Genomic DNA, 56364 nt, shown 5'->3' with positions numbered 1-56364 from the left:
AGCAGCCGCAGCGCGGCGTCCACGCAGGCGGTGAAGCCGGTCGCGTCGGCATCGACGAAGACCAGGTCGTACGCGCCGTCGGCGAGCCGGGGCAGGACGTCCAGCGCCCGGCCGGTGATGATCCGCGTCCGGCCGGAGACGAAACCGGCCTCGGCGAAGATGCGCCGGGCGATCCGCTGGTGCTCCACCTCCACGTCGATGGTGGTGAGCACCCCGTCGGCGCGCATACCGCGCAGCAGCCACACGCCGCTGACACCGGTGCCGGTGCCGATCTCGACCACCGCACGGGCATTGCCCGCGGCGGCGAGCAGGCGCAACGCGGCGCCCGCACCCGGTGTGACCGCGTCGAGGCCGACCTCGCGGGCGAGGCTGCGCGCGGTCCGCAGCACGAGGTCCTCCGTGACGTACGACTCGGCGAACTGCAGGGCCGGGTTCGTCGAACTGCCGGAACCGGCGACCGTGGCGATGGGACACCTCCGGGCGACGAGCATGATGCGCAGGGCGGGTGGGCACTGTGACTCTAGATGTGGTCTGCCACGAGCGCAGCGGGGCATCCACCCGCGGTGACAACCGCTGACCCCGCGCGGCGCATCCGTGCAATCCTGGAAGCGGTATCCCGTCGACCGCACCCCGGCGGCGCCGGATCGCGGATGGTGGATACCGGGGGACGGAGTGTGGGAGGCACCGAGTGACCGACGGCTGGGACTGGCGCCGGCCCGGCGCGAGCGGGGCACCGGCGGGACAGCCGGGGCCCGGGCATCCGTCGGCGGGCGCGCCGACGACACCGGGCGACGGCGGCCACGGCGCCGCGTCGCCGTGGTGGTCCGACGCGCTCGCCGACCCGTGGCGGGATCCGTACGCGCCGGCGGCGGTGGTGCTGCCGGCCGCACCGATCGCCGGCACCGAGCCGGAACCGGTCACCGATCCGGATGCGCCCGGACGGACGCGGCTGCACCAGATCCTGCTCATTCCGCTGATGGCCGCCCTGCTCGCCGGCACGCTCGGTGGCGCTCTCGGCTACGCGTTCGCCGTCCGGGGCGGTGCGGGCGGTGCGGTGCTCGGCGCGGCTCCCGGTGCCGCGCCCACGCTCGCCCAGCGCCCGCCGGAGTCGCTGGCCGGGGTCGCGGAGCGCGTCCTGCCCAGCGTGGTCACGGTCCGGGTGGCCGGTCTGGGCGGCACCAGCGAGGGGTCCGGGTTCATCGCCAGCGCCGACGGGCACGTGATCACGAACGATCACGTGGTCGCCGGCGGCACCGGTAAGGCATCCGTGATCTTCAACGACGGCAGCTCGGCCGCGGCGACGGTGGTGGGCCAGGACCCGGAGTCCGACATCGCAGTGATCAAGGTCTCCCGCAGTGGGCTGCGCCCGGTCGAGTTCGGCGACTCCGACGCGCTGGCCGTGGGCGACCCGGTGCTGGCCATGGGTTCACCGCTGTCGCTGGCGAACACGGTCACCGCGGGAATCGTGAGCGCCCTGGACCGGACGATGCACGCCGGCGACCCGGGCGGCCCGACGCGCTACTACGCCGCGATCCAGACCGACGCCGCGGTCAACCACGGCAACTCGGGCGGCCCGCTGGTCGACGCGGCGGGACGGGTCATCGGAGTCAACTCCACGATCAAGTCCCTGGTCGCCGACGGCCAGGAGGCCGGCAACATCGGCCTCGCCTTCGCCATCCCGATCAATCAGGCGAAACGGATCACGCAGGACATCATCGGCACCGGCAAGGCTCGCCGTACGGTGATCGGCGCTCAGGTCGGCGGGCCCGGCTCGGGCACGAGCGGCGCCGGGGTACGCCTCTCGACGGTCGAGCCGTCCGGCCCGGCCGCCGGTGCGGGGCTGCGGGCCGGTGACGTGATCCTGAGGCTCAACGGGCGCCCGATGACCGAGCCGACCGACCTGATCGCCCTGGTCCGCAAGCACGCGCCCGGCTCGGTGGTGACCGTCGAGTACCGCCGGGGCTCCACCCGGCAGAACGCCTCGGTGACCCTCGCCGCGGACGCGAAGTGACCCGTCACCCTCTTCTGGCCGGGCCGCCGACGTGCGTACTCTGGCTGCGGTAGCCGGGGGAGGAGGCCGAGGGTGTTCGAGAATCTGAACGTGTGGGAGGTCGGAGCGCTGCTGCTGCTCGCGTTGCTGATCTTCGGCGACCGGCTGCCGGCGGTGATCAGCGACGGGCTGCGGATGGTGCGCAACCTTCGCAACATGGCCCGCAGCGCCACCAGCGACCTGAGCAAGGAGCTGGGCACCGACATCCAGCTGGAGGATCTGCACCCCAAGGCGTTCATCCGCAAGCACCTGCTCAGCGAGGAGGACGAGCAGGCGCTCCGCAAGCCGTTGCAGGGGGTCTACGACGACCTCCGGGCGGATGTCACCGGTGTGCACAACGAACTCAAGGACGTCGCCAACGCGGCGGACCCGCGCCGGCCCGGCACCTCGTCGGCACCTCCCGCCGCCCCGGCCCCGCGCGCCGCCAGCTACGACGAGGTCACCTGACGATCGGCCGGCTCAGCGGCCGATCGGGTCAGCGATCGGCCGGACCAGCGCCCAGCCGGCCAGCGGCGACCCGCTTAGCGGCCGGCCGGCTTGAGGCCCAGCGGCTTGCCGAGCAGCGACTCACGGCGCAGCGCGAGCCGGTCGGCGACCTGGCCCAGCGCCTTCGCCGCCGGGGAATCCGGCTCGGCGAGCACGATCGGGTTGCCGTCGTCGCCCGCCTCGCGGACCCGGGTGTCGAGCGGCACCTGACCCAGCAGCGGCACCTGCGCGCCGATGGTCTGCGTCAGCGAGTCGGCCACCGTCTGGCCGCCGCCGGCCCCGAAGATCTCCATCCGGGAACCGTCCGGCAGCTCCAGCCAGGACATGTTCTCGATCACGCCGACCACGCGCTGGTGGGTCTGCAGGGCGATCGCGCCGGCCCGCTCGGCCACCTCGGCGGCGGCGGCCTGCGGGGTGGTGACCACCAGGATCTCGGCGTTCGGCAGCAGCTGGGCCAGCGAGATGGCCACGTCGCCGGTGCCGGGGGGCAGGTCGAGGAGGAGGACGTCGAGGTCGCCCCAGTAGACGTCGGCGAGGAACTGCTGCAACGCGCGGTGCAGCATCGGGCCGCGCCAGACCACGGCCGCGTTGCCGGCGGTGAACATGCCGATCGAGATGACCTTCACGCCGTGCGCCTGCGGCGGCATGATCATGTCTTCGACGCGGGTGGGGCGGCCGTCCGCGCCGAGCATCCGGGGCACGGAGTGCCCGTAGATGTCCGCGTCCACCACGCCGACGGAGAGGCCCCGGGCGGCCAGTGCGGCGGCCAGGTTCACCGTGACGCTGGACTTGCCCACGCCGCCCTTGCCGCTGGCCACCGCGTAGACCCGGGTGCGGGAGCCGGGCTGAGCGAACGGGATGACCGGCTCCTCGGTCGCGCCGCCACCGCGCAGCTTCGCCTGGAGCCCCTGGCGCTGCTCGGTGCTCATCACGCCGAACTCGATCTCGACGCCGGTGACCCCGCTCACCGCGCTCACCGCGGCGGTGATGTCCGTCCGCAGCTTGTCCTTCAGCGGGCAACCGGCGACCGTGAGCAGCAGCTCGACCCGGACCACGCCGTCGTCGCCGACCTCGGCGGAGCGGACCATGCCGAGTTCGGTGATCGGCCGGCGGATCTCCGGGTCGTTGACGGTGGCCAGGGCGGCCTGGACGGCGTCGTTGACGGTGCTGACGGGAGCTGACATGCCCGCAATGCTACGTCGGTCGCCCTCCGCGACCGGCGCCAGTAACCGGGGTGTGCGCGAGTCGATCAGCTCTCCGGGCGCCGCGGCGCCTCGACGTCGTGACGCCCGTCACCGGCATGGTCGCCGTCCACCTCGTCGCGGGGCTCCTCCAGCCCGTCACCGCCGGTCTGGATGCCCGGCCCTTCCCGCTGCCGGCGCTCCAGCCGCTGCCGGCGGTGCGCCGCCTCGTCCAGTTCCTCGGCCAGCCGGGCCAGCTCCGAGCGGACGAAGTCCCGGGTGGCCACCTCACCCAGCGCGATCCGCAGCGCCGCGATCTCGCGGGCGAGGTACTCGGTGTCCGCCTTCTGCATGGTCGCCCGGCGGCGGTCCTCGTCCAGCGCGATCCGGTCGCGGTCGGCCTGGCGGTTCTGTGCCAGCAGGATCAGCGGTGCCGCGTACGAGGCCTGGATCGACAGGACCAGGGTGAGGAAGGTGAAGGTGTACGGGTCGAAGCGCAGCCCCGCCGGGGCGAGAGTGTTCCAGACGAACCACGCGGTGATGACCAGCGTCATGTAGACGATGAAGTTCGCCGTACCCATGCCGCGCGCGATGCCCTCGGCCCAGCGGCCGAAGGTCTCCTGGTCCACCCGGGGCAGCTTCAGCCCGCGGGGCTCGCGCGGAAGGTCCAGGCGTTCCGCCCGTCGCTGCTCGCTCATCGATCACCGTCCGTCACCGCGTCGGGGGCGGCCGCCCTCGTCGCCGCATCCGGATTGCCGCCCGTCGTCGCGTCCCGGTCCCGCCAGTCCCTCGGCAGCGAATGGTCCAGCACGTCGTCGACGGTGACGGCACCCACCAGTCGGTTGTTGCGGTCGATCACCGGCATGCCCACCAGATCGTAGGTGGCCATCCGGCGGGTGATCTCCGGCAGGGGGGTGGTCGGGCGCAGCGGATCGATGTCGTTGACCACCACCCCGCCGAGCAGGTCGGCCGGGGGCTCGCGGAGCAGCCGCTGGAAGTGCACCATGCCCAGGTAGCGGCCGGTGGGCGTGGCCATCGGCGCGCGGACCACGAACACCTGCGCGGCCACCGCCGGGGAGAGCTGCGGCTCCCGGATCCGCGCGAGGGCCTCCGCCACGGTCGCGTCCGGGGGCAGGATCACCGGTTCGGAGGTCATCACGCTGCCCGCCGTGCCCGGGGTGTACTTCAACAGCTGCCGCACCGAGTCGGCCTCGTCGGGCTCCATCAGGTCGAGCAGCACGTCCTGTTCCGGTGGGGTCAGCTCGCCGAGCAGGTCGGCGGCGTCGTCCGGGTCCATCTCCTCCAGGATGTCGGCGGCCCGTTCGCGGTCCAGCGCGGCGAGGATCTCGACCTGGTCACGCTCGGGCAGCTCGCTCAGCACGTCGGCGAGCCGCTCGTCGTCCAGGGCCGCGGCGAGTTCGTTCCGCCGGGCGTCGGGGAGATCCTGCAACGCGTTGGCCAGGTCGGCCGGGCGCATCTCCTCCAGCACGGCCAGCAGGTTGGCGGTGCCGCGGGTGTCGGCGACGCCGCTGAGCCCGCGTACCTGGTCCCACTCGACCTGGTGCAGGTTGCCCCGGCGGGCCAGCCGGCCGGTCTGTTCGCGTACGGCGACCCGGGTCAGGGACCACTCGCCGCCCCGGCTGCACTCCATCGCCACGTCCACCACCGCCGCGGCCCGGCCCTCCGGGGCGATCTGCACCCGGCGATCCAGCAGCTCCTGGAGCACCAGCAGCTCGTTCGGGCGCTTCTCGAACCGGCGAAGGTTCAGCGTGCCGCTGCCCAGCACGACGGCGTCGGCGTCGATGGTGGTGATCCGGTTGATGGAGAGGAAGATCCGTCGGCGCATCGGCATCTCGGCGACCAGTCCCACCACCTCGGGCGGTCGTTGGCTGGCCCGCAGCCGGGCCACCGCGTCGCGTACCCGGCCCACCTGGTCGCCGTTGGGGTCGAAGACGGCGACTCCGGCGAGGCGGGCGAGGTAGACCCGGGTCGGCGTGCTCACGGGCACCAGCCTAGGGCGTCCGTCGGCGTCCTCGCCGCGCTGCGACGTCGACGGACGTCCGAGGGCCTAGTGTTTATCACCATGTCGACCCTGGCTTACGAGATCGTGGACGTCTTCACCGACCGGCCGTACGCGGGGAACCCGCTCGCGGTGGTCTTCGACGCCGACGGGCTGGCCACCGATCAGATGCAGGCGATAGCCCGGGAGTTCAACCTCTCGGAGACGGTCTTCGTGCTGCCCGCCACCCAGGTCGGCGCCACCTACCGGGCCCGGATCTTCACACCGGTCGACGAACTGCCGTTCGCCGGTCACCCCAGCGTCGGCGCCGCGGTGACGGCCTGCCGGCGGGGCCTGTTCGGTGTGGGACAGGTCACCCAGGAGTGTGGCGCCGGGGTGCTGCCGATCGAGGTGACCGACGGCGCGGCCACCCTGACCGGTGGCAGCCCCACCCTCGGGCCCGAGCTGGATCCGGAGCCGCTGCTGGAGATGGTCGGGCTCGGTGCCGACGACCACCTCGGTCCAGCGCCTCGGGTGGCCGGCTGCGGCCTGGAGTTCCCGTTCCTGCCGGTACGCCCCGACGCGCTGGCCCGGGCCCAGGTCGACCCGGTGGCGGCACGGCGGTACGGAATCGATCATGTCAGCGTCTTCTCCTGGAACGCCGCCGCGCAAACCGCGCATGTCCGGGTCTTCGTGCCCGGTCTCGGTGTGCCCGAGGACCCGGCGACCGGATCCGCCGGGCTCGGCCTGGGGGTGTGGTTGGTCGCCAGCGGCCTGCTGCCCGGCGACGGGCGATCGTCGTACACCGTCCGCCAGGGTGCCGAGATGGGCCGGCCGTCCTCGCTGGCGTGCACGGTGACCGCGGCCGGTGGCACGGTGTTGGGTGCGAGCGTCGCCGGCCAGGTGATGCCGGTGGCGCGGGGGGAGATCCTGATCCCGCCGTTCGTCGGCTGACCGTCGGCGCGGACCGGCCCGGGTACGAGAGGATGCGGCGATGACCGACGAGCACGAGAGCGCCCTGGTCGACGAGGCGATGAAGAAGGCCTCGGTGGCCTGGGTAGGGGTGGCCGACGGCCCGTCGCACGCCCTGTGGTGCGTACCCCTGGAGAATGCCCTGTTCGTGGTCACTGGCCCGGGAGAGCAGTCCGCGCCCGGGCTGGCCGAGGCGGACGAGGCCCGGGTGACGCTGCGCGGTGACCATGGTGGCCGGATCGTCACCTGGCCGGCGCGGGTGACCCGGGTGACCCCGGGCACCGAGGAGTGGGACACGCTGGCCCCGCTGGTGGGTGCCAAGCGGTTGAACGCCCGGGGCTCCACCGCGGACCTGGTGGCCCGCTGGGCCGCCGACGGCTGCGCACTGGTCCGACTCGCTCCCGGCGGCGAGCCGGTGCACGGCGCCGAACTGCCCGCCGGTTCGCTGGCCGAGCCGCCCCGGCCGTCGCCGGCGACCCGGGCCACCCGCAAGCCGTTCCGGTTGCACCGCGTCCGGGGTCGTTGACGCCGCCGCGCAGCCGATCGTGCCCGACCGAGTTCACCACGGCGCGCCCACCGGGGTGGTGACCTCCTCGACCAGGTCGATCACCTCACCGAGACTGGTCATCACCCGACCGGACCAGCCGGCGTCGAGGTTGAATACCAGGTGGTCGACCAGGTCGGGTGCGGCCAGCCGGACGGCGCTCATCCCGGCGCGCTGCGCGCCGGTCAGCTCCTGACTGCCGCCGTCACCCACGTAGAGGCAGTTGCGCGGGTGCAGGCCCAGCCGCGTGCACGCGGCCAGGTAGAGCGCCGCGTCCGGCTTGCACCGTCCCACCTGTACGGAGAAGACCCGGACGTCGAGCAGCGGAGCGATCGCCAGCCCTGGTAGGAACAGCGGCAGCTCGTGGGTGCAGTCACTGATCAGACCGGTACGCACGCCCCGCCGCCGCAGCGCCCGCAGGGTCGGCACCGCCTCCTCGCGCAGCCGGGTGTCCGCGCGGATGGCCTGGTGCCGGAGGGCGACCGCCGCCCGCAGCGCCTCCTCCGGCGGGCGTACGCCGGCCTGGTCGCACACCCAGCGCAGGGTCGCCTCGGCGCTGCCGAAGCGCCCGCTGGCGCGCTCGTAGAAGCTGCGGTCGAGCACCTCCACGAAGGTGTCCGGCGGGCAGCCGAGCAGCTCGGCGGTGGTGCGGTGCCCGGCGCCACGCTGGACCGGACGGGTCAGCGTGCCGAAGAAGTCGAACAGCACCGCCTGGAACCTGGGCATGGGGAGCTGCCTCCGGGCGATCACGAGAGCCCCGACGAGAACGCGCATGATCGTAACCGAATGCTGACGGAAAGTGGTGACCGGCGCCGTGTGAGGATTGCATCTCGTGCCCCCCGAATCCCCGCGCCCGCCGCTGAACCTGCTGACCGGCGCGGCGCTGGCCGTTGCCGTCGTCGCCGTCTCGTCGTCGGCGCCGCTGATCGCCTTCGCCGCCGCGCCCGCGCTCGCCGTCGCGTTCTGGCGCAACGTGCTCGCGGTCGCCGTGCTGAGTCCCTTCGCGTTGGCCCGCCGGCGGTCCGAGTTCCGCTCCCTGGTCACCGGGGTCGGCCGGCGGGAGGGGATGTTCTGCGTGCTCTCCGGGGTGGCGCTGGCGGCGCACTTCGCCACCTGGATGCCGAGTGCGAAGCTCACCTCGGTCGCCGCGGCGACGGCCCTGGTCGCCACGCAGCCGGTCTGGCAGGGCCTGATCGCGCGCGCCCAGGGTCGCCGGCTGCCGGCGGGTGTCTGGGCCGGGATCGGGGTGGCGGTCGTCGGGGCGGTGCTGGCGACCGGGGCGGACTTCACGGTTTCCGGCGAGGCGTTCACCGGCGACCTGCTGGCGCTCGCCGGTGGTCTGTTCGCGGCGGTGTACACCGCGCTGGGCGAGCGTGCCCGGGTCACGGTCAGCACCGCCACCTACACCACGATCTGCTACGGGGTGTGCGGGCTGATCCTGCTGGTGGTCTGCCTGGTCGGCCGGGTGCCGCTGGGCGGCTTCGACACCGGGACCTGGCTGGCGGTGCTCGCCCTGGTCGCCGGTGCCCAGCTGCTCGGCCACTCGATGTTCAGCTACGCGCTGCGGCGGATCTCGGCCACCACGGTCAGCGTGTTGATCCTGCTGGAGGCCCCGGGCGCGGCCCTGATCGGCTGGGCGTGGCTGGGCCAGCTGCCCGACCCGGTGACGCTGCCCGGCCTGTCGCTGCTGCTGGTCGGCGTCGCCGTGGTGGTGCTGTCCACCGCCAGGACGGCCCGGCGTACGGCACGGGTCAGCACCGCCGTCCCGGCGGACGCGGCCCCGGTCCGCGAGTGACACCGGCGGCCCCCGGTCAGACCTCGTGCACCTCCAGGACGCGGGTCTCCGGCGCGGCCTCACCGAGGCTCGTCCGCAGTGCGGTCCGCTCCGGATCGGCCAGGAACGCCTCGTAGCCGGCCCGGGTGTCGAACCGGATGACGTGCACCTCGCTACGCCCGTCGCCGGTACGCAGTCGCCGCTCCAGCCGGGCACCGTGGCGCGGCAGCAGGGCGAGCACCGTGTCCTCGTACCGCTGGCCGACCTCGACCCCGTCGGGCGGCATCGCCACCAACGCGACCAGGCGCACGGCGGCGGCCGGGTCGGTGACCAGGGACTTCCAGAAATGGTGGTCGACGTGGCCGCCCGGGATGCCCTCCCGACGGCCGGTGTCGAGATAGCCGTGCCGACGGTAGAAGCCCGGGGCCTGGAAGGAGAATGAGGCGACCGAGATCTCGGTGCAACCCCGCCGCCGGGCCTCCTGCTCGGCCGCCGCCAGCAGCCGCCCGCCCCAGCCCTCGCCGCGGCGCTCCTCGTGGACCCAGACCATGTTGATCCCGGCACAGGCACCCCAGCTCCACCCGGTCAGCCCGGCGATCAGCTCACCGTCTCCGCCGGTGACCCGCACCGAGAGGTCCGCCTCGTCGCCGGCCCCGGTGGCCTGCTGGTTGAAGGCGGTCAGCTCGGCGTCCAGCCGGGCGGCCAGTTCCGCGTCCTTGCCGAGCACGCGCAGACTGGCGCCGGCATGGTTCTCCTGGGTGCTCATGGCCGGAGTATCGCAACGCTCCCTCGATCCCCGCGACCCCGTTGCTGTTGCCTCCGCTGCGGCATCGGGCGGGCCAGCGCCGGCGGGCCCGCGGGTCAGGCGGGGATGCCGAGCGCGGCGGCGCTGGCCATCCAGAGCCGCGCCGCGAGTCGCGGGTCGGCCGCCCTGCGCAACGGGCGGCGCGGGCGGCAGTCGAAGTAGTAGCCGCCGTTGATCAGGCGGGACCGGTCCTGGTTGGCCAGCCACACCAGCGTCCGCGCACCCTTGACCGGCCCGCGCAGGGGCAGCAGCCGCATGCCCAGGGCGACCACCCGGCTCTCGTTGCCGAAGCGGGTCCGCACCACCCCGGGATGGAAGCAGTACGAGTCGACGCGCGGCCACCTCCGCGCCGCCTCGGCGGTGAACAGGATGTTCGCCTGCTTGCTGGTGCCGTACGCGGACAGCGGGCGGTAGCGGCGCAGCGGCGCGTTGAGGTCGTCGGGGTCGAGCGCGCCGCTGCGGTGCGCGCCGGAGGCGGTCACCACCATCCGACGGACCCGGTCGGCCAGCAGGTTGCCGAGCAGGAAGGGAGCCAGGTGGTTGGCCTGGATGGACAGCTCGAAGCCGTCGACGGTGGTGACCGGTTGCAGCACGATCGCGCCGGCGTTGTTGGCCAGCACGTCGATCCGGTCGTACGCGGCGCGCAGCTGCGCGGCCAACTGCCGGACGTCGTCGAGGACGGCGAAGTCGGCCCGGAACACCTCGGGCCGCTCCCCGGACGCCTCGCGTACCTCGTCGGCCGCGACCCGCAGCCGGGACGGGTCGCGACCGACGAGCACCACCTGGTCACCGCGACGCGCCAGGTCGATCGCGGCGGCCAGTCCGATGCCGGAGCTGGCCCCGGTGATAACCACCAGTCGACGGTCGGTGCGATCTGCCACAGGTCCATTCACCGCGGTCACGGCATGAGGTTACCGTGACGTCACCAACGTCTTAGTGATCGTTAAGTCAGGCGGGCCCGGCGCTGTCGCCGGTCTCCGCGCACGCCCGCCCAGACCTCGGGCCGGGGCGGGCGTGGCGGTCAGACGGAGGACGAGTTCGCGATGGCGAAGGCGATCGCCACGCCGTAGCCGATGATCACCAGGGCGAGCAGGCCGGTGAGGATCCAGCCGACGATGATGGCCGCCTTCGCCATCCCCTCGCCGCCCTCGCCGGTCTCCCGGATCTGGCGCATCGCCACGTGCCCCATGATCGCGCCGATCGGGGCGGTGATGCACGAACCGACCCCGATCAGGGAGAGCACCAGCGCGACGATGGCCAGCGAGTTCGTCCGCTGCTGCGGATAGCCGTAGCCGGGCGGCGGGGGATAGCCGTAGCCGGGCGGGGCCGGCGGGTAACCGGCGGGCGGGGCCGGTGGATAGCCGGCGGGCGGGTACGGCGCGGCGGCCTGCGGTGAGCCGGGGTCCGCCGGCACGCCGGCGTACGGGTCGGCGGCCGGCTGGTACGGGTCGTACCCGGTGGGCTGCGCCGGCACCTGCGGCTGCGGGCTCACCGGCAGGGTCGGGTCGACGGGCGGGCTGGACGGCTGGCCGGTCGACGCGGGGTCGGGCCAGCCGCCGGACGGCGGGGGCTGTGTCATCGGGCTCTCTTCCGTCGCGCTGTTGTGGCGCAGTCAGGGTAGTCATCGCCGCGCACATCGCGACGCGCCCGGCACGGGGGTGCGCGTTGCCCGGCACGGCGGCAGAGGGCAGGATCTCGGCATGGGGATTGACGCGCGCGCGGCGGACCGTTCCGGCAACAGACCGAGACGGGACGTCAGCCGTCCGGGTGCCGGCCGGCGTACCCGCCCGGCCACGGCGCCCGCGCCCGGCGACCAGGACGCGCCGGCGTCGCTGCCCGAGCCGGTGACGATGCGGTTGGACGGCAGGGTCGCGCTGGTGACCGGGGCGGGCAGCGCGGACGGCATCGGGTACGCCACCGCTCGCCGGCTCACCGACCTCGGCGCCCGGGTGGCGATCGTCTCGACCACCCGGCGCATCCACGAACGGGCCGGTGAGCTCGGGGTGACCGGTTTCGTCGCCGACCTCACCGACGAGTCGGAGGTGGGGGCGCTCGCCGACGCCGTCGCCGAGCAGCTCGGTGACGTCGAGGTGCTGGTCAACAACGCCGGCCTGGCCAGCCGTGCCAGCCCGGAGGTGCTGCGCCCGGTCGCCCAGCTCAGCTACGAGGAGTGGCGTGGCGAGATCGACCGGAACCTCACCACCGCGTTCCTGTGCAGCCGGGCGTTCATCGGCGGGATGGCCGAGCGGGGCTGGGGCCGGATCGTGAACCTGGCGGCGACCGCCGGGCCGGTCAACGCGCTGCCCACCGAGGCGGCGTACGCGGCGGCCAAGGCCGGCGTGGTGGGGCTGACCAGGGCACTGGCGATGGAGATGATCGCCGACGGGGTGACGGTCAACGCGGTGGCCCCGGGCACCATCTACACCGCCGCCTCGACGATGGCCGAGATCAAGCAGGGCCTCGGTACGCCGGTGGGGCGCCCCGGCACGCCGGACGAGGTGGCCGCGGCGATCACGTTCCTCTGCTCGCCGGCCGCGTCGTACATCACCGGCCAGATGCTGGTGGTCGACGGCGGTAACAGCGTGCGGGAGGCCCAGTTCCGCTGAGCCCCGTTCCGGGGGCCGGCCCCCGGTGCCGCTCTCAGGTGCGGGTGCCGTCGGAGCCGGCCCAGAGCACCAGCGCGAGCCAGCCGCAGCAGGCCACCAGGAATACCCCGGTGAAGACGTAGCTGAGGATCAGGCCCCAGGTGGCGAGCTGCTCGCCCTCCTCGCGGCTGGTCCGGAGCTGGCGCTTGGCCAGATGCCCGAGGGCGATGCCGGCGGGGGCGAAGACGAACGCGAAGACCAGCGACAGGATCGCGAGCACGTTGGTGCCGCCGCCACCTCCGGGGGGAGACGGCGGGCCGTACTGCCCGTAGGGCACCTGCGGGGCGTACGGCGGTTGCTGTCCCCACTGCTGGCCGTGCGGCGGCTGACCCGGGTGTTCGTACGACGGTTGCCCGTAGTGCGGCTGCTGCCCACCCGGCGGCTGTCCGTACGGCTGTCCGTAGTGCGGCTGCGGCCCGCCGGGCGGTGGCTCGTACGGCGACGGCGGCTGGTCCGGCTCGTAGGGCGACGGCGGCTGGTCCGGCTCCGGTGGTTGGCCCACGCTCTCCTCCTCCGTCCCGCCGTACGGCCTCCGCGCGGCCGTTCGCCCGGTGGGCGACGCCCTCATTGCGGGACGCTACCCGCAGCGGTGAACTTTCACAGCGGAGTACGAGATCGGGCGGCTGATGCGGGAGGCACCGCTCAGCCCAGTCGGGTGAGGTTCGCGGCGGCCCGTTCGACGATGAGGCAGCGGTCCTCGACGTAGTCGATCCCGGCCTGCTGCGCGATCTCACGTGCCTGCCGGGACACGATGCCCAGCTGCAACCAGACCGCTGGAGCACCGATCGTCACCGCCTGGCGGACCACCTCGACGGCGTCCTCCGCCGGCCGGAACACGTCGACCAGATCGACCGGGTGCGGGATGTCGGCCAGGGACCGGTAGACCGGCTCGCCGAACAACTCGTCGGCGGTCGGGTTGACCGGGATGATCCGCCAGCCGTACCGCTGCATCTCGGCCGGCACCCGGTGCGCGGCCTTGAACGGATCGCGGGACGCGCCCACGACGGCGATCACGGCGGAGTCGGCGAGGATCTGCTGAGCGGAACGCACCCGCCGACTGTAACCCCGCCCTACCGGCGCCGCCGGCCCGGCTGCCCTAGAGCAGGCTGAGCTGTTCCGGTGCGGGTGGCGACGGGGGCACCGCACGGTGGTCGCCGCGTTCGGGGCGGTGCAGCCCGTGGCGGCGGGCGGCGATGCGCACCCGGGCGGTCAGCTCCCGCTGGTACGGCTGCGGCGCGTAGGCGCCGGACCGGAACAGCTTCCGGTAGCGGGGGACCAGGTGCGGGTGCTCCCGGGCGAGCCAGTGTGCGTACCACTCGCGGGCGCCGGGGCGTAGGTGCAACGGCAGCGGCGTCACGCTGGCCGCGCCGGCGGCGGCGATCGCCGCGACGGTGGCCTCGATGGACTCGTCGGAGTCGCTGAGGCCGGGCAGGATCGGCGCCATCAGCACCCCGACCTCGAATCCGGCGTCGGAGAACTGGCGTACGGCATCGAGTCGCCGGCGCGGGCTGGGCGTGCCCGGCTCGACCGAGCGCCACAGCCCTTCGTCGACGAAGCCCACGGAGAAGGCGACGCCGACCCGGGTGATCTCGGCCGCCTGCCGCAGCAGGGGCAGGTCACGCAGGATCAGGGTGCCCTTGGTCAGGATCGAGAACGGGTTCGCGAAGTCGCGCAGCGCCTCGATGATCGGCGGCATCAGGCGGTAGCGCCCCTCGGCCCGCTGGTAGCAGTCGACGTTGGTGCCCATCGCCACGTGCGCGCCCCGCCAGCGCGGTGCGGCCAGCTCGCGACGCAGCAACTCGCCGGCGTTGACCTTGACGACCACCTGCCGGTCGAAGTCCGCTCCCGCGTCGAAGTCAAGGTACGTGTGAGAGTTTCGGGCAAAGCAGTATAAACAGGCGTGGCTGCAGCCACGGTACGGATTGATCGTCCACTCGAAGGGGACGCGCGATGTGCCGGGGACGCGGTTGAGGATCGACTTGGCGCGCACCTCGTAGAAGGTCATCCCCGCGAAACCGGGCGTGTCGAAGGTGCGGACAACCGCGTCGGGCAGCGCCAGCGGCAGGGGTGGTGTCGCTGGCGCTGCCCGTCCGGGAACTTCCTCCACCGGGGGAGCGGTGAGGTTCTCCCAGCGCATGAACTCATTCGAACATACGTACGACGCCCGCGCAAGCAACTCGCCGTCGCGCCGGGCGTGCGAGGTCGTTGGTGTCGAGCCGGGCGTCAGTGCTTGTGTTCGGCGAGCTTCTTGCGCACGTCCTCCATGTCGAGGGCGCGGACCTGCTCGATGAGGTTCTCCAGGGCCGACTCCGGCAGCGCGCCCGGCTGGGCGAAGACGATCACTCCGTCGCGGATCGCCATGATGGTCGGGATGGACCGGATGTCGAACTTGGCGGCGATGTCCTGCTGCGCCTCGGTGTCCACCTTGCCGAAGGTGATGTCCGCGTGCTTCGCCGAGGAGCGCTCGTAGACGGGGGCGAACCGCTTGCAGGGGCCGCACCAGTCGGCCCAGAAGTCAACCAGCACGATGCCGTTGCTCTCGGTCACCTGGTCGAAATTAGCCGTGGTCAGCTCGACGGTTGCCATCTGAATCTCTCCGATCACGCGGAACAGCTACGTCTGGTGGAACCCGGGCGTACCCCATCGCATTCCCGACGTGGTGCCGCCGAAACCCTGGCTCCGGCCCGGCTGGGGCCTTTGTCCGCATCGACCGCCGTCGGTTCCGCCAGCGTTCGCATGTGCAAATGCATGTCGCACTTGCGTCACCGGCCGTGATGGGAGCGTTTCCAGTGAGATCAACCGGCAATCGGGCCCGTGTGTCAGCAATTTCGGCGTTGACTAGCACCTATTCGACCTGCGGAGATCGCTTCATGACTGATGATCAGTCACTCTGGGTAATGTAACAAAAAGATAAATGTGACCTCGGTCTCTGTGCAGCCGGACGAGCGTACGGCAGAATCTTGAACATCAGAGCGTGGGCGGCGGGTGCCGGGGAGGGCCCCGCCGCTCATTGCGTCCGGCCCCGGCCGGTGGCCATCGGCCCCGCCCGTCGCGCCGCCTCCGGCACCTTCCACCGCGACCCGAGCTACGGCGAGTCCACCCTGCCGGGCGAGCGGGGAGGTCACGACGCCCTCGACCTCACGACGGCGCGCCGTAACGGGTTCACTCCGGACCGGCTCCGGTCCTCGTTCGGCCGCATATGCTGGCGCCGGAGGTCCCGCCATGAGCAAGCGAGGCGAGCGAATCACCATCACGACTACCACCACCCCGACGATCTACTCCGCCACCGAGTGGGATCTGCTCACCAACCTGCCGGGACGGGTGATCGTGGCGACCGCGCAGCCCGGCCCGGGGCGACCGTTCCGGGGCGTGGCCGCCGGGCTGGCCGGTCTGGACGCGATGGCCGCCGGTCGAGCCTTCGACAGCGACCTGGTCCGGGCGGTGGTGGCCGCGATCTACTCCCGGCACGACGGGGTACCCGCACCGGCTGCCCAACTCGTCGACCCGGTGGACGTGCTCGCCGGCTGCCGGGCCGTCGTACGGGTGCTCGGCCGCCGCGCCGACCCGGCCGACTCGGCGGCGTACCGGCAGTGGGTGCAGTCGGTCGCGGCCCGCGTCTGCCGCACCGCGTCCGCGATGACGCCGGGCGGCGCGCTGGCCCCCGCCGACCGTCGCTTCCTCGATCGACTCGGTGGAGCGCTCGCCCTGCGCTGACCGGGCCAGCCGGCCCTGGCGTGCCTAGCCCTCGGCCCGCCCAGCCGGCCTGCTCAGCCTGGCGTGCCCAGCCCCTGGCGGTGCCCACCCGCGGCGCCGGCAGGCCGGGCGGCGGAGCGTAACCTGCGTGACCGTGACCGGTGAGCAGCCCGACGTCGGCGTGGGACCCTGGCCCGGGGACCTGCCGGATGATCCCCGCTACGACCCGGAGCTGCTCGCTGCGGGCGACCGGCGCAACGTGGTCGACCGCTACCGCTACTGGCGGCGCGAGGCGATCGTCGCCGACCTCGACCGGCGACGGCACGACTTCCACGTGGCGATCGAGAACTGGCAGCACGACCTGAACATCGGCACCGTGGTCCGCAACGCCAACGCGTTCCTCGCCGCCGAGGTGCACATCGTGGGCCGGCGGCGGTGGAACCGGCGCGGCGCCATGGTCACCGATCGCTACCAGCACGTACGCCACCACGAGACGATCGAGCAGTTCGTCGCCTGGGCGGCGGGGCATGCTCTCCCGCTGATCGGGATCGACAACCTGCCCGGCTGCCGTCCGCTGGAGACCACCACGCTGCCCCGGCGGTGCGTCCTGCTCTTCGGCCAGGAGGGCCCGGGCCTGTCCGACGCCGCCCGGAACGCCTGCGATCAGCTCTTCTCCATCGCCCAGTACGGCTCGACCCGCTCCATCAACGCCGGCGTGGCAAGCGGCATAGCCATGCACGCCTGGACCCGCACCCACGCCACCCCCTAACCCACCCCCTCCTCTCCCCACCCCGGCCTCCCGCCGGCCTGGGCGTTGATCATGAAGTTGTTGTCGCGACACGCCGGGCGGGGTGACAACAACTTCATGATCAACCGGGTGGAGGGGTCGGGGGCTCGGCTTGACGTGGGGCGGGCGGGGGGTGACGGTGGGGAGGTGACTGTTGCGGTGAGTTGTCCCAGATGCGGTGGATCGGTGCGGCCGCCGGACCTGATGCACGGCGAGTCCCGCTGCACCGACTGCGGTCCGATCGCGCCACTGCACGTGCCCGAGCACATCGGCGCGGAGATCGTGGCCAGCGTGGTCAATCACATCCGGGCCGCCACCCCGCCGCAGTCTCCGGCGGTTCCGCTGTGGTGTCCGTGGCCGCTGCCTCCCGGTTGGACGACGACCGGCGTGGCGTGGGCCGGCGACGACCGGCTCGGGGTGCGCGCCACGGCGGTCGCCTGCGCCGGTCCCGCCCCGCTCGGTGGCGGTCCGGCCGACGTGGTCTTCGTGGCCGAGGAGCCCGGCGTGGGCCTGGGCGCGCGGTACGCCGGTGTGCCCGGCCCGGACGCCGGCCCGGAGTTGGCCGAGGCGCTGACCGACCCGGGGCCGGGACACGCCGGGCATGTCGGGCGCGCCGGGATCAGAGTGGCCGGCCATCCCACTCCACTATGGTTGGTGAACTCGCTGCCAGATCGAAGCGCGTACGCCGGCGAGGCTCGGGGAATGTGGCTGTATGCGATAGCCTGGCCGGCGAGTGCGGGGCATCTGCTCGCGGAGGACGTGCTGCTGCACGACCTGGTCGAGTGGACACCACCCGAGCTCGTGTATGGCGCACCATCTCCGTACCTGCACGGGAAGGCCTGACAAGCCCCCGGAATGTCGGAGAACGGACGCAGATATTCACGGTAAGACACCACGCTGATACTCTGGGTGCCGCTGCGGTAATGGGACCCGGCGCCGCGCGAGAGGATGGCCCGCCATGGTCAAGAAGGTCCTCACCTGGGCCGGAATCGCATTCTTGATCTTCTTCGTCGCCTACCGGCCGAATTCCGCCGCGGACGTGTTCAAGTCGCTGGGCGGCGGCATCGTGGACATCGCCCAGGGCTTCGGCGACTTCTTCACCTCCCTGGTCGCCTAGTCTCCGATGGGAAGCCCCTCCGGCCCACCCTTCGATCCCGACGACCCCGACCGGGCCCGCCGGGAACGCGACACCGAGCCGATCCCCCGGGTCGACCCCGACGACGGGCCGGGCTACGGCTCCGGCGCTGGTCTCTCCGACGGTCCGTCCTTCTCCGACGACGCCGGCTACGGCGACGGTCCGGGGTACGCCGGCGAGGGCCGGTCAGGCCGGACCTGGGTGCGCGATCCGGAGGCTGGCTACCTTCCCCCGCAGATCTCCGAGGAGGAGCTGGCCGGGCTGCGGGCCGACGCGAGCGGTGCCACCCCCCGGCGGGTGCTGCCGTTGGAGGACGAGCCCAGCTCGCTGGTCGCCCGTTACCTGTTTCCCACCGAGCGCTACCGGGGCGAGTGGAAGCGACACTGGATCCACCTCGTCACTCCGATCATCATCGGCGTGGCCGCCACGTTCGTGCTCGGCTACCTCTCCGGCTTCCTCGCCGGTCAGGATGTCGGCGCGCTCACCACGGTCGCGGTCCTGCTCTGGTTCGCGGTGATGGGCTGGGTGGCGTGGCGGGTCGCCGACTGGTGGTACGACCGATTCATCCTGACCAACAAGCGGGTCATGGTGGTCAACGGGATCATCACCCGGCGGGTCGCCATGATGCCCCTGGTCCGGGTCACCGACATGAAGTATGAACAGTCGCCGGCCGGCCGGGCGCTCAACTACGGCACCTTCGTGCTGGAGTCCGCCGGTCAGGAGCAGGCGCTGCGCGAGGTCAAGAACCTGCCCAATCCCAACGAGCTCTACCTGCGCGTCGTCGAGGAGATGTACGAGCCGCAGGCGGTCGAGGCGCGGCTGGGCAAGGAGCAGGACGAGGCCAAGGCCGACGACGGGGCCTGAGCAGGCGCTTGAAACTTTTCGACCGAACATCGGAGATGTTGGCACCTTTCGTCCTCGTCCCTCTGGTCCGGCTGTGGCAGGCTGCGGCAGGATCAGGCACGGAGGTGGCGCGTGGCCGACAGCAGCCCGCTGGAAGAGGAGTTCCGTGACTTCGTCACGGCCCGCTCCGGCGCCCTGCTGCGGACCGCGTACCTGCTCACCGGCGACTGGGGTATCGCGGAGGATCTGCTCCAGACCGCGCTGACCAAGACGTACCTCGCGTGGAAGCGCCTGGGCAGGATCGAGGCGATCGAGCCGTACGCCCGCCGCGTGATGGTCAATACGTCGACGAGTTGGTGGCGGCGCCGCTGGCACGGCGAGCGCCCGACCGAGGTGCTGCCCGAGCGCGCCGCCGCCGACGAGATCGAGCAGCAGCTGGACCGGGACGTGCTCTGGCGGCACCTGCGGGCGCTGCCGGCCCGGCAGCGTGCCGTGCTGGTGCTGCGCTTCTACGAGGACATGTCGGAGGCGCAGACCGCCGCTCTGCTCGGCATATCGCCGGGCACGGTCAAGAGCCAGACCTTCCGCGCGCTGGCCACCCTGCGCCGCCGGATGGGTGCGGAGGAGACCTTCGGGCAGTCCGCTCGCTCCACGTCTGTCGCCAGCCAGCCGCCGCCAGCCAGTCAGCCGGCCGACACCCTTCCCGAGCACCCGCTGGCCGGCACGTTGCCCGACCATTCGCAGGCCGGCGCGCACCCGGCGGGCACCGCCCTCGGGGGGGCCGACGGCGCCGATGACCGGAGCGACGGCCGGGCCGGCCAGGCGGAACCGTTGCCGGTGGCGGTACCGCGGCCGGGCAGTGCCCTGGTCGGAGAGCGACGGTGAACGCGGCTTCCAGAGGTCGTGACAACCCGGACGGGGCTCCGGATCGTTCCTTGAACGTGCCGCTGACGGAGCTGGAAGGTGCCGTCCGGGAGGTGTTCTCCCGGCAGGTGGCTGCGCCGCGCGCGGTGGCGGGCGATCCGGCGAGTGCGGTGATCCGGCGGGCGAACCGGATCCAGCGCCGCCGCTCCCTGACCGGGCTGAGCCTGGCTGCGGCGGCGATCGTGCTGGTCAGCGCCGGCGGTATGCACCTGCGCGACGGCCCGCCGGGCGGTTCGGTGGTGATCGGCGAGCCGGATGAGTCGCCGGCCGTCACCCGGACCATGCCGCCGCCCGGGCCGGATACCGAGAGTCCGGTCGCCGAGGTCGACCTGGTGTTGGGGCGGACGATCGCCACCGCGCAGGGTCGGCGGGTGCCGCTGCTCGGTGCCGGCGTGGTGGAGCGGGCGCACCGCCTCACCGACGGCCGCGGCTGGTTGGCCGTGGGGGCACCGACGATGGCCGGGCGCTTCCTGTGGGCGGTGGCCCCGGACGGCGCGGCGCAGGTGTTGCTGGCCGGTGCCGACGAGATCGTTCTCGATCGGGAGGGCCGGCAGGTCGCCTGGAAGCAGGGCACGGAGCTGGCCGCCGCCGGGATCGTCAACGGCGAACTCGTCGCCACCGTGCGCGCCGAGGCGCCGGCCGAGGCGGTCCTGCTGCGGTTCGTCAACAATGCGGTGCTGGTGCGGTTGGCGCCCGACCGCCCTGGTCACGTGCTGTGGCGCCGGAATCCCGGCCCGCTGGACCGGGGCGGCGACCGGGCCAGCGTCAGGGTCTTCGACGCGCTGCCGGACGGGCGCCTGGTCGGCGAGGTCGCGCGAGGTGCCGGGCAGCCGGCCTGCCTGACCCTGTTGGACCCGACGCGGGATCTCGTTCCCGCCCAACCGGAATGCGGGCCGGAACTGGATGGCGACGGCCGGGGTTCGGTGTCACCGGACGGGCGCTGGCTGCTGGTCAACGGTCGGTCCGGCGGTCAGCACTCGGCGCTGCTGGTGGACCTGGAGCGGCTCGAACCGTCCGCCGAGGTGCGGCGGGCCGGTCCGGCGATGACCGGCACCGTGGCCTGGAGTGCGCCGGACACGGCGTACTACGCCGCCGCCGGCGACCTGCTCCGGTTCTCCGTCGACCGGGCGGGCGCCAGCCGCCCCGCGGCCCGGGTCGCGCTGCCCAGCGTCGCGGCCGGGGAGCCTCCGGTGGTGGTCAGCGGTGCCTGACCGGACCTCCGGTGGCAGCGGCCGATGATCCCCCGGATCGACCTGCACACCCATTCCACGGCCAGCGACGGCACGCTCAGCCCCGCCGAACTGGTCCGCGCCGCCGCCGAGGTCGGCCTGGACGTGGTGGCGATCACGGACCATGACACCACCGGCGGTTGGGGGCCGGCGCTGCGGGCGCTGCCGTCCGGGCTGCGTCTGGTCCGCGGCGCGGAGCTGTCCTGCCGCTGGTACGGGGAGGAGCCACCGGTGCCGCTGCACCTGCTGGCGTACCTCTTCGATCCGGACGCCCCGGAACTGGCCGCCGAGCTGGCCGGGGTGCGGGCCGCCCGGGTGGAGCGGGGGGAACGGATCGTGGCGTTGCTGCGCGCCGACGGCATCGACGTGGACTGGCCGCAGATCCTCGCCCTGGCCGGCGGCGGGACGGTGGGCCGTCCGCATATCGCCCAGGCGCTGATCCGGGCCGGTCTGGTCGCCACCACCACCGAGGCGTTCGGGCCGGACTGGTTGGGGGAGCGGTACCGGCTGCCCAAGGAGGACATCGAGGTCTTCCGGGCCGTCCGGCTGATCCGGGCGGCCGGCGGTGTGCCGGTGTTCGCCCATCCGCGGGCCAGCCGGCGCGGCCGGATCGTCCCGGACGAGCTGGTCGCGGGGCTGGCGGCGGCGGGCCTGGTCGGCCTGGAGGCCGACCACGAGGACCACTCGCCCGCCGAGCGGGCGCACGTACGCGGGCTCGCCGCCGAGCTGGGCCTGCTGGTGACCGGCTCGTCGGACTTCCACGGCACCCACAAGACGGTCCGGCTGGGTGCCTTCACCACCAGCACCGAGGCGTACGAGCGGATCGTCGCCGCCTCCTCCGGAGTGATCGAGGTCGCTTCGGGCTGACCCGGGTTCCGGCCCCGACGCCCACGGCTACGGTGACCGTGTGGATCTCAAGCTCTTCGGTGAGGTCTTCGTGACCCTGCTGGTCATCGTCGACCCGCCGGGCATGATGCCCATCTTCCTCGCGTTGACCGGCCCGCTGGCGGCCCGGGAGCGCAACCGCGCCGCCTGGCAGGCCGTCGCGCTGGCGCTCGGCGTGATTGTGGTCTTCGCGGTGGCGGGTCAGACGCTCCTCGCCTACCTGCACGTCGACCTGCCGGCGTTGCAGGCGGCCGGTGGGTTGCTGCTGGTATTGGTCGCGCTGGAACTGCTGACCGGTAAGGCCGACGACCCGACGAAGCAGGCCACTTCCAACATCGCCCTGGTGCCGCTGGGCACGCCGTTGCTGGCCGGACCCGGCGCGATCGTGGCGACGATGCTCTTCGTCCAGCGCGCCGACGGGGTGGCGGACTACTCCGCCATCGCCACCGCGATCGTCGCGGTGATGCTGACGGTCTGGATCGTGCTGCGCTTCTCCGGCGGGATCGTGAAGGTCCTGCGTCCGGGTGGGATCGAGGTGCTCACCCGGATCGCCGGCCTGCTGCTGGCCGCGATCGCCGTGCAGCTCATCGCGGACGCGATCGCGGCGTTCGTGACCAACTACAGCGGCGGCGGCTGACCACCGGCGGCGTTCTGTCGGGGTTGGATGGCAGGATCGCAGTGTGCGACGAGCCTCCCCATCCGGACGACCCGCCGCCGGTGGCCGCGCGCCCCGGCTCCGCGACGCGCAGCCCGAGCAGCTCGGCTTCGAGGGCATGCCGGAGCGGCTGTTCGTCTGCACCCCGAGCAAACTCGGCGCGTACGCTGACTGCCCCCGGCGCTACCGCTACTCCTACGTCGACCGTCCGGCGCCGCCGAAGGGCCCGCCCTGGGCGCACAACTCGCTCGGCGCCAGCGTGCACACCGCCCTGAAGAACTGGTATGCGCTGCCCGCCGACCGGCGCCGTCCGGAGGTGCTGCCCACCCTGCTCAAGGGCACCTGGGTGCGCGACGGCTACCGCGACGACGAGCAGGAGCGGGACGCCTACCGGCGCGCCCTGGGCTGGCTGGAGGCGTACGTCGGCGGGTTGGATCCGGCCGACGAGCCGGTCGGGGTGGAACGCGTGGTGGCGGTGAAGACCGGGGTGCTGGCCTTCAACGGGCGCGCCGACCGGATCGACTCCCGGCCCGGCCCGGACGGGTCCGAGCTGGTCATCGTCGACTACAAGACCGGCCGCACCGGGCTGGACGGCGACGACGCGCGGGGCTCGCAGGCGCTGGCACTCTACGCGTACGCGGCCGAGCGGGTGTTCCGCCGACCGTGCCGTCGGGTCGAGCTGCACCACCTGCCCAGTGGCACGGTCGCCGCGCACGAGCACAGTGTCGAGTCGCTGGCGCGGCAGGTGACCCGGGCCGAGGAGACCGCCCGCGACATCATGGCCGCCGAGCGGTCGGTCGCCGACGGCGGAGACCCCGACGACGCCTTCCCGACCACCCCCGGCCCGCGCTGCGCCTGGTGCGACTTCCGGCGCAGCTGCCCGGCGGGCGCGGCGGTGCCGGGCAAGGAGCCATGGGCGGCGGTCGAACGCTCCGCCGCGCCGGCCGTCGAGCAGGACTGATCGGCCCGAGCAGGACTGATCAGTCGGCGGCCGCCAGCCGAGCGGCGCGTTCCTTGGCCGCGCGCTGCATCGGGCCTTCCCGCCAGTCGCGGGGCAGCGCGGTGAGGGCGAGCCGCAGCGCGCGTACCGTCACGTCCGCCGACAGGGCGGTGGTCGGCAGGCCCAGCCCGCCGTACAGCCTCCGCGCCCAGGCCGGCTGCAGGGCGAACGCGGTGCCGGCGACGCCCAGGTACGCCCATCGGGGCGGCCCGAGGTTGAGCCCGACCCGGGCGGGCAGGCTGAGCCGCCGCCAGGGCAGCGGCGGGGCGGTCAGGAACAGGGCGGTCTCGGCGGCCTCCCGGGTCATCCGCAGCTCGGGTCGGATCCGCCGGTAGTAGTCGGCCACCTCGGCGGCGGTGCCGGGGACCGTCTCCGGGGCCAGCCCGACGAGGACGGCGGTGCGGCGCTGTTCGGTGTAGTAGCGGTCCACCTCGTCGGCGGCCAGCGGCACGCCGGCCCGGCGCGCGGTGTCGAGGAACGACTCCACCTCGGTGACATGCACCCAGCGCAGCAGCTCCGGCTCGTCGATGCGGAACCGCTCGCCGGTCGCTGGATCGACCGCCGTCAGCCGGGCGTGCAGCCGGCGCAGCCGCAGCCCGGCCTTTTCCGCCTCGGCGGTCGTGCCGTAGATGGTGGTCCCGACGTAGTCGGCGGTGCGGATCAGGCGACCCCAGGCATCCCTGCGATAGTTGCTGTTCTGCGCCACGCCGGCCATCGCCCGGGGATGCAGCGCCTGGAGGTAGAGCGAGCGCAGCCCGGCGACGAAGAGGATGGGCTCCTGGTGCAGTTTCCAGGTGACCGAATCGGGGCCGAACAGGCCGACGTCGACGGAATCCACCCGTCAAGGGTGCCACGCCGGGTCGATCAAGCGGGCCGTCAGTCGTCGGCGACGCGGCGGGCCTGGCAGGTGGGGCAGAGCCCCCAGAAGGTCACTTCCGCCTCGTCGACCTGGAAGCCGTGGGCCGTGTCGGGGTCGAGGCACGGGGCGGCACCGACGGCGCAGTCGACATCGGCGATAACGCCACAGCCCCGGCACACGACGTGGTGGTGGTTGTCGCCGACCCGGGCCTCGTAACGGGCGGGACTGCCGGCCGGCTCGATCCGGCGGGACAGCCCGGCGCGGGAGAGCGCACCCAGCACGTCGTAGACGGCCTGGGTGGAGACGGAGCCCAACTGCTCGCGTACCCGTCGGGTGATCTCCTCGACCTCCAGGTGACCGCCCTCGGCCAGGACATCGAGCACGGCGAGGCGCGGCCGGGTGACCCGTAGGCCTCTCGCCCGGAGCAGGTCCTCACGGCCAGACATGCGTCAATGACAGCACGGCCGCCCCGAGGCGACAACCGCCCGTCCGAATCGGTCGCGTCGTCCCGACCGGGGCGAGCGGCTTGAACCCCGCCGGTCGGCGATGCGTGTGGAGCAGCGGGGCCCCTGGCGGATCGACCAGGGCACCGTACGCTGACATTCCACGATCATCTACCCGGAGGTGCCGATGTTCGAGAAGGTGTTGGGCCTGCCCGTGCACGTGCTGGTGGTGCACGCGGTCGTCGTCTTCGTGCCGCTGCTGGTGCTGCTCGCCCTCGCGTACATCGTGCTGCCCCGGTTCCGGTCCCGGCTGGACTGGGCGTTGGCGGTCCTGGCAGTGGTCGCGCCGATCACGGCGTGGGTCGGCGTGGAGTCCGGCGAGGCGCTCCAGGCCCGGCAGATCGCGCGGGGCTTCTCCGGCGAGATCCTCGACAAGATCAACGAGCATGCGGCGTACGGCGAGGTGTTGTTCCGCTTCACGCTGGGGCTCGCCCTGGCGGTCATCCTCCTGCTGGTGGCGACCAGCGGTCATCCGCGGGCGCCCAAGCTGCCCGGCTGGGTGCCGCCGGTGCTGTCGGTCGTGGTGGTGGGGCTGGGCGTCGCCGCTCTCGTCTACGTCTGGTTCACCGGCCACTCGGGTGCCGAGATGGTCTGGGGCAACACCTACGAGTGACCGGCGGCCGACGACCCGTGTGACGGCTCAGAACAGTGCTCGGGTGCAGAGCAGACACCCCAGGATCAGCAGGACGGCGCCGGCGACCGCGCCGATGATCCAGGTCACCCGCTGGGCCCGCTGCTCCTGCGCGTCCAGCGCGACCATGTCCTGCGCCGGCAACTGGCGGGGCGGCGCCGGTTGCACGTGCACCGGGGGCCGCCAACCGGGCGGTGGGGCCGTGGTGGGCGGGGGCCCGCCGTACCCCGCCGCGCCGGTCGGGCGGGGTGTGCCGTCCGGGGCCGGCTGGCGGCCCGACGGGGCGCCGGACGTCGACCCGTCGCCGGTGTCGGGCCGGCGCCATGCGTCGTCAGGGGCCGGACCGGGTCGGGGGGTCGTCACGCCGTCCGACGCTACCAACCACCGCACCGCCGTGTGGTCGGGCCGCGCCGACCCGAGCGCACTCCTCGCGCCGATCGCCCTCCGGCCGCGAGGTGCGGCATGTTGGGCCTTGCCGTCGGCGTGCGGGCCCGAGTTGCCGCCAGCCGTGGCCGGTTTACGCAGGCCCGACGTTGACGCGCGCGCCACGGGTGCGGCTGCGTTACCCTTGCCGCTCGTGACCATCCAGGATCCCGGCGGGCGGGGCGACGAGGACCGCACGGTCGACCTCAGCGACGACTTCGTGGTGCTGCCCGAGCAGACCGCCGACGACACCGACCAGGGGTGGGGAGAGCAGGGCGGCCGCAACGACGACTGGCTGCTCGCGGAGCGCCCGCCGCACTGGGACTGACCGCCTCCCCCCGCGAGGCGGGGGCCGGCGGCGGGATCAGGAGGTGCTGGCCGCGGCCGGCGCCTTGCTCGCGCCGCCGCCGCCGGAGGAACCCCCCGACGCGCCATTGCCAGAACCGGACGAGGCGGAACCGGACGACGACGTGCTTGACGAGGTGTCCGAGCTGGTCGAGCCGGAGGACGACTCCGACGCGCCCGACTTGCTGGTGGAGCCGTTCGAGGTGGTGTCCGACCCGGAGGAGCGGGAGTCGGTGCGGTAGAAGCCCGAGCCCTTGAAGACGATGCCGACGGAGTTGAACAGCTTCCGCAGCCGCCCCTCGCACGCGGGGCAGTCGGTCAGTGGCTCGTCAGAGAAGGACTGCACCGCCTCGAGCTGGTGACCGCACGCGGTGCAGGCGTACTGGTACGTGGGCACGTTCTCCTCCGGATCTGGGCACGGCCGGTTGGCACTCGACGTATTCGAGTGCCAATGGTGCGTCATCGGCCCCCGGTTCGTCCAGCGGAAGTGTGGGGCATGACACCTGGGAGGGCCGGCAGCGGGTGTAGACCGCCGGTCGGGGTGATCACCGCGCGTACCGTCCGGTCGTGCGGCTCGGCGGGCAGCACGTCCAGCAGCTCGCCATCGTGCAGCGGCACCACCGTGAGGACGGTCTGCGGCACCCGAGCCAGGGCCCGGTCGTACGAGCCGCCGCCCCGGCCCAGGCGTACGCCCTGGCGGTCCACGGCCAGCGCGGGCACCACGACCAGCTCGGCCGTGGCGATCGCGGTGACCCCCAACCCGGGGGTGGCCGGTTCGCGGATGCCCCGCCCGGCCGCGACCATCGCCTGCGGCCCCGCCCAGACGGCCCAGTCGAGGTCCAGGTCGTCGCGGAGCACCGGCAGCAGCAGTTTCCCACCGGAGGGCAACGCGTCGGCGAGCGTCGCCGGCAGGTCCGGGCCGCCCGGTTCGCCGCCCACCGGCGCGTACGCGGCCACCCGGTGCGGCCGCAGCCGGCGTACCAGGGCGGTCAGCTCGGCCTGGATGCGTGCCGCGGCGGTCGCGCGCTCGGCTTCGGGGCGGGCCCGGCGGCGCGCGAGCAGCTCGACCCGCGCCGCCCGCTTCGCGTCATGCGTCACTTCCGCTCCTTCAGCAAATTCCGGCACGCAACACTCCTCACGCAAGGCGCGTCTTGTCGTTGCTCTGTGTCAGCATCGCAGGCAACGGTCGCGCAACCTCCGGGGGGAAGTGTTGACGCTACGCGGGCGGTTGACCGCAGCCTTCCTGGCCGTGGCGTTCGGCCCGGTCCTGCTCGGTGCCGTCTTCGTCGCCTCGACCGTGACGGCCGTGGACCGTAGTCGCGCCACCGAACGGTTGGCGGTGGCCGCCAACGCCGTGCGTACCTCGATCGATGCGCTCTGCCAGCAACTGCGGGCCGCCGCGGACGCGGTCGCCCTCACCGCCGACCACGCCAATGCCGCGACCCAGGTGGTCAGCCGGGGCCTGGCCGCCGCCGTGCTCGTCACCGACGTGGCCGGGCGGGTCAGCTACGCCACCCCGAACGCACCGCCGGCCCCCTGGCGGGACTGCGCCTCGCCGGAACCGCCCGGCGGAGCGGTCGGCGCCCTCGTGGTCCGGGTGGAACTGCGCGACCCCGCCGGCGCGGCACTGGGTACGGTCGCCGCCGCTCAGCCGGTCGACCCGGTGCTCGTCGCGCGGCTCGCCGCGGTGACCGGAGTGGCGGTGACCCTGCTCGACGGCGCTGCCGCGCCCGTCCAGGCGGCCCACACCACCGAGTCCGCCGGTGGCCGCGACGCGGTGCTCGCCGCCGCTGCGGCCCTGCGTGGCGAGCACGTCACCGGCACCCCCGACGGCCGGTACGTGCGCCGGGCCGGCCCCACGGCCGGGCAACCGCTGCCCCTGGTGCTCTCCGTGCCCAGCGACCAGCCGCCCGGCCTGCACGCGGTGCTGGTCGCCGTGGTGCTGCTGGCCGCCCTGCTGGGAGTGACCGTCGCGTGGCGGCTGGCCCGGGTGACCACCCGCCCGCTGGTCGAACTGGCCGGCGCGGTCGACCGGGTCGCCGCCGGCGATCTCACCGCACGAGTGCCGGTACGCGCCGGCGACGAGGTCGGCCGGCTGGCCGTCGCCTTCAACCGGATGACCCGTGAGACGGACAGCTACCTGGCGGCGCTGGCCAGCAGCCGGGACCAGCTGCGCGGGCACCTGGCCGTGCTCGGCGACACGCTGGCCAGCACCCACGACCTGCAACGGATCCTGCGGGTGATCCTGCACAGCGCGCTTGCCGCGACCGGTGCCCGGGCCGGTGCGGTGCTGCTCACCGAGCCGGGGGGCATGCTCGTCGCCCAGTGCACCGAGGGGCTCGACGGGCGCCGGCCCGGTACCGGCACGCTGCGGATACCGGCGGGCAGCGGCGTGGTGGGCGCGGTCGCGGCGACCGGCCAGGCTCGCCGGGGCCGGGCGGGTCCGGCCCCGGCAGCCCCTGGCGATCCGCTCTGCCGGACGTACATCGCGGTACCCTTCGCCGCCCCCGCCGGTCGCGGTGAGCCCGGGTCGACCCGTCCGGCCGACAGCGACACCCCGCCAGGCAGCCCGGCCGGCGACCCGGCGGAACCGGCGCTGGGCGTCCTGGCCCTCTACGACCGGCTCGGCGGGGAGGAGTTCGACGACGACGACCTGATCACCCTGCGCACCTTCGCCGGGCACGCGGCGGTCGCGGTCGACAACGTACGCGTCCACGAGGAGAACCAGCGGTTGTCGCTCACCGACCCGCTGACCGGGCTGTGGAACTACCGCTACCTGCGCGAGTCGCTGCGTCGGGAGGTGGAGCGGGCCAGCCGGTTCGGCCGGATGGTGAGCGTCCTCGCCCTCGACCTCGACCGGTTCAAGAAGGTCAACGACACGTACGGCCACGCGGCCGGCGACACCGTGCTGGCCGAGTTCGCCCGGCGGGTACGCGGGGAGATCCGCGAGGTGGACCTCGCCTTCCGCCAGGGCGGGGAGGAGTTCGTGGTGCTGCTGCCGGAGACCGATTCGCGGGGCGCGACGATCGTCGCCGAGCGGCTCGGCGCGGCCGTCCGGGACACCCCGGTGACCGTGGTAGGGCACGCCGGTGTCCGAGAGCCGATCACGGTGACCGTCTCCATCGGTATCGCCGTCTTTCCCGACCACGCCGACACCGGCCCGCAGGTGCTCCAGGCGGCCGACGAGGCGTTGTACGCGGCGAAGGGGGCCGGCCGCGACACCTGGCGGGTGGCGGCCACCCGGGAGGCGTCGACGACCCGGGAGATGCCGGTGCCCCCGGCGGCGCGCACCCCGTCCGACGAGCTGCCGCGCGCCGGACCCGGTACCGCTCCCGGCCCCTCGGCCACGCCGGGCGGAGCCGCCGGAGCAGGTCGCGCCGGCACCGGCAGAACCGACCCGGCAGGCGGCGCGTCTTCCGGTCCTCACCCGCCGGGACGCGGCCCTGGCCGATAGTCTCGCGGCATGTCGGAGCACTCAGCGAACCCTTCAGCGGCCGCCGCCACCGGTCGTCCCCGTGCCGTCAAGGCCGTCATCCCGGCCGCCGGCCTGGCCACCCGGTTCCTGCCGGCCACCAAGGCGGTCCCCAAGGAGCTGCTGCCGGTCGTCGACCGTCCGGTGCTGCAGTACATCGTCGAGGAGGCCGCCCAGGCCGGCATCGGCGACGTGCTGCTGATCACCGGCCGGGGGAAGACGTCGATGGTGGACCACTTCGACCGCCGCCCCGACCTGGAGGAACGGCTCGCGGAGAAGCCCGACCTGCTCGCCGCCGTCAAGCGGACCGAGGAACTGGCGGCCATCTACACCTGCCGGCAGCCGGAGCAGCTCGGCCTCGGCCACGCGGTCGGGTACGCCGAGTCGCACGTAGGGGACCGGCCCTTCGCGGTGTTGCTCGGCGACGAGTTCGTCAACCTCTCCGAGCCGTTGCTGCCGGCCATGCTGGAGCTGCAGGCGCGTACCGGCGGTGTGGTGCTCGCCTTCTTCGAGGTCGACCCGGCCGAGACGAAGCGCTACGGGATCGCCTCGGTCGAGCCGGCGGAGTCCGAGCTGACCGACATCGGCGAGGTCGTGAAGGTGACCGGCATGGTGGAGAAGCCCAAGCCGGAGGACGCGCCGAGCAACCTGGCCGTGCTCGGCCGGTACGTGCTGCCCGGCAAGATCTTCGACGCCATCCGCCGGACCGAGCCCGGCAGCGGTGGGGAGATCCAACTGACGGACGCGATGGAACTGCTGCGTACCGAGGGGACACCGGTGCACGCGATCGTCTACCGGGGCATCCGCTACGACACCGGCATGCCGCTGGGCTACCTGCAGACCGTGGTCCAGATCGCCGCCGAGCGCGAGGACCTGGGCAGCGAGTTCCGCAAGTGGCTGGCCGAGTTCGTCAACTCCGACGCGTCGGGCGGTCCGAATACATGACCGCGCCGGCCGACGCCGAGGCGGCCGAAAACGGGTTGACGCCGCTCGCCGACTACCTGGGCAGTGTGCTGCGCAGGTTACGCGCGCTGCCGCCGCTCGACCTCGACCTCACCCAGGCGTACGGCAACGTCCTCGCCGAGGACGTCGTTGCGCCGCACTCGTTCCCGGCCTTCGACCAGGCGGCCGTGGACGGGTACGCCGCACGCTGGGAGGACATCGCCGGCGGTGGCCGGGGCGCGGGTTTCGTGCCGGCCCAGTCGGGCGGCCCGGGCGGGCGCACCGTACGCCTCAACGTCGTTGGTGACCTCGGCGCGGCGAGCTGGCGGCCGGTCCGGCTCACCCCGGGTGCGTGCTTCTCGGTCGCCGCCGGTGCGCCGCTGCCGATCGCCGCGGACGTGGTGGTCCCGGTGGAGTGGACCGATCAGGGCATGGCGGCGGTGGAGATCTTCCGAGTCCCCAAACGGGGGTACGGCGTACGACGGACCGGTGAGGAGGTGACCGCCGGCGCCCTGCTCGCCCGTTCCGGGACCTACGTCTCGCCGGCGCTGGTGGCGGTGCTCGCCGCCACCGGCATCGGCCACGTGGTGGTACGCCCGAGCCCTCGGGTGGTCATCGTGGCCACCGGCGACGAACTCGTCGACGTCGGCCGGGGCAGCCAGCCCGGCCAGGTCGTCGACGCCAACTCGCACGCCCTGACCGCCGCGGCGGCGGAGGCGGGGGCGCTGGCGTACCGGGTGGGCATCTGCGACGACGATCCGGAAGGGCTGCGCGGGCTGCTGGAGGACCAGACCCTGCGCGCCGACCTGATCATCACCACCGGTGGCACCGGCACCGGCCCGGGCGACATGGTCCGCCGCATCCTGTCCCGCCGGGAGGGCAGCCGGGCCGGCCCGGTCACCTTCACCGACGTGGCGTTGTATCCGGGCACCGCCCTCGGCTTCGGCACGGTCGGTGCCGAAGAGGTGCCGGTGGTCTGCCTGCCCGGCGACCCGGGCGCCGCGATGATCGGCTTCGAGGTGTTGGCCCGCCCCGCGATCAACCTGCTGGCCGGCGCCGAGCCGGTGTTCCGCCCGAGCGTCCGGGCGCACCTGTTGGAGACCGTCTCCTCCCCGGCCGGGCTGCGTGAGTTCCGGCCCGCGCACGTCGCCGAGCGGCGCGGCGGGGGTTACACTGTCCAGCCGCTCAACGGCGGCCCGTTCACCCTCTCCGGCCTGGCGGAGGCGAACGGACTTCTCGTTCTCGGCGAGCGGGTCACCGCTGCCGCCGCCGGCTCCACCGTGGACGTGTTGCTGCTGGACCGTCGACGGTGAATCGCCGGTGAAGCTCGGGAGTGGAGGTTCGGTGCGGTTCCGACGGGCGCCCGGCTGGCCGGCGGTGCTCTCCGACGGTGTGGTGCTGCTGCGGCCGTACCGGCGCTCGGATGCGGCGGCATGGTCCGAGGTGCGCCGCACGAACCGGGACTGGCTGGCGCCGTGGGAGTCGTCGGTGCCCGGTGACTGGGACGAGCTGAACTCACCGGCCACCTTCCGCTGGATGTACCGCGACCAGCGGCGCTCGGCGCGTACCGGTGAGGGGATGCCGTTCGCGGTCTGCCTGCACGAGGGCGGCGACGAGCGGCTGGTGGGGCACATCAACGTGGGCAACATCGTGCGCCGGGCGTTCTGCTCCGGGTACGTCGGGTACTGGGTGGACCGTCGGGTTGCCGGCCGGGGGGTGATCCCCACCGCGCTGGCGCTCGCCGTCGACCACGCCTTCGGCCCCGGTGGGCTGCACCGGATCGAGGTCAACATCCGTCCGGAGAACCGGGCGTCCCGCCGGGTGGTGGAGAAGCTGGGCTTCCGCGAGGAGGCGTACCACGCGCGCTACATGCATATCGACGGCGCCTGGCGCGACCACATCGGATACGCGATGACCAGCGAGGAAGTCGCCGCCGAGGGCGGCCTGCTGGCCCGCTGGCACCGGCTGCGCGCGCGTACGCCGTGAGCCGTCCCACGTGCGGGATCGGCGCGGCGCGGTGGTTCCGGTGACGGTGACCCGTAACCTCAGGTAACTGCAAGCTGCGGCAGGCGCTGCCCGCCCCGCACGATTCACCTCACCGACGCCGATCGGTGAAAGATCCTGCGGCCGGATGGCGCTTGCTCCGAATCTGGCGACGGGAGGGGTGAGGGTGCCGACCTCGGTGCTCCTCGCCGTCCTCGCCGCCGCCGGTCTGCTCGCCCTCGCCCCGGCGCTGGTACGCCGGTACGACGCCGCCGAGCGGCTGGTGGCGGAGCGGGCGCAGTCGACGGCGCGGGTGCTCCAGCGCCGCCGGCGACGCCGTACTGTCCCGGGCCGGCAACCGGTCAACCCGTCCCGCGCCCTGGTGGTCACCCTCAGCGAGGACGCCGGCTCGGGCGCGCTCGCCCCCCCGGTCTCCGGCCCGCCCGCGCCGCGCCGCTCCGGCAGGGATCCCGCCGCACGCCGCTCCGGCGAGGAGCCCACTCCGCCTCGCTCCGGCGGGGAGCGGGATGACCGGTCGCTGCCGCGCCGCTCCGGTCGGCCCAGCCGGCTGCGGGCCGTGCCGCCCGCCGGGGGCCGACCCCGCCGACGCCCGGGCCGCCGCCAGCACACCCCCGCCATCTACCGCCGTCGCCGGGTGCTCGCCGCGCTGGTGCTGCTCAACGCGGTCGAGCTGGTCGGCGTCGCGGTGGTCGGCCCCGGCTTCTGGATCAGCTTCGCGGTCACCGCCACCCTGCTGCTGGTGTACGTCGTACACCTGCGCGCCCGCGCGCTGGCCGACCGTCGCCGCCGCCGCGCCCGAGCCCGCGAGGCCGCCTGGTTGGCCGCCCGGCAGGCCGAGGTACGCCGCGAGCAGGCCCGCCGCGCCGCGGCTCGCCGGGAGGCCCAGCGCCGCCTGGCCGCCCAGCGGGAGTCCGTCCGGCGTACGGCCATGGGCCTGGACCGCCCGGCCGATCTGCCGGCGGCGGCCAGCGGCGGCTCGGTCTCCTACCGCCGGACCGGTGGCCTGCGCGGCCGCCCCTACGAGGCCGGCCGCGGCTCCCACAGCGCCTGAGTGGGTGCCGGCTTGCGGTTGGCGTGGCGCGACATGCGGCATGCTGGGCCCATCCCGGCGCGGGAAGGCCCTGTTCGCCGCAGCTCGCGTCGGCTCGACCGCGGAGGGGTGATTCGCGGCGGGGGAGGCTGACCTGTTAGCCTTGTCGCCGGCCCGCCCGGTGTCAGCCGGGTGGGACCGACGCCGGTCCGCCGGCGGAGGGGCTGTGGCGCAGACCGGTAGCGCACCTCGTTCGCATCGAGGGGGTCAGGGGTTCAAATCCCCTCAGCTCCACACATCTAAGGCCCTGACCAGCAAGAATGTCGGTCAGGGCCTTAAGTTTGTCTATATGATTTTGAATCACCCCCCGAAAACCCCCCACAAACGGGTGGGCGCGGCCGGGTTCGTTCGGCGATGTTGGGTGCGGGTGTCAGGCGTTCGATTGTGCGTGTCTACGCTGTCCGGGACGGCCCATGGTCAGGGCGTTCGGGGGTGGTTGTCGTCGGGCTGGCGCCAAGCTGTTCGAGGATGTGGGAGATGTCTGGGGCGAGGGCGGGTTTGACGATGTAGTACGCGTTGGTGACGTCCTCGCTGGCGTGCCCGAGTTGGGCTGCGGCGCTTTTGGCGTCGGCCTCCTTGTCGATGAGCGTGGCGACGGTCTTGCGGAAGGTGTGTGGGGTGACCCATTCGAGGCCGGTGTCGGCGCGGGCTTGGCGCCATTGGCGCCGCACGTTGTGCGGGGACATCCAGGTGCCGCGCCGGGAGGCGAAGATCGCGTCGTGGGGGTTGCCGGCGGCGGTGAGCTTACGGGCGAGCAGCATCCCGACCGCGAATCGGGGCAGGACAACGGTCCGGTATCCGGCGTCGCTCTTGGTCCATTCCTGTCGGAAGAAGCCCTTGCCCTTGAGGTAGACGATGGTGCCGCAGATGGTCACGGTCGGGTGCTCGGCGGCGAGGTCCACGTCTTCCCACCGCACGGCCAGGATCTCGCCGATGCGGGCGCCGGTGGCGAGCATGAGGTCGACGATGTCGGCCAGGTCGCCGGTGTGCCGAGGTCCCGGCTTGCCGGGCGTGGGCTGCTGCCAGTGGCGAATCGCCGAGCGGACGCCTTCCAGGTGATCGGCTTCGAGGGCGCGCACGGTACGTCGTGGTTTGCGAAGGCGACCGGTTTCCCGGACAGGATTGGTCGTCAGCGCGCCACGGCGTACCGCCAGAGCGAACATCTGGCCGAGGACGACCTTCGCGTTCTTTGCTGCTGACGGGCGGGTCTTGGCGACCTCGCGGAGGAACTTGTCGATGCGGCCTACGGTGGCCTCTCGGATGCGCAGGTTGCCCAGGGTGGGCAGGATCGAGGTTCGCAGGCTGGTCTTGTAGTTGTTGATGGTCTGTGGCGCGACCCGTTCCTCCGCGGTGACCTCCTCGATCCACAGGTCGGCGAGTGTGCTGACGTGGGTCTCCCTGGTGATCTCGTCGTCGTTCGGGGTGGCGCGGTCGCGCAGCTTTTCCTTCAAGGCGCGGATGGCGGCGGGTCCGGTGGTGCTGGTGGCTTCGACGTCGCGGGTTGTGCCGTCGTAGTCGCGGTATCGAGCTCGGGCGCGGAACCGGTGGGGGCCGAGTTTCTCGGTGCGGATGGTGCCCCAGGTGCCGAGGGGTAGGGGTGGTCGGGCCATGGCTCATCGCTCCGGGTCGGTGTGGGCGTCGAGCCAGCGTTCGACTTCGCTGCGCCGGTAGCGCAGGGTGTTGCCGACGCGGATGGCGCGTGGTCCCTTGCCTCGGCTGTGCCAGGCGTAGAGGGTGTTCTTCGGCTTGCCCAACCAGAGCGCAACGTCATCGATGGTCAAGAGCGGGTCGGGCCGCCAAGCGGCGGCGGGCGGGGCGCTCATCGCCGGCCTGCCGTGACGGGCGAACCGTCCTGCGGGTGGGGTTTGGCGGGGGCGGTGGCCCGCCGGGCGGCGGTGTCGGACCGTACGTCCCCCGTGGTGGGGGGTGTTGATGGCGGGCACGGGTCAGATGTCCTTTCCACGTCCCGGTCCGGCTGGGACCGGGTGCCGGTAGCGCTGCCGTCGGGACTGGCGTTCACGGCGTGCGCGTGTGGACGTCGATCCACGCGGTCGGGGGTCAAGACATCAAGCCTGTGGCCGGTGTGCGCAGTGGCCGGGGCGCATCCGCTCGCCGCCGAGTCACGCCACGGGTCCTGCGACATCGGGGCTTTGAAGATCACCACGTCTTCGTGTTGGAGGAGCCATTGCGGGTCGCCAGCGTTCACGGCGTCGCGGGTGTTCTTCTGCTGGAAGAACGAGGCCCGGGGGATGATCACGCCGTGGCGGATGCCGCAGATGAGGGCGATGCATTCCTCGACCAGTTGCAGGCCGGCGTTGATGCCGGCGGCGGCGACCATGCCGGGGATGTCGATGAGTTCGCCGTGACGCCGGTAGGGCCGGGCGGTGACCACGACGTGTCCGCCGGGGCGCAGCAGTGTGCGGCAGCCGGCGAGGATCGCCGTGAACCCGTCGGCCAGTTCGCCGTGGCTGCGGTAGGCGAGGTTGTCCCCGCCGCCGTACTTGTGGTGGATCTTGCGGACTTTGCCGCGTTTCGGGCCGGGTGTGCGGGCGTGGCCGTGGGTGGACGGCCCGTACGGCGGCGAGGTGATCACCAGGGAGACCTGTCCGTGCAGGCTCGCCGGGAGCAGGGCCGGTAGGGTGGTGGAGTCTCCGTGGTAGATCTCGCCCCGGCCCGCGGTGCCGGCCTGTCCGGTCCGGCGGATGTTGTCGGCGGCGTGGGCGACCCATTCGGCTTCGTACTCGACGCCGACGCCGTGGCGGCCGAGGTGCATGGCTTCGATGATGGTGGTGCCGATGCCGGCCATGGGGTCGAGCACTAGGTCCCCGGGGTTGGTGTAGGTGCGGATGGCGTACCGGGCGATGGTGGGCAGCATCTTGCCGGGGTGCTTCATCGACTCGGGGGTGTATCGGCCGCGTCGCAGGTCGCGGGACGGGTGTTGGCCGGTGAGCCAGACCGAGCCCAGGTACCCCTCGGCGGGCAGGTCCGCCAGGTCTGACCGGGGGTACGGCGGCGCGGGGTCGTGCGGCCCGGCGGTGTGGAACGGCGGGCGAGGCTCAGACACGGGGGTTCTCCTCACCGGTGGCGGTGGTGCCGAACGCGAGCAGGTCCCGAAACGTCCGAAGGTGACGGCCGGCGAGCGGCATACCGGCGAGGTGATCGGCCGCTGGTGGGACACGATCCCTTTCGCTGGTGGGGCTCATCCATCGGTGGTGGCTTGCGGCGAGCCAGGTATTGGGCGAGTGCGAAGGCCCTGGTCGCGCAGTTGAGCGCCGGCCAGGGCGATGGGCGGCGACTGACTGTCTGCCGGCTACCGGCGCTGTTCGGGCCGCCGGTCGGCCTGGCGCGCCCATCGGCGGATTCGACGCTGGAGCAGGCCGATGGCGAGGGCGAATCCGATCAATGCGGTGACGAATCGCAGTCCTATGGTGACTTCTGGCAGGATCGGCCAGGCGGTCTGGACGATGAATGCGACGATCTCGGACCACATCACGACGCTCCTAACGGCAGGGAACTGGATGTGATTGAGGTTGATCGGCGTGGTGTCTGGGCCGGTCTGGTCTCGGATCATTCAGATTTCAGACGGCTGCGCCGGTGTCGCGTGTCATGGTCCTGCTTGGAGGCACGGTATGACGGATCAGGAGCTGGGCGGGAATCTGCGCCGGCAGTTGCGTGAGCTTCACGACCTGGCCGGACGCCCAACGAAGACCAGCTTGAAGGCGCACAGTGACCGTGCCGGGCATGGTGTGGGCGAGTCAACTCTGGCCAGCGTCCTGCCCGGCAGCGGTGGCCTGCGGTGGGCGACCGTTCACGCCTTCGTCGACGCCTGCATCAGGTATGCGCAGCATCGTGAGCTGTCGTTGCCTGCCACGATGACGGATCTTGCGGTTTGGCGGCAGAGGTTCGACGCGACATACCCTTGCATCGGCAGGGCCGTGGACAGCGGCGAAGCCGCGCGGGCCGCGTTCGTGGCTGCCCGGGAGCGGTATCTGTCGCGGATCCGGGACCGTTACCGGCAGGTGGATCTGGAGATTCTGACGCCGCTGACTGATCAGGGCACCCATCCAGTGATGCTGCTGGAGCAGGTCTTCGTTGCTCAGCATGTGCGGGCGAATCCGCCCCCGGTGGAGGTGCCGCGGGAGGTGTGGCAGCGGCTGGCTCGGGCCGGGTACGACGACGGTGAGTTTCACCTGCCCGAGCAGGTCGACCGGGAAAGTCTGGAGACGGCGCTGCGCGCCTACCACGACCGGCCCGCCCGGCCTGTGCTGGAGGTACTCGCCGACCCTGCGGGACGGAAGCTGGTCCTGCTGGGTGATCCGGGAGCCGGGAAGTCCACCCTGGCCCGATACCTGATGCTGACCCTGGCCGGGCGCGATGCCGGCAGCGCCGGCGAACCTGACGACGATGGCCGGGGTGACCTCGTCCCCGGCGGGGGCGGCCTGGCCGACGGCGGGGCGATGGATCCATCTGCGGCGTCCGGCCCGGCTGGGCTGGCACCGGGGCGGTTGTCCGGGGTGCTGCCGCTGCTGGTGGAGCTGCGTGTGTACGCCGATCCGGAATGGCGTGGTGGGCGGAGCGTGACGTTTCTGGATTTGATCGATCATTTGCACACCACGCAAGATGTGGGGCTGGCCCGCAGTGTTCTGGAGCCGTTCTTGGGCGGTGGTGGCGCGGCACTTGTGGTGTTCGATGGACTGGACGAGGTGTTCGAGCCGCGCCTGCGGGCGGAGATCGCTGCGCAGATCGAAGGCTTCGCCGCCCGCTATCCCCGGACGCAGGTGGTGGTCACGTCCCGGGTGATCGGCTACCAGCGGCAGCTGTTTGACGCGGCCGGGTTCGGCCACTGGATGCTGCAGGACCTCGACCCCGGCCAGGTCCGGGCTTTCACCACCGGCTGGTACACCAGATCATGCCCCGACGACCCTGGCCAGGCCCGGCGGCTGCGTGACCGGCTCCTGGCCGCAGTCGACGCCTCGACCGCGGTGGCGGAGCTGGCCGGCAACCCGATGCTGCTGACCATCCTCGCGATCATCGGCCGGCGCCGGGAATTGCCCCGCGACCGGCGCAGCGTGTACGAACACGCGGTCACGGTGCTCATCGAGCACTGGGACGTGAACAAGCACCTGCGCGACGAGCGGATCACCATCGACTACCTCGACGCCCAGGACAAGCTCGAACTGCTGCACCTGGTCGCCCGGCACATGCAGCATGCCCCGGCCGGGCTGGCCGGCAACCACATCCCCGGCCCTGACCTGACCGACCAATTCCGCGGTTACCTGCAGGAACGGTTTAACTTGGCCGCCGACCGGGCGATCCGCGCTGCAAGAGCCATGCTCGTCCAGTTCCGGGAACGCAACTTCATCCTGGCCCGTTTCGGCTCCGAGGTGTACGGGTTCGTCCACCGGGCGTTCCTGGAGTACCTGGCCGCCGACGATCTGACGCGGCGCCTGACCAACCTCGACCTCCGCCAAGAAGATCTCCTGGACATCTACGCCCGGCGGTGGGCCGACCCGGCCTGGACCGAGGTCCTGCTCCTGCTCACCGGGATGATCCCCGACCGGCTCGCCGCCCAAGCCATCACCGCCCTGCTGGACGCCGATCCCCGCTGGCGGCTTTGGCCAGGCGTCCCCCGGCACCTGATCCTCGCCCTGCAAGCCGCCACCGAGATCCGCAAGACCACCACCCTGGCTCCTCACGCTCCGGCTCTGACCCGCGCCCTCACCACACTGCTGACCGAAACCGCCACCCGCGAAGACCGCTACGACCGCGCTCTGCCCGACGCCGTCGAACGGCTCACACCCCACCTGACAGCCCTCTTCGTCCCCACCTGGCCTGCCGCCGGCATCTACCAGGACTGGTACCGCCTCAACGCCCACCAACTCGCCGGACTTGCTTCGTACACCGCCGCCCGGACGGCCGCGGACATCCGCAACGCGCTCACCAACCCCGACCCGAGCACCCTCCGCCACGACGCCACCGACCCACACTGGCCTACCCGCGAGGCGGCGGTGCGGGCGGTCGCGGCGAGGTTCGCCGATAACCCGGGCACTCTGCCGTGGCTGCGGGATCGGGCCACCACCGACGATCACGCGACTGTGCGGCAGGCGGCGATGCGGGCGGTCGCGGCGAGGTTCGCCGATAACCCGGGCACTCTGCCGTGGCTGCGGGAACGGGCCACCACCGACGACGACGAGGATGTGCGGCAGGCGGCGATGCGGGCGGTCGCGGCGAGGTTCGCCGATAACCCGGGCACTCTGCCGTGGCTGCGGGAACGGGCCACCACCGACGACGACGAGGATGTGCGGCAGGCGGCGATGCGGGCGGTCGCGGCGAGGTTCGCCGATAACCCGGGCACTCTGCCGTGGCTGCGGGATCGGGCCACGGCCGACGACTCGTGGGCCGTGCGATGTGATGCGGTGCGGGCGGTCGCGGCGAGGTTCGCCGATAACCCGGACGCCCTGCCGTGGCTGCGGGAACGGGCCACCATTGACGACGACGAGGATGTGCGGCGGGGGGCGGTGGGAGCGGTCGCGGCGACGTTCGCCGATAACCCGGGCACTCTGCCGTGGCTGCGGGATCGGGCCACGGCCGACGACTCGTGGGCCGTGCGATATGAGGCGGTGCGGGCGGTCGCGGCGAGGTCCGCCGACGCCCCGGACGCCCTGCCGTGGCTGCGGGAACGGGCCACCACCGACGACAACGCGGATGTGCGGCACGCGGCGGTGCGGGCGGTCGCGGCTAGGTCCGCCGACGCCCCGGACGCCCTGCCGTGGCTGCGGGAACGGGCCACCACCGACGACAACGAGCATGTGCGGCACGCAGCGGTGCGGGCGGTCGCGGCGGGGTTCGCCGACGACCCGGACACTCTGCCGTGGCTGGGGGAACGGGCCACCACCGACGACTCGTGGACCGTGCAATATGAGGCGATGCGGGCGGTCGCGGCGAGATTCGCCGACAACCCGGACGCCCTGCCGTGGCTGCGGGAACGGGCCACCACCGACGACGACGAGCATGTGCGGCAGGCGGCGGTGTGGGCGGTCGCGGCATGGTTCGCCGACGCCCCGGACGCCTTGCCGTGGCTGCGGGAACGGGCCACCAGCGACGATCACGCGGATGTGCGGCAGGTGGCGATGCAGGCGATCAAGAGGATCGAGATGACGCGGTCTAGATGACTGCTGCCGGCCCCGTCCGATTGCGACGGCCGGCCAGAACTCAGATTGAGTATCCGCATCTGGCCGCAGACATCGCGCGGGGCGGCGCCGATCGCTGCTGGGTAAGCCACCAGCGGCAACTACGTTCGGTACCCGCCAGCAGCGACATTCAGCCCGTGCGGGGCCATGATGGCAGTCCCCGTGTAGCCCTCTCGTCCGTCATAGTCACCTGCTTGAACACGATCGCCCAAGAGCGTGGGCGCGCCCGCAGTGGTCCCTCGCCGTGTTGCTGGATGCCGGTGGACGCGGCAGAGCTGGGCGTGTTCAAGGTTGTCGTCTCGACGCGGCTTCGCGGTGTGGATGGTGTTGAACAGCCCTGACCAGGGGTTGCACACCCAGCGCCGTGCGCTGGCTGAGGTGGTGGCAGAGCCGATTCATGGGGATCGGCGGCGGCTGGGTTGAACACGAGTTGACCCGCTTTGAACAAGATCACGGGTGTTCTTGATCTGTTCAAAGGCTCTGGTGGCGTGGGTGGCACAGCGCTGACCGGCATTCCCGCCGGACGGCAAATGGTCATCACGAGGGAGCACCACCATGGTCCGTCGTACCCCCGCCGCAGCCCCGGCCGTTCCCCGGCCTGGCGAGAGGTTGTTCACTGACATCGATTACCGGTTCCGGCTGCTGGGGCAGGGACCGTGCCCGCTGTCGGTGGACGGCCGCCGCCTCGGCCAGGGCCTGCCTCGCCGGGCTATCGCCCTGCCGGAGTTGTCGGCGATTCTGATGCACCCGTCCTGCGGCTACCCGGCACGGGATGCGGTGTGGCGGCTGCTGGTGCAGCGTGCCCGTACCGGTGACCCGGCGTGGCGGGCCGGTGCGGTCGGTGTCGCGTTGCCGGGCTTGCGGTTCAAGGCGTACCTGCTGGCGAAGCTGTTCACCGGTGACGTGCAGGCGGCCATCGTCGAGCATTTCCTGCGTGCTCTCGGCACGGTCGACCTGGCCAGGCCGGGCGTGGTCGGCAACCTGCTGTCCGCCGCGTTCTCCAAGGCCCGCGCCGAGTTGCGTGGACTGGAGCCGGCCTCGTCCGGTGCACCGAACCACGCCGCCGGGTCGGTGCTGCCGCCGGCCCCGTTCGGCCACCCGGATCTCGTCCTCACCCGCGCAGTCGACGCCGGGGTCATCTCCGTGCAGGAGGCGGAGTTGATCGGCGCGACCTACCTGGAAGAGGTCGGCCTGACCGCGTACGCCGAACGCACCGGCCAGCCGCGCTGGAACCTGTACAAGCGGCGCACCGCCGCCGTCGCCCGACTGACGGCCGCGATCGAGTCCGGTGAGCTGTCCGACCTGTACGCCGACGTGATCACCGAGGCCACCGCAACGGTCGTCCTCGACACCCCGACCGCCCGGAAGCGCCCGTAAGCAGGCCGTCTGAGCTGCCGGTTTCCAATCCGAGGCCCGGATTTGTAATCCCTTAGTGCGGGACTCTTCCGCGCAGGTGACCTCCCGACCGGACCCGTTGACGGCGCTGACACCCCGCACGGCCCTCCCTGGCCCGCCCGCCGAATTTGCTGGTGAGGAGGACGGCCGCGCCGGTCGGCATCCCAGGTCACCCCGCACCGCCTGGTCCCGCCTTCGCCCATCCACTCGCGCACCCATGCCCCGCCACGGGGCTGCCTTTGGCGTGCGCACCGGAGGTGCCCCATTCCATGAATCATCGTCTTGTCCCGCGTCCCGAGGCGGCTGTTCGCCGTCTCGGGACGGGCAGGCGAGGGCGGCCGACCGTCCCTCGTCTACGTCGATACCTTCCTCAACCGGTCCGCGTCGGGCTGGTGGTGCTGCTCGGTGCCGCCGCGGTGACGGTGGTCCTCGCCGCCGACGGGGATGCGGCGTACGCGGCCGAGCCCGCCTCGGTGGTGCTGGCCGTCGAGTCGATCCAACAGGTCGCCAACAACATCCGTGCCTGGCTCGTCGGGATCCTCGTCGCCGTCGCCACGCTGTTCCTGACCGTTGGCGGTTTGAGGTATTTGGCCGCCAACGGCGACCCCGGCGAGGTCGAGAAGGCCAAGCTCGCGCTGCGGTCCGCCGCGCTCGGCTACGCCCTGGCGTTGCTCGCGCCGCTGTTCGTGACCATCGTCGGCGGGTGGGTGGCGTGATGGCCACCCCGCCGATCCGACCCCACCCTGCCGCCCGCTGGCTGGTGTTGCTGCTGCTCGGCGTGGTCGTCCTCGCCGGCCTGGCCCTCACCTGGGCCGGGCCGGCGCACGCCCAGCCGAGCCCGGCACCCGGCCCGCCCTCCACCGCGCCGGACGCGCTGCCGGGGGTGCCGGATCCGGGCGTGCGCCCGCCGGGAGCGGAACCGCCTGCGCCGACGCCGGCACCCGCGCCCGGCCCGGCCCCGACTCCCGTCCCGCCTTCGGCAGACGATGATCCGGCCTGGTACGACATCAGCGGCCAGGTGCGCAAGGCCGTGGTGAACCTGGTGACGTGGACCGCCGAGCAGGCCCTGCAGCCGGTGATGGAGGCCCTCGGCGCGTCGTGGCTGTCCACCCCGGACCTCACCGTCAACGAGCAGGTGCGGGCGATCTGGACGACCAGCCTGATCACCGCCAACGGCGTCTTCGTGCTGTTCGTCGTGGCCGGCGGGTTCCTGATCAGCGCCCGGGAGACCCTGCAAACCCAGTTCGGGCTCAAGCAGGTACTACCCCGCCTCGCCGTCGGCGCGGTCCTCGCCAATTGCAGCCTGATCATCGGGCAGAAGGCCATCGAGCTGACCAACGCCCTCACCGTCGCCATCGCCGGGAACACGGTCGACGGGCCGAGCGCGGCGACCGCGATCCGGCAGATCGTGGACGAGACCCTGCGCACCCACGGGTTCCTGATGGCGTTGCTGGCCATCGCCGTGATCGTGATGTGCCTCGTGCTGGAGTTCACCTTCGTCCTACGCCTGGCGGCGCTGGTCATCCTGCTCGGGGTCGCCCCGGCGGCGTTGATCTGCCACGCCAGCCCGCTCACCGAAGGCGTCGCTCACCTGTGGTGGCGTGCCTTCCTCGCCTGCCTCGGCCTGCAGCTTGCCCAGGCCATCATCGTCCTGGCCACCGTGAACGTGTTCCTCACCCCCGCCGGGCCGACCGTGATGGGCATGCCCGCCACCGGCGGCGGACTGCTCGGCGTCATCGTGTGCCTGACGATGCTGTGGCTGCTGATCAAACTGCCCGGCTGGATGCGCCAGTTCGTCCTCGGCCCACTCGGACAACGCCACGGCCGAGGACTGGTCGGTCAACTCATCCACGCCGTCCTGATGATCAAAACCCTCGGCGCGGCGACCGGCCTCCTACGCGGCGCGAACACCACCCGGACCGCCAGCCAGCCGACACCTCGGCCGTCCGGTCCCCGTCCGCCGCCCGGTGGCCCCCGCCCGCCCCGCCCCGTCCGTCCGCCTCGTCCGGGGCCGGCTCCCGTCCCGCCGTCCCCGCCGGGACCGGCCGCGTTCAGCCACGCCCCGATCACCCACACACCGCTGCCTGTCCCGTCCGGGACGAACGCCGCACCCACCTTCAGCCACCCGACCGCCCCGTCCACCCCATCGGCACCCCGCTCCGGTGTCCCGGCTGTGCAGTTCTCTCACCCGTCCCCGCCCCAGCCGCCTCCGCCGTCCCCGGCCGCGCCACCGGCCCGGGTCGCCTTCAGCGACGCCACCACCACGACACCGACACGCGCATCCAGCGGTCGGGCACCGGCGGTGACGTTCTCGGCCGCACCAGCGCGGCAGAGCGCCCCGCGCCGGACACCGGCCCCGGTCACGCCGGTGTTCTCCGCAGCTCCGGCCGCACCGGCGGTCGGCGGGCCACGACGCGCCTCGACCCCAGCTACACGGCCCACGGCCGCGCGGCGTGCCGGCCCGAGCGGGCACGCCGCCGCGAACCCGGTCACCCCGGTCACCGGCACGCCTCGGTCCGGTCCACGGGTCCCGTCCGTGCCACCGTCCCCGCCGCTGCGCCCGTCCGCGCCTGCGGCGATGTCGTCCCCGACTGGTGGTGCGGCATCGGCGGGTCCGGCCGCCGTCCCGACCGAGCCGTCCCCGTCGTCCCCGCCGCCAGGTGGGTCGGCCCCTCCTGGGCGGCGTTCGTCGTCGAGGCCGAGGGGTGATCGGCGATGAGCCGCCGTAGTGAGGAGGCGCCGGTGCGGGCGCGGGTGCCCGCCGACATCGAGCGCGCTGATCGGATCGCGTTCGGCATGTCGGGGCGGCAGTTGGTGATCCTCGCGGTGGCGGGTCTGTTGCTGTATGGGGTGTGGACGGCGGTGGCCACGGTGGTGCATCCGCTGGTGTTCCTCGCCGGTGCGATGCCGGTCGCTGCCGGGGCGTTCCTGCTCGCGGTCGGCCGCCGCGACGGGCTCAGCCTCGACGCGTGGGTCCTCGCGGCGGTGCGGCATCGGCGCAGCCCGCGTCGGCTCGTGCCGGCCGCCGGACCGGTCATCTCGGCTCCGGCGTGGGTGCAGACCACGGCCGGGCCGGGTGACCGGCTGCCGCTGCCCGCACCGCTGCGGCTACCGGCGAGGGGCATCACCGGCGAGGGGTTGATCGATCTCGGCCCGGACGGCACGGTAGGTGTGGTCGCCGCCTCCACGGTGGCCTTCGGACTGCGCACCCCGGGCGAGCAGAACGGCCTGGTGGCCGGGTTCGCCCGCTGGCTGCACAGCCTCGACGGCCCGGCGCAGATCGCCGTGCGGGCGCAGCGGGTCGACCTGACCTACCTCGCCGACCGGTTCCTCACCACCGCCCCCGGGCTGCCGCATCCCGCGCTGGAGGACGCCGCCCACGCGCACGCGGCGTTCCTCAATGAGCTGGCCGCGCGGCGCGAGTTGCTGCACCGGCAGGTCACCGTCGCCGTGCGCAGCCGACGCGGCCCGCACCACACCGCCCACACGGCCGCCGAGGCGGTCCGCGCCCTGGGCGGCTGCGAGGTGCCCGCCCGGGTCCTCGACGGACCGGGCGCGGCGGTGCGGCTCGCGGCCAGCCTCAACCCCACCGCCCCGACCTCACACAGTGCCTACGCCACGCCTGCCGGAGGTGACCAGCGGTGAGTCTGTTCTCCGCACTGCTGCCGACGCGGCGGCGTGCCGCGCCCGCGCCGGCCACGGTCCTGCCTGGTTCCCCGGATGCCGTTGAGGTCGACGGCCGGTTCGTGCGGGTCGGGGCCGGCTACACCGCCACCTTGACCGTTGTCGGCTATCCGGCTGAGGTGGGTCCGGGGTGGGCGGAGCCGCTCCTGGCCTACCCGGGCCTGGTCGACGTCGCCTTCCACATCGAGCCGGTCCCGCCGGCGATGGCCTCGCAGCGGCTGCGTAAACAGCGCGGCCGGTTCGAGTCCTCCCGCCGCCACGACGCGGCCAAAGGTCGCCTCGACGACCCGGACCTCGACGCCGCCGCGGCCGACGCCGCCGAGCTGGCCGGCCGTGTGGCACGAGGCGAAGCCCGCCTGTTCCGGCTCGGCCTGTACCTGACCGTGCACGGCACCAGCGCGGATGAGTTGGCCGACCGGGTGAGCGAGGTGCGGTCCCTGGCCTCCTCGCTGCTGCTGGACACCGCGCCGGTGACCTGGCGGCAGCTGCAGGGCTGGATCAGCGGCCTACCCCTCGCCGTCGACGCGCTCGGGATGAAACGGGTCTTCGACACCGACGCCCTCGCCGCGAGTTTCCCGTTCACGTCGCCGGACCTGCCGGATACCGCAGGCGACAGCGGCATGGGCGTGCTGTTCGGGCTCAACCTGCACTCGCCGGGCGTCGTGGTCTGGGACCGGTGGGCGCAGTCCAACTACAACGCCGTCATCCTCGCAAGAAGTGGGGAGGGCAAGTCGTACCTGGTCAAGCTCGACCTGCTGCGCAACCTGTGCCTCGGGGTGGAAGCGTTCGTCATCGACCCCGAGGACGAGTACCTGCGGCTGGCCGATGCGGTCGGCGGCACGGTCATCCGCCTCGGCGCGGCAGGGGTGAAGATCAACCCTCTCGACCTGCCACCCGGCGACGACGACGCCCTGAACGACCGGGCACGGTTCCTGCACACGCTCGTGACCGTGATGGGCAGCGGCGACACCGCCGTCAGCCCGCCGCTGCCCGGCGACGAAGCCCGCTCCCTCGACGTCGCCGTCCTGGCCGCGTATCGGGCGAAGGGCATCACCACCGACCCGCGCACCTGGCGCCGACCGGCCCCCCTGCTCGGTGAGGTGATGGCCGCGCTGGAGGACACCGACGACGCCGGCCGCCGCGTCGCCGCCCGCCTGCACCCCTACGTCGCCGGCAGCATGAAGGGCCTGTTCGACGGACCAACCACCACCGCCCCACTCGGGCACCTCGTGGTCTTCGCCATCAAGGACCTCCCCGAACAACTGCACCCGGTGGGCACGCTGCTCACCCTGGACACGATCTGGCGCACCGTACGCGCCGCCACCGCCTCCGGCGCACGGCCGAACGTGCTGCGGATGGTGCTGGTGGACGAGGCATGGAGACTGCTCTCCGGCGGGCGCGGCGGCGTGTTCCTGGAAACCCTGGCCAAGTCCGCCCGCAAGTACGGCGTCGGCCTGACCGTGGTCACCCAGGACGCCGCCGACGTGCTCGCCACCAAAACCGGCCGCGCCGTCGTCTCCAACGCCGCCACACAGATCCTGTTGCGGCAGGCGCCGCAGGCGATCGACGCCGTGGCCGAGGCGTTCGGACTCACCGACGGCGAGCGCGCGTTCCTGCTGTCCTGCCAACAGGGAGACGCGCTCCTCACGGCCGGATCGGCGCGGGTGGCCTTCCACAGCCACGCCTCGCCCGAAGAGCACGAGTTGATCGTCACCGGCCCGGTCACCGGCCGCCGCTGACCCGCCCCGGCCTCTCTCTCACCAGCGATCGGAGCTTCCGATGCCTGCCACCTTGTTGTCCCCATCCCCGCCTCCGGAGCCCACCGGGTGTGTGCCTGGTCAGGGTGGCGTGCCCGACTCGGTGGTGGGCGAGCTGCTGTGCGGCTCGTGGGGCGACGACGCCACCGACGCCGTGTGGCGTCTCGTCCGCGACCGGTGGCCGCTGCTGCTCGCCGCCCTGGCCGCGCTCATCACCATCCGCGTCCTCTGGGCGCTGTGGCGGCGTCGCGTCTGGCGGCGGCACGCCACCGGAGCACGGTGGCTGGAGATCACCCCGCCGGTGACCGCGACTCCGGCCGCGACGGTGGGGCTGTGGCGGCTGCTGGCCACGGTGTTGCCCGCGCCGCGCCGGTGGGCGCTGCGCCCGGCCCGGCTCGTCTGGGAGGTCGCCGCCGACCCGGACGGGATGCGCTGCGGCCTGTGGCTACCACCCGGGGTCAACCCGACCGCCGTGCTGCGGCTGCTGCACCGCGCCTGGCCCGGCGCACGGGCCGAGCAAACCCGCCCACCGGCCGTCCCGACGACCGGGGCCGTGGCTGCCCTCGCGGTCTGGCCCACCCAGCCCGACTGGCTGCCCCTGGTCGAAGATCCGTCCCCGCCAACGCGTCGAGGCACGGACGCGGGCGCCCCCGAGGAGGACCGGCTTCGCGCCGTCTACGGCGGGCTCGCCTCGGCCGGACGCACCGGCGGTGCACTGTTGCAGGTTCACCTCGGCCGGGCACCGGCCCACCGGCTGCGGCTGCTGCGCCGCGCGATGACCAACCCCGAACGCGCCCGCCGGCCCCGAGGGACCGCCCGTGCAGCCGGGCTGCTCGCCGATGGGCTGCGGGCGCTGATCCTCGGCGTCCTGAACATCGTCACCCCCGGCCCGTCGAGCACAAGGCGACGCACCAGCCCGACCGACCCCTACGTCGCCGAGTTGGCACGGCAGGCGCGGGCGAAGTACGCCGACGCACCCCACCTGCTCATCGCCATGCACACGGTGGCCGTAGGCCCCACCAAGCCTGCGGCCCGCGCCGCCGCAGCCGATGTCAGCTCCGGGTTCTCACTGCTGTCGGCACACGTCACCCGCCGCCGACTCCGGCGCGGCGCGGTGGCCGACCGGTGGGTGCCCGAGGCCCGGATGAGCCTCGTCTCCGTCACCGAAGCCGCTGCCCTCGCCGGCCTGCCCGCCGAACCGGCCGCCCACGGCCTACCCAGCGCGGCGTCCCGCCGTCGGGCCGCGACCCGCGACGTCTTCCGGACCTCCGGTCGGCAGACGCACCCGCGCACCACGGCGCCGGCACAGCCCGATGCGACCGGGGCCGACGATTCGCCGACCGTCTGGAGCGCCCCGTGACCAAGACCGAAGTCAACGCCGACGTGTCGAACACCCCGCCGGAGGACCGCCGGCTGAACCTGGTGCCGCTGGAGGATCGGCAGGGCCTGGGCGGCAAGGTCATCGGCGTCGCCAACGCCGGCCCCGCGATGCGGGTTGGGATCTCCCTGGCCGACTGCCGGTACCACCTGCACGTTCTCGGGCCGACTGGCACGGGCAAGACGACCCTGCTGATGCGGATGATCCTCGACGACGTCGAGGCCGGACGTGGTGTCGCCGCGTTCGACCCGGCCAAGGGTGATCTCATCCGTGACCTGCTCGCCCGGCTACCCACGTCGTGTGGGGACCGGCTGGTGCTGATCGACCCGGACGAACGCCGTGCGCCTGCGGCGATCAACCTGCTCGACCCGGCCGTGCACGGCGGCAGCCCACACGATGTGGCCGCGAATCTGACGGCGGTGATGGCGAAGGTGTGGTCCCGGTGGTGGGGGCACCGCACCGCCGACATCTGCTACCACGGCCTGCTCACCCTCGCCCACCTCGACGGCGCCACCCTCGCTCAACTACCCCGGCTGCTGTCGGACTCGACGTGGCGGACCAGCCGCGTCAACGCCGTGACGAGGTCCTTGGGCGCGTGGGAGGGCAACACCCTCGGCGAGTTCTGGGACGGGTTCAACGAGCTACCCGCCGCGCAGCGCTCCGGCCTGGTCGCCCCGCTGCTGTCCCGCCTGCGCCTGGTGCTGGCGCACCCGATGGCGAACAGCTTGTTTGGGGTGCCGGCCACCACGTTCTCCTTCTCCGACATCCTCGACGGTGGCGTCCTGCTCGCCCGACTACCCAAGGGGATGCTTGGTGAGGACGGCACCCGCCTGGTCGGCTCCCTGCTCCTCGCCGGGCTGTGGCAGGCCACCACCGCCCGCGCCCGCATCCGCGAAGACGACCGCCCCGACGCGATGATCGTCCTGGACGAGTGCCACAACTTCCTGCACCTGCCCATCGGGATCGATGACGCGCTCGCCGAGTCCCGCGGCCTGCACGTGTCCTGGCTCCTCGCGCACCAGTACCTCGGCCAGTTGTCCGGCGACATGGTGGAGGCGATCGACGCCAACGCCCGCAACAAGGTGTACTTCGCCCTCGCGCCCCGCGACGCCATCGACCAGGCCCGCCACCTGCGGCCGTATCTCGATGACGGGGACCTGATCCGTCTCGGCGGCTACGAAGTCGTCCTCCGCCCGGTCGCGGGCGGTCGGGTCGTGCCACCGGTCACCGCCGACACCGAGCCCCCACCACCGGCCGTGCCAGGACGAGCCGGCGAGCTGCGCCACGCGGCCCGCGACCACACCGGCCTCGCCATCAAGGAACGTCACCGGTTGCTCGGCGAAACCGCAACCGGCGTAGGCAAGGCCGGACCCTCGGCACCAGCCGAGGACCCGGCGGTGGGACTGGTAGGTCGCAACACCTTCGCTGTTCAGGGCGAGGGTTCTAACGAGAGGTCTAACGAGCGATCCAACGAGGAACGCAACGACCACGAACCACCGGGTGAACACACCCCCTTCAACACGGCGTACGCGCACGTCGACCGGGGTGAGGAGGACTGGTGGACCGGAACCGACTGATAAGAGATATCCCTCCTACCCACACATCTGCCACCGGCAGCTCCCGCCTGACGTCGTCGGTCGTGGCCGCCGAACTCGGCCGGCTCACCCCCCGAGACCGGCACCTGCTCAACCTGCTCGACCAACACCGCACGTTCACCACCGACCAACTCGTCGACCTCGCCTTCGGCTCCGTCGGCCGTGCCCGCAACCGCCTCAACACCCTCCACGATCGAGGCATCCTCGACCGATTCCGCCACTACCAACGCCCCGGCTCGCAAGCCTGGCGCTGGACCCTCGGCCCGGTCGGCGCGGCCCTGCTCGCGGCCGGACGCGACGAGGCGCTACCCCGCCCGGCGGCGGTGCGCGACGCTACTGCGCGTCTTGCCATGTCCCCGACCCTGGCGCACCTGCTCACGGTGAACGGGTTCTTCGTCGCGCTCACCGCTCATGCCCGCGCGCACCCCGGGGCGCGGCTGGTGCGGTGGTGGAACGAGGCACGCTGCCGCGAGGCGTGCGGCACCCTGGTCCGCCCGGATGGGCACGGCGTCTGGTCCGACGACACGCGGGCCGGTGGTGGGCGGGCGGTGCCGTTCTGGGTCGAGGCAGACCTCGGCACCGAAACCCTGCCGCGCGTCGTGGGCAAGCTGACCGGCTACGCCGCGCTACCGCCCCGCCGCGCGTACCCGGTGCTGTTCTGGCTACCCACCGCCGCCCGGGAGGCCAACCTGCACACCCACCTCCACCGGGCCGGGCTGCCGGACGGGCTGACCGTGGCCACCGCGACCAGGGAACACGCCGCCGCGCCCGGCCCGGCGGGGCCGGTCTGGCGCATCGTCGGGCACCACGACCGGGTACGCCTGGCCCACCTGCCCGCGCCGACCGGGGGCGGCACGTCGTGGGACGGGTAGCGCTGTGGGTCGCGGTCGGGGCCGCCGTGGCGCTGCTGCTGCTCACCTCCGCCACCGCCGGAATCGTCTCGTCAACCGGGGTCGTCTCGTCGCTGCTCGGAGGCGGCGGGGGTGGGGGTAGCTGCATCGGGGCGGTGACGGTGCCGGGGGCAGCTCCGGCGGGGTTGTCGGCGGAGCAGACCCGTAACGCTTCGGTGATCATGGCTGTAGGTGATCGGATGGGGGTGCCGGTGCGCGGGTGGGTGATCGCCGTTGCCACCGCGCTCCAGGAGTCCTCGTTGATCAACCACGGGCACCTCGGTGACGCGAATGATCATGACTCGTTGGGGCTGTTCCAACAACGACCGTCGCAGGGATGGGGCACCCCGCACCAGATCACGAAACCCGAATACGCCGCCGGAAAGTTCTACGAGGCGTTGCTGCGGGTGCCCGGGTGGGAACGGCTACCGCTCACCCAGGCCGCCCAGACGGTGCAACGGTCGGCGTACCCGGACGCCTACGCCCGGCACGAGACGCGGGCAACCGAGATCGTCGCCGCCTACAGCGGCGGGACGCTGCCCGGGTGCGGCAGTGGGCCGGTCAGTGCCGCCGGGTGGACCCGCCCGGTGGCGGGTACGGCCGGGTCCGGCTTCCGCACCAGCGGCCGGCCGGCCCGACCACGACGGGATCGACATCGCAGCGCCGAAGGGGACCGTCGTCCGGGCCGCGTCCGGCGGCGTCGTGGTGCGCGTGCGGTGCAACATCGGCCGCGACTCGTGGGAACCCACCGGCGGGCCGATGCCCTGCGACCGTGACGGCTACCCCGGCCTCGGCGGGTGCGGCTGGTACACCGACATCCACCACGCAGACGGCATCGTGTCGCGCTACTGCCACCTGGTCCGACAGCCCATCGTGCAGGTAGGGCAGACGGTGATCGTAGGGCAGCCGATCGGCCACGTCGGCAGCTCCGGAAACTCCTCCGGACCACATCTGCATTACGAGATCCACGAAGGCTATCCCGCCACCGAACACAATGCCGTTGACCCGATTCCATTCATGCGGCAAAAAGGCGTGACCCTGTAAATCCGTGAAGTGTGTAGGTTCGCAATGGCGATGTCGGTTTCTCAGAACTGTGTCGGTGCGGATGTCGGTTCCGACAGGGTTCTGAGAAGCGCTCGGTGTGGCGTTGAGGTTTTCGGTCTGAAGGTAACATCACGCATACTCCTGTTCCAGGTTGGCCAGGTCGCGGTTGGCGAACTGCACGTGCGCCCACTGGTCGTTGAAGATGACTTGCAGGCATTTAGCCGCAGTGCGTTCACCTGGCGGCGGGCAGCCGAGCGCGGTGTTCGGCCCCCGCACCCGGTCCAGCTCCTCCTGTGTGACCTCTGCCAGATACGCGCGCAGATCGGCGATCCGTTCGGCGCGCACGGCGAGGATCTCGCTGAGGGTCGGCGCGGCCGACTCGTCGATGCCGAACTCGGCGCCGTTGGTGGTGAACGATGCGGGCACGCCGATCGGATGGAACGGGTTCGGCCGAAGGGCCGCCGCATGGCCGTACCAGGCGTCCAGGACGAAGATCGTGTGGCGCAGGGTTTGGGCGAGGGACCATTCGTCGTTCACTGATCTGTAGGCGGCTTCCTCCGGCAACGCGCTCGCGCGTCGGACGGTCGCTTGCCAAAGCTCCTCGATGACATCCACCGCGTCGCGCATCGTCTCGGGTGTGGCCGGCTGCAGTCGCAGCCGTTCGGGGTGCAAGCGATCCAACTCGGCCTCAATCAACGGCATGACCTCCACGCCATTGATGCGCAGCCCGTCGATCGCCCCGTCGATGTCGGCGTTGAACAGCAGCACGCCACGCATCCGGGCGCCGCTGAGATCCACCTCGCGGAAGGTCGCGCTGGCCATTGACAAGTCGATGAACTCTGCACCCTCGTAGTCGGGCTGCTGCACGAATCGTGTCATCGGCACATCGTAGGAGCCGGGTACGACAAAACCGCCGAGTCAAGATCCAGTCACCACGTGCTGCCAGCGACCCACAACCGCGCCTTCTCCCGCCTCACCAACTCGGGCACTGGACTCGCCTACCAACGAGATCATCAAGAAAACGACAGATTGATGAGAAGAATCCGCCGACAAATCGATGAGAGAGCCCGAACTCACGCCAGGTCAACAGCATCGGCTCCGACATTTCTGACGGGAACCTACAAAGTGATTTTCGGCACAATCCGAGAAGGACCCTACGGGCGCGGTGAGCGCCGCCCGTCCGGCCCGCCGGACGCCCGCCGTTGCCGTTTCCGCCCGAAACCGCGACCCCGCCAAACGGTGCGAGCGGACCCAGCACCGGCAACCCTGGCAGCAACCAGGGGAGGGCGCCGAACGTGTCACAGCGTCGGGATAAGACCGTTCAAATGGCGTTCCGGGCGGCGGTGGCAGCCCCCTGAATCGAGAACGGAAAGGGGTGCGGCGCGGCCCGTGTAAAGAGTCTTGCGCAACGGGGTTGACAACCATCGGGCATCGAGCGTCCATGGACGTGGGCAACAAAAACGCCCCGGGCGAAACCGCCAAACAGAAGCGCACCACGCGCGCGGAATCGCTATTTGTCGACCCCTTTTTGTGGAGGTGTTACTGCCATGACCGCGTACATGACGCTGACCCCGGGTACCGACGAGGCCCGGTCCGTCGTCGCCGCCGCGCTGCGCCGGCACCCCGGCGTCACCGCCCGCAAGTTGGCCGGGCAGGAGAATCTTTCGCTGCCGGTCGTCACCGAGGCGCTCCGATTCATGGAAGCCGCCGGGACCGCCACCCGTGTCCCTGATCCGGCCAAGGGCAACCGCAAGAACGCCGACACCTGGGAGCCCGTCGCCACGACCAACGGCGCCATCAGCGCGACGCCGGACGCGGCCGACGAATCGACCCCCACCACCGACGATCCGACGCCCGCCGACGACGACACCCCGGTGACCGGCGGCGCGACGCCGGACGCGGCCCACGAGTCGGCTCCCGCCTCCGATGCCCCGGCCACCGCCGACGAGGCGGCGCTGCCCGAGGCCCCGGTGTCCGGCGTGCCCGTGTCCGGCGTGCCGGTGTCGGGGGCACCGGTCGGGCCGCGTCAGCCCGACCTGCGAGTGTTGATCATGGCTGGTGTGCTGGGTGGGCACCCGGACGGCATCACGGCCGACGCGGCGATCAGCGAGAGCGGTCTGTCGGTGGTCATGGGGGACACGATCCTCGCCGCGATGGAGGTTGCCGGGGCCGCGTGTCGCCTGCCGGTCACCGAGGACGGCACTGAGTTGTGGGTCATCGCCGATGGTGACCTCGCCACGGTGGACCCGGCCAACGCCCCGGCGCACACCACGTGCCCGACGTGCGGGCACACCCGCAAGATCCGTCGCCCCTCCGCGCGCCGCGCCACCGGGACCGGCCGCGCCACGGGTGAGATCAACAGCGACGGGTCGGCCAAGTTGGGCAAGAACGAGCTGCGTAACCGGGTCGAGGCGTTCGTCCGTGACCTCGGCCCCGGCCACCAGCTGACCCCCGGCACCGTCGCCCGCGAGCTGGGCGGGCGTAGCCCGGGGGCGGTCCGCAACGCCATGTCCAAGCTGACCGGGCTCGGGGTGCTGGTCCTGACCGGTGAGGCACGGGAAATCTACGCCCTCGCGGCCGACCCGCCGGCCCCGACCGCCGACGTGCGCGCGCTCATGACCTCGCCGCAGACCGACACCGCCGCCGGTGACGAGGCCGGCAGCGACGAGGCCACCGCCGCGCCGGTCGCCGCCTGACCCACCCCCCTGCCGGGGCCGGGCACCATGCCCGGCCCCGGCACCGGCACGCCCACCCACAACCGCACGGAAGGAACAGACCCGTGACGATCCCTCACGACCACCCCCACCACAACCGCGACCACGGCCCGACGCTTCCGCCGGGGTCGCTACGGTGCCCCGAATGCGGGGAACCGGCCCACCCGGTGCCGCCGCGTGACTGGCCCCTCAACGGATGCACCCCACGCCCGGCCGCCGCGTCGCACCACGACGGCACCCCGCTATGCCCGGTGCCCGGCCCCAACGGCTCGCAACCGGCCGAACCGATCGGCGTTGCGCCGCGCCTGACCATGTGGCAGGCCGTACGGCAATCGTGGCTCGCCCATCCTGATTGGACCGTCGCCGAGCACCTTGCGTGGCTCGATGGCGAGGGCTACGACACCGCCTCCGTGACGGGTGAACCGGCTGAGTTGATTGGCCGGTGGGTGGCCGGACACCGCCGTAGCGTCCCACTGTCCCTACCTGCCGACGAACCTCGGGTGTACGTGGTCGCCGGAGGCGACATGGTGGCCGTGTTCGACGACCCCGGCAGTGCCGGCGCCCACATCTGCGTGATGGAGGCCGCCGGAATCACCGCCGAGGCGTACACGCTGAGCGCGTCGAAATGGGAACACGCAGCGCCCATCGTGCGGATTGCCAACCCGCGCCTCGTCATCACCGACACCCGCTCCGGCCACGCGGACGGCCCGTCATGACCCGACCACCCGCCGACGTACCGGACATCCCGGCGTCGCTGGCCGCGCGACCGTACGACGCGCGGCGCGGCCTGCCCATCCCGCCGGTCAACATCCACCCCAACCCGACCGGCGGCGGGGCGCAT

The 56364-nt window shown here is 72.6% G+C and carries 57 protein-coding genes, 1 tRNA gene and 2 pseudogenes (2 of these 60 only partly in view); 38 read left to right on the top strand and 22 right to left on the bottom strand.

Annotated features, from left to right (window positions below):
- Nucleotides 1–491 carry the 5' portion of an O-methyltransferase gene (locus tag O7615_RS06750; RefSeq protein WP_347405075.1) on the bottom strand. 184 nt of this gene lie to the left of the window's left edge, so the window shows 491 of its 675 coding nt (coding positions 1–491); it begins with the start codon at nt 489–491; its stop codon lies off the left edge, out of view.
- Nucleotides 492–688: 197 nt separating this feature from the next.
- Here O7615_RS06750 and O7615_RS06745 point away from each other — a divergent pair, with 197 nt between their 5' ends.
- Together O7615_RS06745 and O7615_RS06740 are read left to right on the top strand one after the other, a co-directional pair.
- On the top strand, nt 689–2011 hold the full coding sequence (locus tag O7615_RS06745) for a trypsin-like peptidase domain-containing protein (protein ID WP_278176468.1): 1323 nt from the start codon (nt 689–691) through the stop codon (nt 2009–2011).
- Nucleotides 2012–2083: 72 nt separating this feature from the next.
- Nucleotides 2084–2497 (top strand): preprotein translocase subunit TatB, encoded by a 414-nt coding sequence (locus O7615_RS06740; protein WP_278176467.1) that lies wholly within the window; start codon nt 2084–2086, stop codon nt 2495–2497.
- Between the two features lie 74 nt (nt 2498–2571).
- Here the strand turns inward: O7615_RS06740 and O7615_RS06735 are convergent, their stop codons facing one another.
- The 3 genes from O7615_RS06735 to O7615_RS06725 all read right to left on the bottom strand — a co-directional run bounded on the left by O7615_RS06735 (nt 2572) and on the right by O7615_RS06725 (nt 5719).
- On the bottom strand, nt 2572–3720 hold the full coding sequence (locus O7615_RS06735; RefSeq protein WP_278176466.1) for an Mrp/NBP35 family ATP-binding protein: 1149 nt from the start codon (nt 3718–3720) through the stop codon (nt 2572–2574).
- Nucleotides 3721–3785: 65 nt separating this feature from the next.
- A complete protein-coding gene (locus tag O7615_RS06730) occupies nt 3786–4415 on the bottom strand; it encodes a DUF1003 domain-containing protein (protein WP_278176465.1) in 630 nt (209 codons plus the stop codon).
- On the bottom strand, nt 4412–5719 hold the full coding sequence (locus tag O7615_RS06725; RefSeq protein ID WP_278176464.1) for a CBS domain-containing protein: 1308 nt from the start codon (nt 5717–5719) through the stop codon (nt 4412–4414). Before O7615_RS06725 ends, O7615_RS06730 begins: the two co-directional genes overlap by 4 nt.
- A gap of 81 nt (nt 5720–5800) precedes the next feature.
- Here O7615_RS06725 and O7615_RS06720 point away from each other — a divergent pair, with 81 nt between their 5' ends.
- Complete coding sequence (locus O7615_RS06720; protein ID WP_278176462.1) at nt 5801–6670, top strand: PhzF family phenazine biosynthesis protein; 870 nt, start codon at nt 5801–5803, stop codon at nt 6668–6670.
- 40 nt (nt 6671–6710) lie between these two features.
- Nucleotides 6711–7214 (top strand): hypothetical protein, encoded by a 504-nt coding sequence (locus tag O7615_RS06715; RefSeq protein WP_278176461.1) that lies wholly within the window; start codon nt 6711–6713, stop codon nt 7212–7214.
- Between the two features lie 33 nt (nt 7215–7247).
- On the opposite strand, the gene O7615_RS06710 is transcribed toward O7615_RS06715, so the two are convergent.
- Nucleotides 7248–7958, bottom strand: a complete 711-nt coding sequence (locus tag O7615_RS06710; RefSeq protein WP_278176459.1) for an HAD family hydrolase — start codon at nt 7956–7958, stop codon at nt 7248–7250.
- Between the two features lie 106 nt (nt 7959–8064).
- Between O7615_RS06710 and O7615_RS06705 the strand changes: the two genes are divergently transcribed.
- Nucleotides 8065–9027 (top strand): DMT family transporter, encoded by a 963-nt coding sequence (locus tag O7615_RS06705; protein WP_278176457.1) that lies wholly within the window; start codon nt 8065–8067, stop codon nt 9025–9027.
- A gap of 16 nt (nt 9028–9043) precedes the next feature.
- Here O7615_RS06705 and O7615_RS06700 read toward each other — a convergent pair whose 3' ends face one another.
- The 3 genes from O7615_RS06700 to O7615_RS06690 all read right to left on the bottom strand — a co-directional run bounded on the left by O7615_RS06700 (nt 9044) and on the right by O7615_RS06690 (nt 11390).
- Nucleotides 9044–9772, bottom strand: a complete 729-nt coding sequence (locus O7615_RS06700; protein WP_278176455.1) for a GNAT family N-acetyltransferase — start codon at nt 9770–9772, stop codon at nt 9044–9046.
- A 95-nt stretch (nt 9773–9867) separates the two neighbouring features.
- Nucleotides 9868–10692: an SDR family NAD(P)-dependent oxidoreductase gene (locus O7615_RS06695; protein ID WP_278182000.1), complete on the bottom strand. Its 825-nt coding sequence runs from the start codon at nt 10690–10692 to the stop codon at nt 9868–9870.
- Between the two features lie 140 nt (nt 10693–10832).
- Entirely contained in the window at nt 10833–11390 is a 558-nt protein-coding gene (locus O7615_RS06690) for a DUF4190 domain-containing protein (protein WP_278176453.1), read from the bottom strand.
- Between the two features lie 121 nt (nt 11391–11511).
- Here O7615_RS06690 and O7615_RS06685 point away from each other — a divergent pair, with 121 nt between their 5' ends.
- Nucleotides 11512–12417 (top strand): SDR family NAD(P)-dependent oxidoreductase, encoded by a 906-nt coding sequence (locus O7615_RS06685; protein ID WP_278176452.1) that lies wholly within the window; start codon nt 11512–11514, stop codon nt 12415–12417.
- 34 nt (nt 12418–12451) lie between these two features.
- Here O7615_RS06685 and O7615_RS06680 read toward each other — a convergent pair whose 3' ends face one another.
- The 4 genes from O7615_RS06680 to trxA all read right to left on the bottom strand — a co-directional run bounded on the left by O7615_RS06680 (nt 12452) and on the right by trxA (nt 15042).
- Complete coding sequence (locus O7615_RS06680) at nt 12452–12958, bottom strand: DUF4190 domain-containing protein (protein WP_278176450.1); 507 nt, start codon at nt 12956–12958, stop codon at nt 12452–12454.
- A gap of 140 nt (nt 12959–13098) precedes the next feature.
- Nucleotides 13099–13506, bottom strand: a complete 408-nt coding sequence (locus O7615_RS06675; RefSeq protein ID WP_278176448.1) for a CoA-binding protein — start codon at nt 13504–13506, stop codon at nt 13099–13101.
- Between the two features lie 46 nt (nt 13507–13552).
- On the bottom strand, nt 13553–14593 hold the full coding sequence (locus O7615_RS06670; RefSeq protein WP_278176447.1) for an Rv2578c family radical SAM protein: 1041 nt from the start codon (nt 14591–14593) through the stop codon (nt 13553–13555).
- Nucleotides 14594–14679: 86 nt separating this feature from the next.
- Entirely contained in the window at nt 14680–15042 is a 363-nt protein-coding gene (gene trxA / locus O7615_RS06665) for a thioredoxin (protein ID WP_278176445.1), read from the bottom strand.
- A gap of 636 nt (nt 15043–15678) precedes the next feature.
- Between trxA and O7615_RS06660 the strand changes: the two genes are divergently transcribed.
- The 10 genes from O7615_RS06660 to O7615_RS06615 all read left to right on the top strand — a co-directional run bounded on the left by O7615_RS06660 (nt 15679) and on the right by O7615_RS06615 (nt 23568).
- Complete coding sequence (locus O7615_RS06660) at nt 15679–16170, top strand: hypothetical protein (RefSeq protein ID WP_278176443.1); 492 nt, start codon at nt 15679–15681, stop codon at nt 16168–16170.
- Nucleotides 16171–16303: 133 nt separating this feature from the next.
- Nucleotides 16304–16918: an RNA methyltransferase gene (locus tag O7615_RS06655; protein WP_278176442.1), complete on the top strand. Its 615-nt coding sequence runs from the start codon at nt 16304–16306 to the stop codon at nt 16916–16918.
- Nucleotides 16919–17026: 108 nt separating this feature from the next.
- Nucleotides 17027–17779 carry a TFIIB-type zinc ribbon-containing protein gene (locus tag O7615_RS06650; protein WP_347405120.1) on the top strand — a complete coding sequence of 251 codons (753 nt, stop codon included), beginning with the start codon at nt 17027–17029 and terminating at the stop codon, nt 17777–17779.
- 115 nt (nt 17780–17894) lie between these two features.
- Nucleotides 17895–18053, top strand: a complete 159-nt coding sequence (locus tag O7615_RS06645; RefSeq protein ID WP_165942702.1) for a hypothetical protein — start codon at nt 17895–17897, stop codon at nt 18051–18053.
- A gap of 6 nt (nt 18054–18059) precedes the next feature.
- On the top strand, nt 18060–18935 hold the full coding sequence (locus O7615_RS06640) for a PH domain-containing protein (RefSeq protein WP_278176441.1): 876 nt from the start codon (nt 18060–18062) through the stop codon (nt 18933–18935).
- A 111-nt stretch (nt 18936–19046) separates the two neighbouring features.
- The gene (locus O7615_RS06635; protein WP_278176440.1) at nt 19047–19799 is read left to right on the top strand and encodes a SigE family RNA polymerase sigma factor; all 753 of its coding nucleotides are present in this window, start codon (nt 19047–19049) and stop codon (nt 19797–19799) included.
- A gap of 56 nt (nt 19800–19855) precedes the next feature.
- Nucleotides 19856–21049, top strand: a complete 1194-nt coding sequence (locus O7615_RS06630) for a hypothetical protein (RefSeq protein ID WP_278176439.1) — start codon at nt 19856–19858, stop codon at nt 21047–21049.
- Nucleotides 21050–21073: 24 nt separating this feature from the next.
- Nucleotides 21074–21934 carry a PHP domain-containing protein gene (locus O7615_RS06625; protein WP_278176438.1) on the top strand — a complete coding sequence of 287 codons (861 nt, stop codon included), beginning with the start codon at nt 21074–21076 and terminating at the stop codon, nt 21932–21934.
- 40 nt (nt 21935–21974) lie between these two features.
- Nucleotides 21975–22589 carry a MarC family protein gene (locus O7615_RS06620; protein ID WP_278176436.1) on the top strand — a complete coding sequence of 205 codons (615 nt, stop codon included), beginning with the start codon at nt 21975–21977 and terminating at the stop codon, nt 22587–22589.
- A gap of 43 nt (nt 22590–22632) precedes the next feature.
- Nucleotides 22633–23568: a PD-(D/E)XK nuclease family protein gene (locus O7615_RS06615; RefSeq protein ID WP_278176435.1), complete on the top strand. Its 936-nt coding sequence runs from the start codon at nt 22633–22635 to the stop codon at nt 23566–23568.
- Between the two features lie 19 nt (nt 23569–23587).
- On the opposite strand, the gene O7615_RS06610 is transcribed toward O7615_RS06615, so the two are convergent.
- Together O7615_RS06610 and O7615_RS06605 are read right to left on the bottom strand one after the other, a co-directional pair.
- Nucleotides 23588–24445, bottom strand: coding sequence for an oxygenase MpaB family protein (locus O7615_RS06610; protein ID WP_278176433.1), 858 nt, complete (start codon nt 24443–24445; stop codon nt 23588–23590).
- Between the two features lie 38 nt (nt 24446–24483).
- Nucleotides 24484–24912, bottom strand: a complete 429-nt coding sequence (locus tag O7615_RS06605) for a Fur family transcriptional regulator (RefSeq protein WP_278176431.1) — start codon at nt 24910–24912, stop codon at nt 24484–24486.
- A 184-nt stretch (nt 24913–25096) separates the two neighbouring features.
- Between O7615_RS06605 and O7615_RS06600 the strand changes: the two genes are divergently transcribed.
- Entirely contained in the window at nt 25097–25582 is a 486-nt protein-coding gene (locus O7615_RS06600) for a DUF2231 domain-containing protein (RefSeq protein WP_278176429.1), read from the top strand.
- Nucleotides 25583–25609: 27 nt separating this feature from the next.
- Here O7615_RS06600 and O7615_RS06595 read toward each other — a convergent pair whose 3' ends face one another.
- Nucleotides 25610–25963: a hypothetical protein gene (locus O7615_RS06595; RefSeq protein ID WP_278176428.1), complete on the bottom strand. Its 354-nt coding sequence runs from the start codon at nt 25961–25963 to the stop codon at nt 25610–25612.
- Between the two features lie 214 nt (nt 25964–26177).
- Here O7615_RS06595 and O7615_RS06590 point away from each other — a divergent pair, with 214 nt between their 5' ends.
- Together O7615_RS06590 and O7615_RS06585 are read left to right on the top strand one after the other, a co-directional pair.
- Nucleotides 26178–26351, top strand: a complete 174-nt coding sequence (locus tag O7615_RS06590; protein ID WP_278176427.1) for a hypothetical protein — start codon at nt 26178–26180, stop codon at nt 26349–26351.
- A gap of 43 nt (nt 26352–26394) precedes the next feature.
- Nucleotides 26395–26610 (top strand): hypothetical protein, encoded by a 216-nt coding sequence (locus tag O7615_RS06585; RefSeq protein ID WP_278176426.1) that lies wholly within the window; start codon nt 26395–26397, stop codon nt 26608–26610.
- Between the two features lie 14 nt (nt 26611–26624).
- Here the strand turns inward: O7615_RS06585 and O7615_RS06580 are convergent.
- A pseudogene (locus tag O7615_RS06580) lies at nt 26625–26831 on the bottom strand (FmdB family zinc ribbon protein); the annotation flags it as partial.
- Entirely contained in the window at nt 26828–27466 is a 639-nt protein-coding gene (locus O7615_RS06575; protein ID WP_278176425.1) for a 5-formyltetrahydrofolate cyclo-ligase, read from the bottom strand. The pseudogene O7615_RS06580 and the gene O7615_RS06575, both read right to left, overlap by 4 nt.
- 112 nt (nt 27467–27578) lie before the next feature.
- On the opposite strand from O7615_RS06575, the gene O7615_RS06570 reads away from it, so the two are divergent.
- From O7615_RS06570 to O7615_RS06545, 6 genes are all read left to right on the top strand, one after another.
- Nucleotides 27579–29822, top strand: a complete 2244-nt coding sequence (locus tag O7615_RS06570) for a diguanylate cyclase (RefSeq protein WP_278181998.1) — start codon at nt 27579–27581, stop codon at nt 29820–29822.
- Between the two features lie 9 nt (nt 29823–29831).
- Complete coding sequence (locus O7615_RS06565) at nt 29832–30785, top strand: UTP--glucose-1-phosphate uridylyltransferase (RefSeq protein WP_278176424.1); 954 nt, start codon at nt 29832–29834, stop codon at nt 30783–30785.
- Nucleotides 30782–32095, top strand: coding sequence for a gephyrin-like molybdotransferase Glp (glp, locus tag O7615_RS06560; protein ID WP_278176423.1), 1314 nt, complete (start codon nt 30782–30784; stop codon nt 32093–32095). Before O7615_RS06565 ends, glp begins: the two co-directional genes overlap by 4 nt.
- A 31-nt stretch (nt 32096–32126) precedes the next feature.
- On the top strand, nt 32127–32768 hold the full coding sequence (locus O7615_RS06555) for a GNAT family protein (protein WP_278176422.1): 642 nt from the start codon (nt 32127–32129) through the stop codon (nt 32766–32768).
- Nucleotides 32769–32952: 184 nt separating this feature from the next.
- A complete protein-coding gene (locus tag O7615_RS06550; RefSeq protein ID WP_278176421.1) occupies nt 32953–33837 on the top strand; it encodes a hypothetical protein in 885 nt (294 codons plus the stop codon).
- A 199-nt stretch (nt 33838–34036) separates the two neighbouring features.
- Nucleotides 34037–34110 (top strand) — tRNA-Ala (locus O7615_RS06545).
- 158 nt (nt 34111–34268) lie between these two features.
- Here the strand turns inward: O7615_RS06545 and O7615_RS06540 are convergent.
- The 4 genes from O7615_RS06540 to O7615_RS06525 all read right to left on the bottom strand — a co-directional run bounded on the left by O7615_RS06540 (nt 34269) and on the right by O7615_RS06525 (nt 37447).
- Nucleotides 34269–35486 carry a site-specific integrase gene (locus O7615_RS06540; RefSeq protein WP_278176419.1) on the bottom strand — a complete coding sequence of 406 codons (1218 nt, stop codon included), beginning with the start codon at nt 35484–35486 and terminating at the stop codon, nt 34269–34271.
- A gap of 3 nt (nt 35487–35489) precedes the next feature.
- Nucleotides 35490–35699, bottom strand: coding sequence for a helix-turn-helix domain-containing protein (locus O7615_RS06535; protein ID WP_278176418.1), 210 nt, complete (start codon nt 35697–35699; stop codon nt 35490–35492).
- On the bottom strand, nt 35696–36868 hold the full coding sequence (locus O7615_RS06530) for a DNA methyltransferase (protein WP_278181997.1): 1173 nt from the start codon (nt 36866–36868) through the stop codon (nt 35696–35698). Before O7615_RS06530 ends, O7615_RS06535 begins: the two co-directional genes overlap by 4 nt.
- A gap of 318 nt (nt 36869–37186) precedes the next feature.
- On the bottom strand, nt 37187–37447 hold the full coding sequence (locus O7615_RS06525) for a hypothetical protein (RefSeq protein ID WP_278176417.1): 261 nt from the start codon (nt 37445–37447) through the stop codon (nt 37187–37189).
- Nucleotides 37448–37811: 364 nt separating this feature from the next.
- Here O7615_RS06525 and O7615_RS06520 point away from each other — a divergent pair, with 364 nt between their 5' ends.
- The 10 genes and pseudogenes from O7615_RS06520 (at nt 37812) to O7615_RS06475 (ending at nt 52809) form a co-directional block, all read left to right on the top strand.
- Nucleotides 37812–41048 carry a HEAT repeat domain-containing protein gene (locus O7615_RS06520; protein WP_278176416.1) on the top strand — a complete coding sequence of 1079 codons (3237 nt, stop codon included), beginning with the start codon at nt 37812–37814 and terminating at the stop codon, nt 41046–41048.
- 573 nt (nt 41049–41621) lie between these two features.
- The gene (locus O7615_RS06515; protein ID WP_278176414.1) at nt 41622–42443 is read left to right on the top strand and encodes a hypothetical protein; all 822 of its coding nucleotides are present in this window, start codon (nt 41622–41624) and stop codon (nt 42441–42443) included.
- A 287-nt stretch (nt 42444–42730) separates the two neighbouring features.
- The gene (locus tag O7615_RS06510) at nt 42731–43177 is read left to right on the top strand and encodes a pilin (protein ID WP_278176413.1); all 447 of its coding nucleotides are present in this window, start codon (nt 42731–42733) and stop codon (nt 43175–43177) included.
- A 317-nt stretch (nt 43178–43494) separates the two neighbouring features.
- Nucleotides 43495–45180 carry a conjugal transfer protein TrbL family protein gene (locus tag O7615_RS06505; RefSeq protein ID WP_278181996.1) on the top strand — a complete coding sequence of 562 codons (1686 nt, stop codon included), beginning with the start codon at nt 43495–43497 and terminating at the stop codon, nt 45178–45180.
- Nucleotides 45177–46106 carry a PrgI family protein gene (locus tag O7615_RS06500; RefSeq protein ID WP_278176412.1) on the top strand — a complete coding sequence of 310 codons (930 nt, stop codon included), beginning with the start codon at nt 45177–45179 and terminating at the stop codon, nt 46104–46106. The genes O7615_RS06505 and O7615_RS06500 overlap by 4 nt, the downstream gene beginning before the upstream one ends.
- The gene (locus O7615_RS06495) at nt 46103–47884 is read left to right on the top strand and encodes a DUF87 domain-containing protein (protein WP_278176410.1); all 1782 of its coding nucleotides are present in this window, start codon (nt 46103–46105) and stop codon (nt 47882–47884) included. The genes O7615_RS06500 and O7615_RS06495 overlap by 4 nt, the downstream gene beginning before the upstream one ends.
- Nucleotides 47885–47993: 109 nt before the next feature.
- Nucleotides 47994–49262 carry a hypothetical protein gene (locus O7615_RS06490; RefSeq protein ID WP_278176409.1) on the top strand — a complete coding sequence of 423 codons (1269 nt, stop codon included), beginning with the start codon at nt 47994–47996 and terminating at the stop codon, nt 49260–49262.
- Nucleotides 49259–50857, top strand: a complete 1599-nt coding sequence (locus O7615_RS06485; RefSeq protein WP_278176407.1) for a type IV secretory system conjugative DNA transfer family protein — start codon at nt 49259–49261, stop codon at nt 50855–50857. Before O7615_RS06490 ends, O7615_RS06485 begins: the two co-directional genes overlap by 4 nt.
- Before the next feature lie 62 nt (nt 50858–50919).
- Complete coding sequence (locus O7615_RS06480) at nt 50920–51747, top strand: replication-relaxation family protein (protein ID WP_278176406.1); 828 nt, start codon at nt 50920–50922, stop codon at nt 51745–51747.
- A pseudogene (locus O7615_RS06475) lies at nt 51735–52809 on the top strand (M23 family metallopeptidase). The gene O7615_RS06480 and the pseudogene O7615_RS06475 overlap by 13 nt, the downstream one beginning before the upstream one ends.
- A 129-nt stretch (nt 52810–52938) precedes the next feature.
- Here the strand turns inward: O7615_RS06475 and O7615_RS06470 are convergent.
- The gene (locus tag O7615_RS06470; RefSeq protein WP_278176405.1) at nt 52939–53688 is read right to left on the bottom strand and encodes a DinB family protein; all 750 of its coding nucleotides are present in this window, start codon (nt 53686–53688) and stop codon (nt 52939–52941) included.
- Between the two features lie 668 nt (nt 53689–54356).
- Between O7615_RS06470 and O7615_RS06465 the strand changes: the two genes are divergently transcribed.
- From O7615_RS06465 to O7615_RS06455, 3 genes are all read left to right on the top strand, one after another.
- The gene (locus O7615_RS06465) at nt 54357–55505 is read left to right on the top strand and encodes a hypothetical protein (RefSeq protein WP_278176403.1); all 1149 of its coding nucleotides are present in this window, start codon (nt 54357–54359) and stop codon (nt 55503–55505) included.
- 269 nt (nt 55506–55774) lie between these two features.
- Nucleotides 55775–56239, top strand: coding sequence for a hypothetical protein (locus tag O7615_RS06460; RefSeq protein ID WP_278176401.1), 465 nt, complete (start codon nt 55775–55777; stop codon nt 56237–56239).
- Nucleotides 56236–56364 carry the beginning of a hypothetical protein gene (locus O7615_RS06455; RefSeq protein WP_278176399.1) on the top strand. 429 nt of this gene lie beyond the right edge of the window, so the window shows 129 of its 558 coding nt (coding positions 1–129); the start codon lies at nt 56236–56238; its stop codon lies off the right edge, out of view. Before O7615_RS06460 ends, O7615_RS06455 begins: the two co-directional genes overlap by 4 nt.

It is taken from the genome of Micromonospora sp. WMMD1082 (assembly GCF_029626175.1).
In the GTDB taxonomy this organism is placed as follows: domain Bacteria; phylum Actinomycetota; class Actinomycetes; order Mycobacteriales; family Micromonosporaceae; genus Micromonospora.
This window is presented reverse-complemented; position numbering and strand designations above follow the sequence as displayed.

Coding starts and splice junctions, on each gene's coding strand:
- O7615_RS06735 (WP_278176466.1), bottom strand. CDS start 3,720: ATGTCAGCTCCCGTCAGCACCGTCAACGACGCCGTCCAGGCCGCCCTG.
- O7615_RS06730 (WP_278176465.1), bottom strand. CDS start 4,415: ATGAGCGAGCAGCGACGGGCGGAACGCCTGGACCTTCCGCGCGAGCCC.
- O7615_RS06720 (WP_278176462.1), top strand. CDS start 5,801: ATGTCGACCCTGGCTTACGAGATCGTGGACGTCTTCACCGACCGGCCG.
- O7615_RS06715 (WP_278176461.1), top strand. CDS start 6,711: ATGACCGACGAGCACGAGAGCGCCCTGGTCGACGAGGCGATGAAGAAG.
- O7615_RS06710 (WP_278176459.1), bottom strand. CDS start 7,958: ATGCCCAGGTTCCAGGCGGTGCTGTTCGACTTCTTCGGCACGCTGACC.
- O7615_RS06700 (WP_278176455.1), bottom strand. CDS start 9,772: ATGAGCACCCAGGAGAACCATGCCGGCGCCAGTCTGCGCGTGCTCGGC.
- O7615_RS06690 (WP_278176453.1), bottom strand. CDS start 11,390: ATGACACAGCCCCCGCCGTCCGGCGGCTGGCCCGACCCCGCGTCGACC.
- O7615_RS06685 (WP_278176452.1), top strand. CDS start 11,512: ATGGGGATTGACGCGCGCGCGGCGGACCGTTCCGGCAACAGACCGAGA.
- O7615_RS06670 (WP_278176447.1), bottom strand. CDS start 14,593: ATGCGCTGGGAGAACCTCACCGCTCCCCCGGTGGAGGAAGTTCCCGGA.
- trxA (WP_278176445.1), bottom strand. CDS start 15,042: ATGGCAACCGTCGAGCTGACCACGGCTAATTTCGACCAGGTGACCGAG.
- O7615_RS06660 (WP_278176443.1), top strand. CDS start 15,679: ATGAGCAAGCGAGGCGAGCGAATCACCATCACGACTACCACCACCCCG.
- O7615_RS06645 (WP_165942702.1), top strand. CDS start 17,895: ATGGTCAAGAAGGTCCTCACCTGGGCCGGAATCGCATTCTTGATCTTC.
- O7615_RS06640 (WP_278176441.1), top strand. CDS start 18,060: ATGGGAAGCCCCTCCGGCCCACCCTTCGATCCCGACGACCCCGACCGG.
- O7615_RS06625 (WP_278176438.1), top strand. CDS start 21,074: ATGATCCCCCGGATCGACCTGCACACCCATTCCACGGCCAGCGACGGC.
- O7615_RS06605 (WP_278176431.1), bottom strand. CDS start 24,912: ATGTCTGGCCGTGAGGACCTGCTCCGGGCGAGAGGCCTACGGGTCACC.
- O7615_RS06600 (WP_278176429.1), top strand. CDS start 25,097: ATGTTCGAGAAGGTGTTGGGCCTGCCCGTGCACGTGCTGGTGGTGCAC.
- O7615_RS06565 (WP_278176424.1), top strand. CDS start 29,832: ATGTCGGAGCACTCAGCGAACCCTTCAGCGGCCGCCGCCACCGGTCGT.
- glp (WP_278176423.1), top strand. CDS start 30,782: ATGACCGCGCCGGCCGACGCCGAGGCGGCCGAAAACGGGTTGACGCCG.
- O7615_RS06540 (WP_278176419.1), bottom strand. CDS start 35,486: ATGGCCCGACCACCCCTACCCCTCGGCACCTGGGGCACCATCCGCACC.
- O7615_RS06535 (WP_278176418.1), bottom strand. CDS start 35,699: ATGAGCGCCCCGCCCGCCGCCGCTTGGCGGCCCGACCCGCTCTTGACC.
- O7615_RS06525 (WP_278176417.1), bottom strand. CDS start 37,447: ATGATCCGAGACCAGACCGGCCCAGACACCACGCCGATCAACCTCAAT.
- O7615_RS06515 (WP_278176414.1), top strand. CDS start 41,622: ATGGTCCGTCGTACCCCCGCCGCAGCCCCGGCCGTTCCCCGGCCTGGC.
- O7615_RS06510 (WP_278176413.1), top strand. CDS start 42,731: ATGAATCATCGTCTTGTCCCGCGTCCCGAGGCGGCTGTTCGCCGTCTC.
- O7615_RS06500 (WP_278176412.1), top strand. CDS start 45,177: ATGAGCCGCCGTAGTGAGGAGGCGCCGGTGCGGGCGCGGGTGCCCGCC.
- O7615_RS06470 (WP_278176405.1), bottom strand. CDS start 53,688: ATGACACGATTCGTGCAGCAGCCCGACTACGAGGGTGCAGAGTTCATC.
- O7615_RS06465 (WP_278176403.1), top strand. CDS start 54,357: ATGACCGCGTACATGACGCTGACCCCGGGTACCGACGAGGCCCGGTCC.